48 protein-coding genes, 1 pseudogene and 1 riboswitch (2 of these 50 only partly in view) are annotated in these 56237 nt (G+C 67.6%); of the genes and pseudogenes, 28 read left to right on the forward strand and 21 right to left on the reverse strand.

Annotated elements, in window-relative coordinates:
- Positions 1-555, reverse strand: partial view of an inositol monophosphatase family protein gene (locus tag ACF8ME_RS28035; protein WP_061289306.1) — the 5' portion only. 360 nt of this gene lie to the left of the window's left edge; the window shows 555 of its 915 coding nt (coding positions 1-555); its start codon is at positions 553-555; its stop codon lies beyond the left edge, outside the window.
- A gap of 216 nt (positions 556-771) precedes the next feature.
- On the opposite strand from ACF8ME_RS28035, the gene ACF8ME_RS28040 reads away from it, so the two are divergent.
- The 4 genes from ACF8ME_RS28040 to thiC all read left to right on the forward strand — a co-directional run bounded on the left by ACF8ME_RS28040 (position 772) and on the right by thiC (position 5563).
- On the forward strand, positions 772-1590 hold the full coding sequence (locus ACF8ME_RS28040; RefSeq protein WP_392419190.1) for an RNA methyltransferase: 819 nt from the start codon (positions 772-774) through the stop codon (positions 1588-1590).
- Positions 1591-1625: 35 nt separating this feature from the next.
- Complete coding sequence (cysE, locus tag ACF8ME_RS28045) at positions 1626-2450, forward strand: serine O-acetyltransferase (protein WP_016449662.1); 825 nt, start codon at positions 1626-1628, stop codon at positions 2448-2450.
- Positions 2451-2503: 53 nt separating this feature from the next.
- A complete protein-coding gene (locus tag ACF8ME_RS28050; protein WP_392419192.1) occupies positions 2504-3166 on the forward strand; it encodes a nitroreductase in 663 nt (220 codons plus the stop codon).
- Between the two features lie 62 nt (positions 3167-3228).
- Positions 3229-3354, forward strand: a riboswitch (TPP riboswitch).
- Positions 3355-3619: 265 nt separating this feature from the next.
- Entirely contained in the window at positions 3620-5563 is a 1944-nt protein-coding gene (gene thiC / locus ACF8ME_RS28055; protein WP_034368871.1) for a phosphomethylpyrimidine synthase ThiC, read from the forward strand.
- Between the two features lie 25 nt (positions 5564-5588).
- Here the strand turns inward: thiC and ACF8ME_RS28060 are convergent, their stop codons facing one another.
- Entirely contained in the window at positions 5589-6389 is an 801-nt protein-coding gene (locus ACF8ME_RS28060) for an IclR family transcriptional regulator (RefSeq protein WP_392419194.1), read from the reverse strand.
- Between the two features lie 286 nt (positions 6390-6675).
- On the opposite strand from ACF8ME_RS28060, the gene ACF8ME_RS28065 reads away from it, so the two are divergent.
- From ACF8ME_RS28065 to ACF8ME_RS28110, 10 genes are all read left to right on the forward strand, one after another.
- Entirely contained in the window at positions 6676-7683 is a 1008-nt protein-coding gene (locus tag ACF8ME_RS28065; RefSeq protein ID WP_250439165.1) for a sugar ABC transporter substrate-binding protein, read from the forward strand.
- Positions 7684-7700: 17 nt separating this feature from the next.
- Entirely contained in the window at positions 7701-9230 is a 1530-nt protein-coding gene (locus ACF8ME_RS28070) for a sugar ABC transporter ATP-binding protein (RefSeq protein WP_392419196.1), read from the forward strand.
- A complete protein-coding gene (locus ACF8ME_RS28075) occupies positions 9220-10236 on the forward strand; it encodes an ABC transporter permease (RefSeq protein ID WP_392419198.1) in 1017 nt (338 codons plus the stop codon). The genes ACF8ME_RS28070 and ACF8ME_RS28075 overlap by 11 nt, the downstream gene beginning before the upstream one ends.
- A gap of 53 nt (positions 10237-10289) precedes the next feature.
- Positions 10290-11039: an SDR family oxidoreductase gene (locus tag ACF8ME_RS28080; RefSeq protein ID WP_392419199.1), complete on the forward strand. Its 750-nt coding sequence runs from the start codon at positions 10290-10292 to the stop codon at positions 11037-11039.
- Between the two features lie 18 nt (positions 11040-11057).
- Complete coding sequence (locus ACF8ME_RS28085; protein WP_392419201.1) at positions 11058-11948, forward strand: fumarylacetoacetate hydrolase family protein; 891 nt, start codon at positions 11058-11060, stop codon at positions 11946-11948.
- 7 nt (positions 11949-11955) lie between these two features.
- Positions 11956-13233: an L-fuconate dehydratase gene (locus ACF8ME_RS28090; RefSeq protein ID WP_392419203.1), complete on the forward strand. Its 1278-nt coding sequence runs from the start codon at positions 11956-11958 to the stop codon at positions 13231-13233.
- 3 nt (positions 13234-13236) lie between these two features.
- A complete protein-coding gene (locus ACF8ME_RS28095; protein ID WP_046986692.1) occupies positions 13237-14148 on the forward strand; it encodes an amidohydrolase in 912 nt (303 codons plus the stop codon).
- Positions 14149-14164: 16 nt separating this feature from the next.
- Positions 14165-14941, forward strand: coding sequence for an SDR family oxidoreductase (locus tag ACF8ME_RS28100; RefSeq protein WP_046986695.1), 777 nt, complete (start codon positions 14165-14167; stop codon positions 14939-14941).
- Between the two features lie 16 nt (positions 14942-14957).
- A complete protein-coding gene (locus ACF8ME_RS28105; RefSeq protein ID WP_392419204.1) occupies positions 14958-15305 on the forward strand; it encodes an L-rhamnose mutarotase in 348 nt (115 codons plus the stop codon).
- Positions 15306-15628: 323 nt separating this feature from the next.
- Positions 15629-16684, forward strand: a complete 1056-nt coding sequence (locus ACF8ME_RS28110) for a porin (RefSeq protein WP_392419205.1) — start codon at positions 15629-15631, stop codon at positions 16682-16684.
- A gap of 39 nt (positions 16685-16723) precedes the next feature.
- Here the strand turns inward: ACF8ME_RS28110 and ACF8ME_RS28115 are convergent, their stop codons facing one another.
- From ACF8ME_RS28115 to yjgA, 6 genes are all read right to left on the reverse strand, one after another.
- Entirely contained in the window at positions 16724-18097 is a 1374-nt protein-coding gene (locus tag ACF8ME_RS28115; protein WP_392419206.1) for an efflux transporter outer membrane subunit, read from the reverse strand.
- Position 18098: 1 nt separating this feature from the next.
- Positions 18099-20045 (reverse strand): MacB family efflux pump subunit, encoded by a 1947-nt coding sequence (locus tag ACF8ME_RS28120; RefSeq protein ID WP_016453833.1) that lies wholly within the window; start codon positions 20043-20045, stop codon positions 18099-18101.
- Positions 20046-20047: 2 nt separating this feature from the next.
- A complete protein-coding gene (locus ACF8ME_RS28125) occupies positions 20048-21232 on the reverse strand; it encodes an efflux RND transporter periplasmic adaptor subunit (protein ID WP_392419207.1) in 1185 nt (394 codons plus the stop codon).
- Between the two features lie 190 nt (positions 21233-21422).
- Positions 21423-22634, reverse strand: coding sequence for an ABC transporter substrate-binding protein (locus tag ACF8ME_RS28130; protein WP_016449656.1), 1212 nt, complete (start codon positions 22632-22634; stop codon positions 21423-21425).
- Between the two features lie 205 nt (positions 22635-22839).
- Positions 22840-23445 (reverse strand): molybdopterin adenylyltransferase, encoded by a 606-nt coding sequence (gene mog / locus ACF8ME_RS28135; protein WP_046241001.1) that lies wholly within the window; start codon positions 23443-23445, stop codon positions 22840-22842.
- Positions 23438-24115 carry a ribosome biogenesis factor YjgA gene (yjgA, locus tag ACF8ME_RS28140; protein WP_016449652.1) on the reverse strand — a complete coding sequence of 226 codons (678 nt, stop codon included), beginning with the start codon at positions 24113-24115 and terminating at the stop codon, positions 23438-23440. The genes mog and yjgA overlap by 8 nt, the downstream gene beginning before the upstream one ends.
- Positions 24116-24181: 66 nt before the next feature.
- Here yjgA and pmbA point away from each other — a divergent pair, with 66 nt between their 5' ends.
- Complete coding sequence (gene pmbA, locus ACF8ME_RS28145; RefSeq protein ID WP_016453829.1) at positions 24182-25591, forward strand: metalloprotease PmbA; 1410 nt, start codon at positions 24182-24184, stop codon at positions 25589-25591.
- A 54-nt stretch (positions 25592-25645) separates the two neighbouring features.
- On the opposite strand, the gene ACF8ME_RS28150 is transcribed toward pmbA, so the two are convergent.
- Positions 25646-26485 carry a fumarylacetoacetate hydrolase family protein gene (locus ACF8ME_RS28150; protein ID WP_099751635.1) on the reverse strand — a complete coding sequence of 280 codons (840 nt, stop codon included), beginning with the start codon at positions 26483-26485 and terminating at the stop codon, positions 25646-25648.
- Positions 26486-26843: 358 nt separating this feature from the next.
- Here ACF8ME_RS28150 and ACF8ME_RS28155 point away from each other — a divergent pair, with 358 nt between their 5' ends.
- The gene (locus tag ACF8ME_RS28155; RefSeq protein WP_392419208.1) at positions 26844-28592 is read left to right on the forward strand and encodes a methyl-accepting chemotaxis protein; all 1749 of its coding nucleotides are present in this window, start codon (positions 26844-26846) and stop codon (positions 28590-28592) included.
- A gap of 8 nt (positions 28593-28600) precedes the next feature.
- Here the strand turns inward: ACF8ME_RS28155 and ACF8ME_RS28160 are convergent, their stop codons facing one another.
- The 3 genes from ACF8ME_RS28160 to ACF8ME_RS28170 form a co-directional block, all read right to left on the reverse strand.
- Positions 28601-29146 (reverse strand): hypothetical protein, encoded by a 546-nt coding sequence (locus tag ACF8ME_RS28160; protein WP_016453827.1) that lies wholly within the window; start codon positions 29144-29146, stop codon positions 28601-28603.
- Positions 29109-29690: a hypothetical protein gene (locus tag ACF8ME_RS28165; protein WP_392419209.1), complete on the reverse strand. Its 582-nt coding sequence runs from the start codon at positions 29688-29690 to the stop codon at positions 29109-29111. Before ACF8ME_RS28165 ends, ACF8ME_RS28160 begins: the two co-directional genes overlap by 38 nt.
- A gap of 208 nt (positions 29691-29898) precedes the next feature.
- Positions 29899-33240, reverse strand: a complete 3342-nt coding sequence (locus ACF8ME_RS28170; protein WP_392419210.1) for a mechanosensitive ion channel domain-containing protein — start codon at positions 33238-33240, stop codon at positions 29899-29901.
- 372 nt (positions 33241-33612) lie between these two features.
- On the opposite strand from ACF8ME_RS28170, the gene ACF8ME_RS28175 reads away from it, so the two are divergent.
- From ACF8ME_RS28175 to ACF8ME_RS28185, 3 genes are read left to right on the forward strand one after another with little or no spacing between them, the layout of a single operon-like run.
- Positions 33613-35535 (forward strand): PrkA family serine protein kinase, encoded by a 1923-nt coding sequence (locus tag ACF8ME_RS28175; RefSeq protein WP_016449756.1) that lies wholly within the window; start codon positions 33613-33615, stop codon positions 35533-35535.
- A 46-nt stretch (positions 35536-35581) separates the two neighbouring features.
- Positions 35582-36850, forward strand: a complete 1269-nt coding sequence (locus ACF8ME_RS28180) for a YeaH/YhbH family protein (RefSeq protein WP_016449755.1) — start codon at positions 35582-35584, stop codon at positions 36848-36850.
- Positions 36847-38475 carry a SpoVR family protein gene (locus ACF8ME_RS28185; RefSeq protein WP_047469867.1) on the forward strand — a complete coding sequence of 543 codons (1629 nt, stop codon included), beginning with the start codon at positions 36847-36849 and terminating at the stop codon, positions 38473-38475. The genes ACF8ME_RS28180 and ACF8ME_RS28185 overlap by 4 nt, the downstream gene beginning before the upstream one ends.
- A gap of 25 nt (positions 38476-38500) precedes the next feature.
- Here ACF8ME_RS28185 and ACF8ME_RS28190 read toward each other — a convergent pair whose 3' ends face one another.
- Together ACF8ME_RS28190 and ACF8ME_RS28195 are read right to left on the reverse strand one after the other, a co-directional pair.
- Positions 38501-38809, reverse strand: coding sequence for a hypothetical protein (locus ACF8ME_RS28190; RefSeq protein WP_016449753.1), 309 nt, complete (start codon positions 38807-38809; stop codon positions 38501-38503).
- A gap of 69 nt (positions 38810-38878) precedes the next feature.
- A complete protein-coding gene (locus ACF8ME_RS28195; protein ID WP_392419211.1) occupies positions 38879-40219 on the reverse strand; it encodes an ammonium transporter in 1341 nt (446 codons plus the stop codon).
- A gap of 229 nt (positions 40220-40448) precedes the next feature.
- Between ACF8ME_RS28195 and blaOXA the strand changes: the two genes are divergently transcribed.
- Positions 40449-41249: a class D beta-lactamase gene (gene blaOXA / locus ACF8ME_RS28200; RefSeq protein ID WP_392419212.1), complete on the forward strand. Its 801-nt coding sequence runs from the start codon at positions 40449-40451 to the stop codon at positions 41247-41249.
- Positions 41250-41267: 18 nt separating this feature from the next.
- Here the strand turns inward: blaOXA and ACF8ME_RS28205 are convergent, their stop codons facing one another.
- Together ACF8ME_RS28205 and ACF8ME_RS28210 are read right to left on the reverse strand one after the other, a co-directional pair.
- Positions 41268-42008: an SOS response-associated peptidase gene (locus ACF8ME_RS28205; protein ID WP_017406928.1), complete on the reverse strand. Its 741-nt coding sequence runs from the start codon at positions 42006-42008 to the stop codon at positions 41268-41270.
- Between the two features lie 38 nt (positions 42009-42046).
- Positions 42047-42850 (reverse strand): PhzF family phenazine biosynthesis protein, encoded by an 804-nt coding sequence (locus tag ACF8ME_RS28210; protein WP_392419213.1) that lies wholly within the window; start codon positions 42848-42850, stop codon positions 42047-42049.
- 217 nt (positions 42851-43067) lie between these two features.
- Here ACF8ME_RS28210 and ACF8ME_RS28215 point away from each other — a divergent pair, with 217 nt between their 5' ends.
- From ACF8ME_RS28215 to ACF8ME_RS28245, 7 genes and pseudogenes are all read left to right on the forward strand, one after another.
- Positions 43068-43667: a TetR/AcrR family transcriptional regulator gene (locus ACF8ME_RS28215; protein ID WP_012204257.1), complete on the forward strand. Its 600-nt coding sequence runs from the start codon at positions 43068-43070 to the stop codon at positions 43665-43667.
- 78 nt (positions 43668-43745) lie between these two features.
- A pseudogene (locus ACF8ME_RS28220) lies at positions 43746-44936 on the forward strand (FAD/NAD(P)-binding oxidoreductase).
- Between the two features lie 51 nt (positions 44937-44987).
- Positions 44988-45416 carry a DUF1641 domain-containing protein gene (locus ACF8ME_RS28225; RefSeq protein ID WP_043822901.1) on the forward strand — a complete coding sequence of 143 codons (429 nt, stop codon included), beginning with the start codon at positions 44988-44990 and terminating at the stop codon, positions 45414-45416.
- A gap of 183 nt (positions 45417-45599) precedes the next feature.
- Positions 45600-46511 (forward strand): O-acetylserine/cysteine exporter, encoded by a 912-nt coding sequence (locus ACF8ME_RS28230; RefSeq protein WP_013803501.1) that lies wholly within the window; start codon positions 45600-45602, stop codon positions 46509-46511.
- Between the two features lie 244 nt (positions 46512-46755).
- Complete coding sequence (locus ACF8ME_RS28235) at positions 46756-47082, forward strand: DUF3649 domain-containing protein (RefSeq protein ID WP_016449744.1); 327 nt, start codon at positions 46756-46758, stop codon at positions 47080-47082.
- Complete coding sequence (locus ACF8ME_RS28240) at positions 47079-48731, forward strand: PepSY-associated TM helix domain-containing protein (protein WP_392419214.1); 1653 nt, start codon at positions 47079-47081, stop codon at positions 48729-48731. Before ACF8ME_RS28235 ends, ACF8ME_RS28240 begins: the two co-directional genes overlap by 4 nt.
- The gene (locus ACF8ME_RS28245) at positions 48728-49060 is read left to right on the forward strand and encodes a DUF3325 family protein (protein ID WP_392419215.1); all 333 of its coding nucleotides are present in this window, start codon (positions 48728-48730) and stop codon (positions 49058-49060) included. The genes ACF8ME_RS28240 and ACF8ME_RS28245 overlap by 4 nt, the downstream gene beginning before the upstream one ends.
- Before the next feature lies 1 nt (position 49061).
- On the opposite strand, the gene hpaI is transcribed toward ACF8ME_RS28245, so the two are convergent.
- From hpaI to ACF8ME_RS28265, 4 genes are read right to left on the reverse strand one after another with little or no spacing between them, the layout of a single operon-like run.
- Positions 49062-49868 carry a 4-hydroxy-2-oxoheptanedioate aldolase gene (gene hpaI / locus ACF8ME_RS28250; RefSeq protein WP_392419216.1) on the reverse strand — a complete coding sequence of 269 codons (807 nt, stop codon included), beginning with the start codon at positions 49866-49868 and terminating at the stop codon, positions 49062-49064.
- A 30-nt stretch (positions 49869-49898) separates the two neighbouring features.
- Positions 49899-51398: an NAD-dependent succinate-semialdehyde dehydrogenase gene (locus tag ACF8ME_RS28255; protein ID WP_392419217.1), complete on the reverse strand. Its 1500-nt coding sequence runs from the start codon at positions 51396-51398 to the stop codon at positions 49899-49901.
- A 34-nt stretch (positions 51399-51432) separates the two neighbouring features.
- The gene (locus ACF8ME_RS28260; RefSeq protein WP_392419218.1) at positions 51433-52962 is read right to left on the reverse strand and encodes a UxaA family hydrolase; all 1530 of its coding nucleotides are present in this window, start codon (positions 52960-52962) and stop codon (positions 51433-51435) included.
- Positions 52963-52995: 33 nt separating this feature from the next.
- Positions 52996-53991: a tripartite tricarboxylate transporter substrate binding protein gene (locus ACF8ME_RS28265; RefSeq protein ID WP_016453812.1), complete on the reverse strand. Its 996-nt coding sequence runs from the start codon at positions 53989-53991 to the stop codon at positions 52996-52998.
- Between the two features lie 137 nt (positions 53992-54128).
- Between ACF8ME_RS28265 and ACF8ME_RS28270 the strand changes: the two genes are divergently transcribed.
- Positions 54129-55067 carry a LysR substrate-binding domain-containing protein gene (locus tag ACF8ME_RS28270; protein ID WP_154834948.1) on the forward strand — a complete coding sequence of 313 codons (939 nt, stop codon included), beginning with the start codon at positions 54129-54131 and terminating at the stop codon, positions 55065-55067.
- Positions 55068-55208: 141 nt separating this feature from the next.
- Here ACF8ME_RS28270 and ACF8ME_RS28275 read toward each other — a convergent pair whose 3' ends face one another.
- Positions 55209-56237, reverse strand: partial view of an NAD(P)/FAD-dependent oxidoreductase gene (locus tag ACF8ME_RS28275; protein ID WP_392419219.1) — the 3' portion only. It continues 207 nt past the right edge of the window; the window shows 1029 of its 1236 coding nt (coding positions 208-1236); its start codon lies off the right edge, out of view; it ends in the stop codon at positions 55209-55211.

The raw sequence follows: 56237 nt of genomic DNA on the forward strand, positions 1-56237 counted from the left end.
TGCGGTTTCCTGCATCACGTCGCCCAGCATGTTCATGTACTGCTTGAAGTTGTCGCCACGGCGGAAGGGGAAGCCGGTGGAGATCAGGCTGTCCTTGAGCTGGATGCGCTTGGACACGCGGATGCGGCGGTCATTCAGGTAGGCGCCGCGGCCGCGCGTGGCCGTGAACAGGTCGTTGCGCGAGGGGTCGTACACCACGGCATGCTCCACCTTGCCCTTGAAGGACAGGGCAATGCTCACGCAGTACACGGGGAAGCCGTGGATGAAGTTGGTGGTGCCGTCCAGCGGATCGATGATCCAGACGTAGTCGGAGTTCTTGGCGCCGAACTCGTTGCCCGATTCCTCGGCCAGGATGCCGTGGCCCGGGTAGGCGCCCAGCAAGGTTTCGATGATGGCCTGCTCGGCCGCCTTGTCCACCTCGGTCACAAAGTCGTTGACCTGCTTTTGTGCGACACGCACGGATTCCACGTCAAGAGCCGCGCGGTTGATGATGGCGCCGGCGGCGCGTGCGGCCTTGATGGCCACGTTGAGCATGGGATGCAGGTTGGTCGACATAGATTGTGAGGCGTTGGCGGAGCAGCGGCTGTGCAAGGAGAGGACGGTCCTCTCTGGCAAAAGCAGGCTGTTTGACGCGGGTAAGAACGGAAAAAGCCGCGTCCGGCGATGCGGGGCGGCGACAATAGCGCGCAATTTTACCCGCCTTGTCCGTTTTGTGCTGCGCAACCTGTCCCGCCTTGGGGGCTCTGCCGGCGCCGGCAGGCCAGCGACGCCATGAAAACCCGATTCGTACTGATAGAAACCAGCCACGCCGGCAATGTGGGCGCCGCCGCCCGCGCCCTGAAGACCATGGGCTTTGACGACCTGGTGCTGGTGCGCCCGCGCTGGCCCAACGTGCTGCGCAAGGAAGAGACCATCCAGCGGGCCAGCGGCGCGCTGGACGTGCTGGGCAATGCGCGCGTGGTCGAGACGCTGGAGGAGGCGCTGGACGGCATCAGCCACCTGTGCGCCACGGCGATGACGCCGCGCGACTTCGGCCCGCCCACGCGCACGCCGCGCCAGCATTTCGAGCTGCTGCTCAGCGGGGCGCTGGATGTGCTGGCTGCGCCCGATGTGCCCGATGAAGCGGCGGCGCCTGCCGATGCATCCGTGTCCGCACCGGCTCCCGCGCCGCGCTGCAACCAGTCCGGCGTGGCCTTCCTGTTCGGCTGCGAGCGCTTCGGCATGAGCAACGACGATGTCTACCGCAGCGATGTGGCGCTGTCGATTCCGTCCAATCCGCAGTTCGGCTCGCTGAACCTGGGGGCGGCCATCCAGGTGGTGGCCTACGAATGGCGCCAGGCGCTGGGCGGCTTTCCCGTGGTGGAGCACACGCCCGCGCCGCAGCGTGCCGACGCGGCCCAGGTGGCCGGCATGCTGGGCCATTGGGAGCAGGCGCTGGCGCATATCGGCTTTCTCGATCCGGCTGCGCCCAAGAAGCTGATGCCGCGCCTCAACCAGCTTTTCAACCGCTCGCAACTGACCGCCGAGGAAATCCACATCCTGCGCGGTGTTGCGAAGGCCATGCTGCAGAGCACCCCACCGAAACGCTAGACTGAGCGGTCTTGTCAACAATAACCAGCCCCTAGATGCTTGACCGCCTGCGCTCCGATATCCAGTGCATCCTCGACCGCGACCCTGCGGCACGCAGCACCTGGGAGGTCATCACCTGTTATCCGGGTCTGCATGCGATCTGGCTGCAACGCCCGGCGCACTGGTGCTGGAACCATGGCCTCAAGTGGCTGGGGCGCTTCATCTCGCACATCGGCCGCTGGCTCACCGGCATTGAAATCCACCCCGGCGCCGTCATCGGCGAGCGCGTCTTCATAGACCACGGCATGGGCGTCGTCATCGGCGAGACGGCCGTGGTCGGCGACGGCTGCACCATCTACCACGGCGTGACCCTGGGTGGCACCTCGCTGTACAAGGGCGCCAAGCGCCATCCCACGCTGGGCCGCGATGTGGTGGTCAGCGCAGGCGCCAAGGTGCTGGGCGGCTTCGAGGTGGGCGACGGCGCCAAGATCGGCAGCAATGCCGTGGTCATCAAGCCCGTGCCCGCAGGCGCCACGGCGGTGGGCATTCCGGCGCGCATCATCGCCAGCAAGAACGGCCACAGCGCCGACGTGACCGAGCACGACCCGGCATCGGCCAAGGCCGAGTCCATCAAGGTCCCGGCCTCTGCCGCGCCCCAGCCGTTCACGGCCTACGGCATCACCCAGGAAATGGACCCCGTGGCCCAGGCCATGCGCGGCCTGAGCGATGGCGCGGCCGCGCACGAGCAGCAGATCGCGCTGCTTTGGGAGGCCATTGCCAAGCTCTCGGCCGGCAGCAAGGTGGGCGACTGCGTGCCCTGCGAATCCGAGCGCCCGCAGGCGTTCCAGAAGGACAAGATCGACCAGATCATGGGCAAGTAGGCCTGCAGAAGATCACCCAAGATCCCCCAAGAAGACCGGAGACTCCGACCAGCATGAACGTTGAACAGGCCTTGCATGCGCGCCGCTCCGTGCGCGCCTTCCTGCCCCAGTCGCCCGATGCGGCGCTGGTGCGCTCCCTGATGGAACAGTCGGCCAATGCGGCCTCGGGCGGCAACCTGCAGCCCTGGCGCGTGCTGGCGCTGACAGGCGAGCCGCTGCAGCAACTGCTGACCGCCGTTGCCGAAGCCGAGCCCCAGGACGCCCAGCCCGGCCTGTCCTACCCGCCCAACCTTTGGGAGCCCTACCGCAGCCGGCGCTTTGCCAATGGCGAAGAGCTGTACCAGTCGCTGGGCATTCCGCGCGACGACAAGCCCGCGCGGCTGGAGCAGCTGGCCCGCAACGGCCAGTTCTTCGGCGCGCCCGTGGGCCTGATCGTGGCGGTGGACGAGCGCATGGGCCTGCCGCAATGGGTGGACCTGGGCATCTACCTGCAGTCCTTCATGCTGCTGGCCTGCGCCAATGGCCTGGCCACCTGCGCCCAGGGCTTCTGGCGCCGCTACAACGACGCCGTGACCCAGGCGCTGGCGCTGCCCGAGGGCTACCACGTGGCCTTCGGCATTGCGCTGGGCTACGAGGACAAGAGCGCCCCCATCAACGGCTGGCGCGCCACGCGCGCTCCGCTGGCCGAATGGGGTGCGCTGCGCGGCTTTGACTGACGGCGGCGCATGGCCCCTGGGCAAACCCGCAGGCGATGGGCCGCCAACCATCCTCTATACTTGCCGCTGCTCCGGGGTGTGCTGATGCACTGAGATGCCAACCGGTCCATGCGCTGCATGGGCCAGGCGGCGAACCCGACGAACTTGATCCGGTTGATACCGGCGGAAGAAGAGCGGGACCCTGAAGCGGGGCCGAAGTCAGAGGATGGAAGTCCGCCACGGCGGATACACGCAGGGCCGCAACGGCCAGGCAGGCCACCATCCGATGCGCATCGACCCTTGCCAACCAAGGCTGCTCGTGCGCCTTGGCGTGCGTGGCAACCAGGGGCCAAGGCCATACGGCCCTGGCAGGCCCACACTGGCATAGCCCGGTGCGCGGCCTTTGGCACAGCCCAAGGAGTGTCCGGTTCCCGGAGCGTTGTTGATCGACGCTTTGAACGCAAGGAACCCGACATGAACGCTCCCGATTCCATCTTCACCCCCGCAGCCGGCGAAGCTCCCGACGCACAGCGTTTTTCCGACCTGCTGGCGCAGTCGCGCAAGCCGTTCCCGGCCTCCACCAAGAGCTATCTGCAAGGCAGCCTGCATGCCGGCCTGAGCGTGCCCGTGCGCGATATCCAGCTGACCAATGGCGAGCAGGTCAGCGTCTATGACACCTCGGGCCCCTACACCGACCCGGCCGTGGCCATCGACGTGCGCAGCGGCCTGCCGGGCGTGCGCAATGCCTGGATCGAGTCGCGCGGCGACAGCGAGTACTACGCCGGCCGCCTGCGCCAGGCCCTGGACGACGGCGGCAAGCGCGGCGAGGAAGACGAGCGCGTGGCCCGCCTGCGGGCCGAGGCCGCATCGCTGCAGCGCCAGCCGCGCCGCGCCAAGAGCGGTGGCAACGTCACCCAGATGCACTACGCGCGCAAGGGCATCATCACGCCCGAGATGGAGTACGTGGCCCTGCGCGAGAACGGCCGCCGCGAATGGATGGCCGAGTACCAGCAGGACGCCGCGCGCGAGGCGCGCCTGGCCGGCAACGGCCTGGGCGCCGCCATCCCCAAGATCATCACGCCCGAGTTCGTGCGCGACGAAGTGGCGCGCGGCCGCGCCATCATCCCGGCCAACATCAACCACCCCGAGATCGAGCCCATGGCCATCGGGCGCAACTTCAAGGTCAAGATCAACGCCAATATCGGCAACTCGGCCGTCACCTCCAGCATCGAGGAAGAGGTCGAGAAGCTGGTCTGGGCAATCCGCTGGGGTGCGGACAACGTGATGGACCTGTCCACCGGCAAGAACATCCACACCACGCGCGACTGGATCATCCGCAACTCGCCCGTACCCATCGGCACCGTGCCCATCTACCAGGCGCTGGAAAAAGTGGGCGGCATCGCCGAGGACCTGACATGGCCCATCTTCCGCGACACGCTGATCGAGCAGGCCGAGCAGGGCGTGGACTACTTCACCATCCACGCCGGCGTGCGCCTGGCCTACATCCACCTCACGGCCCAGCGCCGCACGGGCATCGTCTCGCGCGGCGGCTCCATCATGGCCAAGTGGTGCATGGCCCACCACCGCGAGAGCTTCCTGTACGAGCACTTCGAGGACATCTGCGACATCATGAAGCAGTACGACGTCAGCTTCTCGCTGGGCGACGGCCTGCGCCCCGGCAGCGCCTCGGACGCCAATGACGAAGCCCAGTTCGCCGAACTGCAGACCCTGGGCGAGCTGACCCAGCTGGCCTGGAAGCACGACGTGCAGACCATGATCGAAGGCCCCGGCCACGTGCCCATGCACATGATCCAGGCCAACATGACTGAGCAGCTCAAGCACTGCCATGAGGCGCCGTTCTACACCCTGGGCCCGCTGACCATCGACATCGCCCCCGGCTACGACCACATCGCCAGCGCCATCGGCGCGGCCATGATCGGCTGGTTCGGCACCGCCATGCTGTGCTACGTCACGCCCAAGGAGCACCTGGGCCTGCCCGACCGCGACGACGTCAAGCAGGGCATCATCGCGTACAAGATCGCCGCCCACGCCGCTGACGTCGCCAAGGGCCACCCCGGCGCCCGCGCCCGAGACGACGCGCTGAGCCAGGCCCGCTTCGACTTCCGCTGGCAGGACCAGTTCAACCTGGGCCTGGACCCCGACACCGCCCAGGCCTACCACGACGAAACCCTGCCCAAGGACAGCGCCAAGGTGGCGCACTTCTGCTCCATGTGCGGCCCCAAGTTCTGCTCCATGAAGATCACCCAGGAAGTGCGCGAATTCGCCGCTGCCAAGGGCGTGGCCGAGCAGGAAGGCATTGCCGCCGGAATGCAGGCCAAGGCCGAGGAATTCAACCGCGCGGGCGGGGAGTTCTATATCCCCATCGTGGCGGCCAGCAGCGATACGACGGCGCGTTGACGCCAGCCGGCAGGCTGCGCGCGGCTCACTGGCCGTCGCGCGGCTGCCGGTTCAACGACAACTCCTGTGCCGCCTGCAACAGGCATTCGCGCGCTCCATCCAGCGAAGGGCCCGCATGTCCATCGATGCGGCGGATATAGGGAGATGTCAGCACGGCCAGGGCCTGACCGTCAGGTCCCAGGATGGGGCAGGAGATGTCCACCACACCATAGGACTGCAGGCTTTCGCTCTGCCTGTAGCCCGTGCTGCGTATCTGTTCCAGCATGTCGTGCAGTTGTGCCTCGGGCAGTGGCACCTCGCCTTCCAAAGGCGTGTGCTCGGCCAGCATCTGCGAGCGGCGTTCGGGTGTCTGGCAGGCCAGCAGCACATGGCCTGACCCGGTGTCCAGCAGCCCGACGCGTGCGCCCAGCCTGATTGACAGGCCCCAGTTCCCGGGGCCGGGGACCTGGGCCACGATCAGGACGTTGCCACGGTCGTAGAGGCCCAGGTGGCAGGACTGCTCGGCCTGCCGCGCATAGGCATCCATGACGGGCAGCGCCTGGGTCACGAGGCGGTTGACGGGCGGGTGGCGGTGTGCCAGCGCGAACATCTTGAGGCTGAGCGCATGGCGGTCACCGCCGGCCGAGCGCATCACATATTGCCGGGCCACCAGCCGCTCGAGCATGCGGTAGATCTCACTGGGGCCCCGGCCCAGTTCCTTGACGATCTCGGCCCGCGTCAGTCCATCGGGGTGCTCGGCCAGCAGCTCCAGGATGTCCAGCCCCTTGTCCAGTGCCGGCGCGCGGTAGCGCTCGCCGTCTTCTGCGTTGTCCAGTGCTTTGCTCATGCGTGCAGATCTTACGTTCGGGATAGGACAAGTCCTGTTTTTGCTGCGGACCTGCGCAAGCGGTGCGTGGGCTGGGTAAACCATAGCTGCCGAAGAGAGGTTTATTTATAAATAATTAATTCATGGATGAATGAATTGCCCCAGCGATGTGCCACGCGCCATCGGCAAAAAGGCGATCCAGCGGCACCGCCGGAGTCCCGGCACACATGAGGAGGCACTTTCCATGGCTGCACTGCACGGCGTTTTCCAGGTTCCGGCCGGATGTTCCGCAATGCTTTGCCGGCTCATGTCCGCTGTAGCCGCGCTGGCTTCAGTGGCGGCGCTGGCCGGCGCGGGGCCGGCGCTGGCGGCGGAACCTGGCCCGGCGCAGGGCAGGATCGGGGTCAACCTGCCACTGCTGACCTCGCCGTTCTGGCAGGCCTACAACGGCTACCTCCCGCAAATGGCCAAGGCCCTTGGGGTCGACATCCTGGCGCCGGTGAACTCCAACCAGGACCCGGCCCAGCAGATCACCGACGTGGCCAATCTGATCAACCTCGGCGCCAAGGGGTTGGTGGTGGCGCCATTGGATTCGGCGGCCATTGGTCGAGCGCTCGCCTTGGCCGAGCAGGGGAAGATTCCTGTGGTGGCGGTGGACGTGGCGCCTACCCGGGGCAAGGTGGCGATGGTGGTGCGTGCCGACAACCGCGCCTATGGCACGCGGTCCTGCCAGTACCTGGGCGCGCAGGTGAAGGCGGGCAAGGTGGTGCAGATCATGGGCGACCTGGCATCGGTCAACGGCCGTGATCGGGCCGAGGCTTTCCGCAGTTGCATGAAGGATTTCCCGGCGCTGCAGGTGCTGGAGATTCCAGCGGCCTGGAAGTCCGATGCCGCCGCTGCCGCGCTCGACGGCCTGCTGTCCGCGCATCCGGACCTGAAGGGCATCTACATGCACGCAGGCGGCGTCTATCTGGCGCCCACGCTGCAGACGCTGCGGCGCAGGGGGCTGCTGCATCCGGCCGGCGATCCGAGGCACATCGTGGTGATCAGCAACGACGGCATCGCGCAGGAGCTGGATGCCATCCGCAGGGGCGAGATCGACGCCACCATCTCGCAGCCCGCCGATCTTTACGCAAAGTACGGCCTGTACTACATCAAGGCAGCGCTGGCAGGGCAGTCGTTCAAGCCCGGGCCCACCCCGCATGGCAGCCGCATCGTGGAGGTGGCGCCCGGCATTCTGGAGGACCAGTTGCCCGCACCCGTGGTGACCCGCGAGAACGTGGACGACAAGTCGCTGTGGGCCAACCAGCCATGACGATACTCCCCGGATTCATGGCTGACAGACCGGGCACGCCGGTGATGGAGGCGCGTGGGCTCGGCTTGCGTTTCGGCTCCACGACGGCCTTGCACGATGTGAGCCTGGCGGTCATGCCGGGCGAGTCGCATGCACTGGCTGGCCGCAACGGCGCAGGCAAGTCCACCTTGGTCGCCTTGCTGACCGGCCTGCACCAGCCCGGCACGGGGAGCATCCGCTTCAACGGCCAGCCCGCGCCTGCGGTGACCGACCGCATGGCCTGGTGCCAGCATGTGGCCTGTGTCTACCAGCATTCGACCATCATCGGCGAGCTGTCGGTCGCCGAGAACCTGTTCATCAACCGGCAGCCGCTGCGCCATGGCTGGATTTCCTGGCGCGTGCTGCTGCGCGAGGCAAGGGCCTTGCTGGATGCCTGGCAGATCGATGTGCACGAGGATGCGCTGGCCCGGGATCTGACGGTGGAAGCCCGCCAACTGGTGGAGATCGCACGGGCGCTGTCGCTGGGCGCGCGCTTCATCATCCTGGACGAACCCACGGCGCAGCTTGACCACGACGAGACGCGGCGGCTGCTCAGGCGCGTGCACGATCTGCAGCAAGGCGGCGTCACGTTTCTCTTCATCTCGCACCACTTGCAGGAGATCTATGAGATTTGCCAGACGGTCACCGTGCTGCGCGATGCTCGCCATGTGGTGACGGCGCCGGTGGCGCAGCTGCCCCGGCAGGCACTGATCGAGGCCATGACCGGCGAGCGGGACAGCCTGGCCGGTGCGTCTTGCGCCGCCCACGCACCCCCGGCAGGCGGGGGCACGGGCGTTGCCCCCGTGGTGCTTGCGCTGCAGCAGGTGTGCGGCAAGGGTTTCGGGGCTGTCAGCCTGCAGGTGCGGCGTGGCGAGATCGTGGGGCTGACAGGCTCCACCAGCAGCGGGCGCTCGGCTGTGGGTGAGGCGGTGGCGGGCCTGCGGCGCACCACGGCAGGCCGGATCCTGGTGTCGGGCCGCGTGCTGCCGCCCGGCGATGTGGGCGCCGCGCTGGCGCACGGCGTGGGTTGCGTGCCGCAGGACAGGCACCGCCAGGGCCTGGTGCCGGGGCAGTCCATCGCCGAGAACGCGACCATGACCATCATGGACAGGCTGGGCCGGTTCGGGTTCATCGCGCCATCGCGCAGGCAGGCCGCGGCGCTGGCGGCCATGCGCGCACTGGATGTGGCGGCCAGCGGGCCGCAGCAGGCCGTGTCCGGCCTGTCGGGCGGCAACCAGCAGAAGGTGGTGATGGCGCGCGCCCTGGCCAGCGAGCCCGATGTGCTGGTGCTCATCGATCCCACTGCGGGTGTGGATGTGAAGTCCCGGCAGGCATTGCTGGCCGTGGTGGAGGGTGAGCGACGGCAGGGCCGGGCCGTGCTGCTGGCGAGCAGCGAGCTGGACGACCTGCGCATTTGCGACCGCGTGCTGGTGATGTCGCATGGCCATGTGGTGGCCGAACTCGCCAGAGGTTGGGACGACGGTGAACTGATTGCCTCCATGGAAGGAGTGAGCCTGCATGCGCACTGACGCCTTTGTCTCGCCGAACACGGCTGTGCCCGTGCCGGCCGCCGGGCGGATCGCCCTGCACCGGCTGCGCGACTATGCACTGGTGCCTGCGCTGGCCCTGCTGTTCTTGCTGGGAGCCTTGACCAGCCCCAGCTTTCTGACACCGGCCAACCTGGTCAGCATCCTGGGGGCCTCGGCAGCCCTGGCGCTGGTGGTGCTGGCGGAGTCGCTGATCATCATCACGGGCAAGTTCGATCTGTCGGTGGAGTCCACGGTGGGCATTGCGCCGGCGGTGGGCGCCATGCTGGTGATTCCTGCAGCCTCGGGAGGCTTTGGCACGGCATGGCCGGTGGCGGCGGGGCTGCTGGCCATCGCGGCCGTAGGCGCATGCACGGGTTTTCTCAATGGCCTGTTGGTCGTCAGGCTGCGGCTCAATGCCTTCATCGTCACGCTGGCGATGCTGATCGTGCTGCGCGGCGTGCTGGTGGGCGCGACCAGGGGCGGCACCCTGTTCGACATGCCGCAGCCTTTCTTCGCCCTGGCCACGGCCACGCTGCTGGGGCTGCCGCTGTCGGTCTGGCTGGCGGCGCTGGCGTTCGGCACGGCCGCCGTGGTGCTGCGCCACCACCGGCTGGGCCGCGCGCTGTATGCGATTGGCGGCAACCCCCATGCGGCGCGCGCGGCGGGCATCAATGTGGACCGTATTACCTGGGGCGTCTTCGTGCTGGCCGGTGTGCTGGCCGCAGTGGGCGGGCTGGTGGTCACGGGCTATGTGGGCGCGATCAATGCCAACCAGGGCAGCTCGATGATTTTCACGGTGTTCGCGGCGGCCGTCATCGGCGGGATTTCGCTCGATGGCGGCAAGGGCTCCATGTCGGGTGCGCTGTGCGGCGTGCTGCTGCTGGGCGTGGTGCAGAACCTGCTGACGCTGGCCCAGGTGCCATCGTTCTGGATACAGGCGATCTACGGCGCCATCATCCTCGGCGCCCTGATGCTGGCCCGGCTCGCAGGTGAGCAGCAGCAATAGGCGCGGCCCGCGAATCGCCCATGCAGAAGCTTTTCAAGGGAAGGAATGGCTCCATGAGACTCGCCGGAAAACACATTCTCGTCACCGCAGCCGGGCAGGGCATAGGGCGTGCCTGCGCGCTGATGTTTGCCCGCGAGGGGGCCAGCGTGCTGGCCACCGACATCGACATGCAGGCGCTGGCAGAACTGGAGGGACGGGACGGCCTGCGTACGCGGCGGCTGGATGTGACCGATGCGCAAGACATCCTGGCACTGGCCGGGCAGGAGAGGGCTTTCGATGCTGTGCTCAACTGCGCGGGCTTCGTGCACCACGGCAGCATCCTGGACTGCAGCGACGAGGACTGGGCCTTTGCGTGGCAGCTCAACGTCACATCCATGCACCGCATCATCCGCGCCCTGCTGCCTGCCATGCTGGCCCAGGGCGGCGGATCGATCATCAACATGTCGTCCGCGGCCTCCAGCGTGAAGGGCGTGCCCCTTCGCCATGCCTATGGCGCCACCAAGGCCGCCGTGGTCGGGCTGACCAAGGCCGTGGCGGCCGACTTCGTCACGCAGGGCATACGCTGCAACGCCATCTGCCCTGGCACGGTGGAGTCCCCGTCGCTGCAGGCGCGCATCGCCGGCCAGGCCCGGCAGCAGGGCGTGCCGCTGCAGCAGGTGCGCGCGGCCTTCGTGGCGCGCCAGCCCATGGGGCGGGTAGGCCAGCCCGAGGAGATCGCCGCGCTGGCCACCTATCTCGCCAGCGATGAATCCCGCTTCGTCACCGGCACGCTGAGCGTGATCGACGGTGGCTGGTCCAACTGAACTGCACAGGACTGCTCCATGAAATTGCTGCGATACGGCCCCAGGGGCCATGAAAGACCGGGCCTGCTCGATGCGCAAGGGCGTGTGCGCGACCTCTCGGGCGTGGTGGACGACATTGCCGGCCCTGTGCTGCTGCCGGACAGCCTGGCGCAACTGGCCGCCCTGGACCCCTTTCAGCTGCCCCTGGTGGAAGGCGTGCCGCAGCACACGCTGCGCCTGGGCCCCTGCGTGGGGCGGGTGGGCAAGTTCGTGTGCATAGGCCTCAACTACTCGGACCATGCGGCCGAGGCCGGCATGCAGGTGCCGCCCGAGCCCGTGGTGTTTGGCAAGTGGACCAGTGCCATCTGCGGCCCGGACGATGCCATCGAGATTCCGCCCGGCTCCGTGAAGACGGATTGGGAGGTGGAGCTTGGCGTGGTCATAGGCCAGGGCGGGCGCCATATCGACGAGGCCCGGGCCATGCGGCACGTGGCGGGCTATTGCGTGGTCAACGACATCTCCGAGCGCGAGTACCAGCTCGAGCGCGGCGGCACCTGGGACAAGGGCAAGGGCTGCGACGGCTTCGGCCCGCTGGGGCCCTGGCTGGTCACGGCCGACGAGGTGCCCGATCCGCAGGCGCTGCGCATGTGGCTGGATGTGGACGGCCGGCGCATGCAGGACGGCAGCACGGCCACCATGGTGTTCGGCGTGGCCTTTCTCGTCAGCTATCTGAGCCGCTTCATGAGCCTGCAACCGGGCGATGTGATCTCCACCGGCACGCCGCCGGGCGTGGGCATGGGCCAGAAGCCGCCCATGTACCTGCGTGCCGGGCAGGCCATGCGGCTGGGCATCGCCGGCCTGGGCGAGCAGCGCCAGACCATGGTGGCGGCTCGCGTGCAACCGAATCCCTCGACAACCGGCAAGGCCTGAGAAGACCATGACGCGAATCCTGTCCCTGCGCGTGCTCGATGTGCGCTTTCCGACCTCCAGTCACCTGGATGGGTCTGACGCCATGAACCCGGACCCGGACTACTCCGCCGCCTATGTGATCCTGGAGACGGATACGCCCGGCCTTGAGGGGCACGGGCTGACCTTCACCATCGGTCGCGGCAACGAGGTCTGCTGCGCCGCCATCGCGGCCATGCGCCATCTGGTGGAGGGCATGGAGCTCGACTGGATCCGGGAGGACATGGGGCGCTTTTGGCGCCACATCACCTCCGACAGCCAGTTGCGCTGGATCGGCCCGGACAAGGGGGCGATGCACCTGGCCACCGGCGCCGTGGTCAATGCCGTGTGGGACCTGTGGGCCAAGGCCGAGGGCAAGCCGCTGTGGCGCCTGGTCGCCGATTTCACGCCCGAGGAGTTCGTCCGCGCGCTGGACTTCCGCTACATGACGGATGCCCTGACCGAAGCCCAGGCGCTGGAGCTGCTGCATCGCCAGTCGCCGCGCAAGGCCGAGTGCATCGGCGTGCTGGAGCGCGAGGGCTATCCCTGCTACACGACCTCGGCCGGCTGGCTGGGCTATGACGACGACAAGCTGCGCCGCCTGTGCCGCGAGGCGGTGGCCGGTGGCTTCAACCACGTCAAGCTCAAGGTGGGGCGCAGCCTGCAGGACGATATCCGGCGCGTGTCCATTGCGCGCGAGGTGCTGGGGCCGGATCGCCAGTTGATGATCGACGCCAACCAGGCCTGGGAGGTGGGGCAGGCCATCGGCTGGGTGCGGGAGTTGGCCTTTGCCAGGCCCTGGTTCATCGAGGAGCCGACCAGCCCTGACGATGTGGAGGGCCACCGCGCGGTGCGCGAAGCCGTTGCCCCGGTCCAGGTCGCCTCCGGAGAGATGTGCCAGAACCGCATTCTCTTCAAGCAGTTCATCATGCGTGGCGCCATCGACGTGGTGCAGATCGACGCCTGCCGGCTGGGAGGGGTCAACGAGGTGCTGCTGGTACTCCTGCTGGCCGCAAAGTACGGTCTACCCGTGTGTCCGCATGCCGGGGGCGTGGGCCTTTGCGAGTATGTGCAGCATCTGTCCATGATCGATTTCGTCTGCGTGTCGGGCACGCGCGAAGGGCGCGTGATCGAGTACGTGGACCACTTGCACGAGCATTTCGTCGATCCCTGCGTGGTGCGCAATGCGGCCTATATGCCTCCCGGTGCGCCCGGCTTTTCCATCACGATGAAGCCGGAATCTCTGGCCAGGTATCGCTTCCAGGCCTGAGCCATGGCCCTGTCCCATTCCCATTCACTTTTGCATCCGCGCATCGATGCACACCTGCATTTCTGGCGCTACAGCGCCGGGGACTATCCATGGATAGGCGCGGACATGCGGGCCCTGGCGGTGGACCGCACACCCGGCCATCTCCTGCCCCAGCTGTCTGCCTGCGGCTTCACGGGCGCCATCGCCGTGCAGGCGCGCGCCACGGTCGATGAGACGCGGTTCCTGCTGGAGCTGGCGCGGCGCAATGACTGGATACGCGGCGTGGTGGGGTGGGAAGACCTGACCTGCGAGGGCCTGGGCGAGCGCCTGCAGGACTGGCGTGCCGAGCCGAGGCTGTGCGGCTGGCGCCATCAGGTGCAGGACGAGCCCGATGCCGCAGCCTTTCTGGGCTGCGCCGCATTCGGGCGCGGCATGGCCTTGTTGCAGCGCCAGGGCTGGGCGTATGACCTGCTCGTCTTCCATCACCAGATGGAGGCGGCTGCCGCCTTCTGCGCACGGCACGACGCGCACTGGCTGGTGCTGGACCATCTGGGCAAGCCCCCGCTGGCCGTGCTGGCCCGGGAACAGGCCGCATTCGGCCACTGGCAGGCGCGGCTGGGGCGTTTTGCCGCGCTGCCGCATGTGGCCTGCAAGCTCTCGGGCCTAGTGACCGAGGCCGACTGGCGCGCCGGGCTGGACGGGGCAGGCAGGGCTTGCCTGCTGCGCTGTCTAGATATGGCGCTGCAGGTGTTCGGTCCGCAGCGGCTGATGTTCGGCTCCGACTGGCCGGTCTGCCTGCTGGCCGCGCCATACGCCACGGTCTTTGAGCTGGTGGATGGCTGGGCGTCGTCGCGGCTGTCGGCCTCCGAGCGCGAGGCGCTGTGGGGCGGCACCGCCGCGCGCTGCTACGGCCTGCAGCCGCAAGGCATGACCTGACCACATGGGAGGCAGCATGGACCTGAACCTGAAAGACAAGACCTTCATCGTCACGGGCGGTGCCAGCGGCATCGGGGCGGCCATCTCGCTGCGGCTGGCCGGTGAAGGTGCGATTCCGCTGATCTGCGGCAAGGACACCATGTCCGCGCGGTTCGAGGCGCAGCTCATGGAGCTGCAGCCCCGGGCCCGCCACTTCCGCTTCGACCTGGTCGATGAACAGGCATGCGGGGAGATGGTGGCCCGCGCTGCGGCGGACTGCGGCCACATCGACGGCCTGGTGAACAACGCGGGCATCAATGACGGCGTGGGCCTGGAGGCAGGGCGCGACGCCTTCGTGCGCTCGCTGCAGGCCAACCTGGTGCACTACTACGTCATGGCCCACCATTGCCTGCCGCACCTCAAGGCCAGCCGTGGCGCCATCGTCAACATCTCGTCCAAGACCGCGCTGACCGGGCAGGGCCAGGCCAGCGGCTACTGCGCGGCCAAGGGGGCCCAGCTCTCGCTGACGCGCGAATGGGCTGCCGCGCTGGCAGCCGATGGCGTGCGCGTCAATGCCGTGGTGCCCGCCGAGGTGATGACGCCGATGTACCTGCACTGGCTGGGCCGCTTCGACGACCCCGGGCGCCAGCTGGAACAGATCAGCGCCCGGATTCCGCTGGGCCGGCGCATGACGGCGGCCGAGGAGATTGCGGACACGGTCGTCTTTCTTCTGTCCGAGCGGGCATCGCACACCACGGGGCAATGGCTGTTCGTCGATGGCGGCTACACCCACCTGGACCGCGCGCTGACCTGACCACCATGGAGACACCATGCGCCAATGCCTTGCACTCGACCTCAGGGATGACCCGGCGCTGATCGCCCGGTACGAAGCCCTGCACCGCCGGATCTGGCCGGAGGTGGCGGCGCATCTGCGCAGCCATGGCGTCACCGGCATGGAAATCCACCGCCTTGGCACGCGCATGGTGATGGTCATGGAAACCGATGACGCGGTGCATGACGCCCGGACCATGGCCCTTGCCTCCGCCACCGATCCGAAGTTGTGCGAATGGGAAGACCTGATGTGGGCCTTTCAGGCCCCCACGCCGTGGACACCACCTGGAGACAAGTGGACGCCCATGGCCTGCATTTTTCGGCTGGAGGATTCTGCGCAGGAGTGAGCGACTGAGCATCCGTCGGCCATGCCCCATCCCCGAACGTCGCTCAACCCCCTTCCAGGGGAAAACCCCCGGGCGCCCGCGCCGCAAATGCATAGGTCTGCGCATGAATCGCTCAGGCCTGGCGCCATCCCTGCGGAGAATTCATGAAAGCAGCCTGCAGGGCATCGCAACCACGGGGCTGCATGCACCCGCAATAACAAGAAGCACAAGAACAAGAAGCACAAGAAAAGGGGCTGGCGACCGGTTTCAAGCTGCTCCCCATGGCAGCCGTGCTGCGGCCATGGGGATTTTCGCCAATCGGCAATGTCAAGGAGGAGAGGGAGATGAATAAACGCATGATCCGCAGCGCTGGCCTGGCCGCGCTTGCATTGGGCACGGCCCTGGCGGCCCAGGCCCAGAGTTCGGTCACGCTCTATGGGCGTGTGGTCGCGGGGGTGGACTACCAGAACAATGTGTACGACCCGGCCACGGGCGGCTCTGGCAATCTGTGGCGGGCCGTGGGCAACCAGTGGGGCACGAGCATGCTGGGTTTCAAGGGGGAGGAGGACCTGGGCGGCGGGCTGCACGCGCTGTTCACGCTGGAGTCGGGCTTCAGCATCGACGATGCCAGGTTCAACGGCGCAGGTTTCTTCAACCGCCGCACCTTCGTGGGCCTGCGCAGCGGCTGGGGCACGCTGAAGCTGGGCAAGGACCTGTCGATCTCGGATGCGCACTGGGCCCTGGACCCCACGGGCCAGCAGTTCATCGGCTCGGCCACGCTGGTGCGGGGGCGCAACTGGGGCGGGCATGACAACATGGTCTCGTACGAAACGCCCAGCTGGGGCGGCCTGCGCGTGCTGGCGCTGACCAGCCTGGGCGAGCAGCCGCAGGGCGCATCGCGGCTGCGCAAGGATGCGCTGTCCGTGTCCTATACCGCGCCCACGTTCGAGTTGCGCGCCATCTACGATGTGGCCCGCGATGCCAATGGCCGTTTCAGCGATCTCTACACCACCTCCCGCAACCTGACGCTGGGCGGCACGGTGACGCTGTCCGCGCTCAAGCTGTTCGCGGGCTATGAGCAGCTGTCTGCGCCCGACAGCGCGGCCGGCGTGCCCAACAAGGCGCGGCAGTACTGGATGGGCGCGCGCTACAAGGTGTCAGGCCCGCTGACGCTGATCGGGGCGGGCTACCGCACCACGGTCAACAACGGCGGCGGCAGCGCCAACCTGTTCATGGCGGGCGCCGACTACGCGCTGTCCAGGCGCACGCTGCTGTACGCCAGCGTGGGCAATGTGCGCAATGGCGGCAATGCGAACTTCTCGGTGGAGACCACCAACAACAACCCGGCGCCGGGCGGCAGCCAGACCGGCCTGTACCTGGGCATGGCGCATTCGTTCTGACCGGGGCGGGGCACTTTGGCGGAGGTTGCCGGCCCTTGCTCAAGGGGCTTGCCATCCGTCGCCCAGCACCTTTGTGATCGTCACCTGGTTTTGCAGTTGCGCCAGGTGCAGGGCCGACAGGGCCAGCTGTGCGTTGCGGCTGCGCTCCTGCGCATCCAGCCAGGTGCGCAGGGGTACCTGGCCTGCGCGGTAGCGTGCCTCGTACAGGCGGGTGATTTCTGCCGATTCCTGCATGACGCGCTGCTGTGCCTGCTCCTGGCTGGCCAGCTCGGTGCGGGCGGACAGGGCTTTTTCCGTTTCCGCCAGCGCGGCGTACAGCGACTTGCGGAAGTTGACCACGGCCTCTTCATGCTGGTTGCGCGCAATGGCGGTGTTCAGCCGCATCTCGCCCACGTTCAGAAAGGGCAGGGTCATGCTGGCGCCCAGGGCCGCCACGGGGTTGGCCAGCAGGTCGAGCAGCGAGTTGCTGGAGCCCCCCAGGCTGCCGGTCAGCGACAGCGTGGGGTAGTAGCGCGCGGTGGCCGCATCGCTGCTGGCCAGGGAGGCGCGCAGCCGCAGTTCGGCGGCGCGCAGGTCGGGGCGGCGGCCCAGCAGTTCGGCGGGCAGTCCTGCGGCAATGGCAGGCAGCGCGCCCGTGGGCAGGGCCTGCGGCTCGCCACCGGGTGCCTCGGCGCCCAGGAGCAGCTCGTTGAGCGCCTGCCGCAGTTCGGCGCGGGCCTGCGTGTACTGGCTGAGCAGCGCCTGCTGCTCGGCCAGCGCCTGCCGGGCCTCGCGCCGTTCCAGGCTGGATACGGCGCCGCTGCGGTACTGCGCCTCCACCAGCTCGCCGGTGCGGCGTGTGTACTCCAGGCTTTGCCGCGCAAATTCCAGGCGCTCGTTGGCCAGGGCCAGTTGCCAGTACAGGCTGGCGGTGGTGGCCGCCAGGGACAGGGCCACGGCCTGCCTGTCCTGCTCGCTGGCCTGGGCCTCGAAGACGGCCGCATCGCGCTGGGCACCCAGGCGGTCGAACAGGTCCAGCTCCCAGCCCACGCTCAGCGTGGCGCTGGACGTCTCCAGCGTGCTGCGCGGGTTGCCGGACAGCGGCCGGCTGGCCCCGGTGCTGAGCGTGCCGCCGGGTTGCGGCAGCAGGGCGCGGCCCGCCAGCTGCGCCTGCAGCGCGGCGCGGCGCACGCGGATGCCTGCCGTTGCCAGGTCGGGGTTGCGCGCAAGGGCCATGTCGATCCATGCATCCAGGCGCGGATCGCCGAAGGCGCGCCACCATGCCTCGGGCGCAGGCGCGGCCGCCGAGGGCTGCGCATGCTTGAACTGTGCGGGCAGCGCCACCTGCGGCGCCTCGTAGGTTGTGCGCGTGATGGCGCCGCAGCCGGCCAGGGCCACTGCGCATGCCAGCACGCCGGTCTTCAGCATATGCATGTCAATCTCTCGATAGAGCCTGTACGGGGTCGAGGCGCGCAGCACTGCGCGCCGGCAGGAAGCCGAAACCGATCCCGATGAGGGAGGAGCAGGCCACGGCCAGCACGATGGAGGCGGCCGAGAACGACAGCTGGAAGCTGGAGCCCGACAGGCTCACTGCCAGGCCCAGGCTCAGCGCCAGAGAGACACCCAGGATGCCGCCCACGATGCAGACCAGCACGGCCTCGATCAGGAACTGCTGAAGGATGTCCGACTGGCGCGCGCCGATGGCCATGCGCACGCCGATCTCGCGCGTGCGCTCGGTCACCGACACCAGCATGATGTTCATCACGCCGATGCCGCCCACCAGCAGCGCAATCATGGCGATGGCCGAGACCAGCAGCGTCAGCGTGGTGCTGGTGCGCGTGATGGCCTGGCGGATCTGGTCGGAGTTCCAGATGAAGAAGTCCTTGGTGCCATGGCGCTCGGTCAGCAGGCTGGTGGCGGCCTTTTGCGCGATCTCGGCCGGCACCGCGTCCTTGATGCGCAGCGTGATGCTGTCCAGGTGGTACTTGCCGACCAGGCGCGTGGCGGCTGCGGTGTAGGGCACGAAGAAGGTGGGCGTGGAGCCGCCGAAGCTGTTTTGCGCAGGCCGGAGCACGCCGACGATTTCCACGGGCATCTGGCCCAGCAGCACGACCTCGCCCAGCGGGCTGGGGTTGGTGGGGAACAGGGCGGTGGCGGTCTTCTGGTCGATCACCGCCACCTGGGCGTGCAGGTCCACGTCGCGCTGGTCGAAGAAGCGGCCCGATGCCAGGCGCAGGCCGCGCACGCGAAAGTGCTCGAAGCCCACGCCCGTCACCTGGGCCGTGGCCGCGTTCTCGCGGTACAGCGCCGTGACGCCGACCGACACATTGGGCGTGGCGCTGTCCACGTAGGGCTGCTCGGCCAGGGCCTGGGCGTCGGCGGCGACCAGGGTCTCGATGGCGGCGGCGCGCGTGTCGCCGAAGTCCTTGCCGGGAAAGATGTCCAGCGTGTTCGTGCCCAGCTCGCTGATCTGGTTCATCACCTGCTGCTGCGCACCGCGCCCCAGCGCCACCACCGAGACCACGGCCGAGATACCGATGATGATGCCCAGCATGGTCAGGAAGGTGCGCAGGCGGTGGGCGTTCATGGCGCGCAGGGCCATGCGCAGGGCCTCGCCAAAGCGGTCCGACAGTCCGCGCCAGGAGGCCCGGCGCGCGCCGGATGCCGGCTCCACGGGCGGCCTGGCTTCGTGCGGGGTGCTGCGCCGGTCGGCAATGATGGCACCGTCGCTGATCTCGATCACGCGCGTGGCGTGGGCGGCGACGGCCATGTCGTGCGTGACCAGGATGATGGTGTGGCCGTCGGCATGCAGCTCCTGCAGGATGCGCATGACCTGCTCGCCGCTGGCCTTGTCCAGCGCGCCCGTGGGCTCGTCGGCCAGGATGACGGCGCCGCCGTTCATCAGCGCACGCGCAATGGACACGCGCTGCTGCTGCCCGCCCGACAGCTGGCCCGGCCGGTGCTGCATGCGGTCGGCCAGGCCCAGGCGTTCGAGCAGGGCGGCCGAGCGCGCATGGCGGTCCGTGGGCGCCGTGCCGGCGTAGACCGATGGCAGCTCCACATTGCCCTGGGCCGTGAGGTCGGGCAGCAGGTGGTAGCGCTGGAAGATGAAGCCGAAATGCTCGCGCCGCAGCGCGGCCAGCGCGTCGGGCCCCAGCTCGCTGGTCTCGCGGCCCGCGATGCGGTAGCTGCCCGAGGTCGGATGGTCCAGGCAGCCGAGGATGTTCATCAGCGTGGACTTGCCCGAGCCCGAGGCGCCCACGATGGCCACCATCTCGCCGGCCTCGATGGTCAGGTCTATGTCCTTGAGTACCGCCACCGTGGTGTCGCCCGCAGGAAACTCCCGGCGCAGGCCCTGCATCTGCAGCAATGCATGGTCCATGCTTACATTCCCATCGGGTCGCTGCCGGCCGGCTTGCCGCCGGGGCTGGCCTCGCCGATCACCACCTGCTCGCCGGGCTCCAGCCCCGACAGCACCTGGGCCTGGGCGTTGGTGCGCAGGCCCACGCGCACCTTGCGCTCGGTGACCTGGCCCTGGGCATCGCGCACGCGCACGCTGTAGTTGTCGTCGGCATCGCGGCTGCCCAGCGCGGCGGCCGGCATGAGCACGGCCTTGTCGGCCTGGGCCACGCGCACGGTGACCTGGGCGGTCATGGAGGGGCGCAGCTTGCCTTCCGGGTTGGGCACGTCGAACTGGGCGTTGTAGTAGATGGCCTTGGCGGCCTGGGCGCCGGTGGCGGTCGCTGCGCCAGCGGTGGCGTCCGTGGCGATGGAGGCGGGCGCAGGCTCTATGCGCTCGATCGTGGCGGTGTGGCGCTGGCGGCCACTGCCCAGCGTGGTGAACCAGGCCGTCTGGCCCAGCTGGATCTTGTCCACGTCGGCCTCGGCAATCTCGGCGCGCACAGTCATCACGTCGAGCTTGGCCAGCATGACGATGGTGGGCGTGGTCTGGAAGGAGTTCAGGGTCTGGCCCTGCTTGGTGACCACCGCCACGATCACGCCGTCCATGGGCGCGACGATGCGGGTGTAGCCCAGGTTGATGCGCTCGGTCTCCACCTGGGTGCGTGCCTGCTCTATCTGGGCCTGCAGGGCGCCGACCTCGGCCTGGGCCGTGTCCAGCGCCGCCTTGGCGGCCTCATGGTCGGCGCGCGAGGTGGCGTCGGCCTGCAGCAGTTCCTGCTGGCGCTGGAAGGTGAGCCGGGCCTGGACGAGGGCCGCGCGCCGCGCGGCCAGCTGGGCCTGCAAGGCGGTGACGGATGCCTCGGCATTGCGCAGCTTGATGCGCTGCGGCTGGGCATCGACTTCGGCGATCAGCTCGCCGGCCTTGACCTTCTGGCCCAGCTCCACGTGCAGGCGCCGGACCTGGCCCGAGACCTGGGCGCCCACGGCCACCAGTTCCTTGGGGTGCAGCCGGCCCACGGCCAGCACGGTCTGCTCCAGGTCGCCGACGGTGACGGGTGCGGTTGCGAATTGGGTGGAGGGCTTGGCACTGGCCTTCCACCACACCAGGCCTGCGACCATGCATGCGCCTGCGACGGCGACCATGGCCCATTTGCGATTGAACTTCATTCTTCCCCTGCCGCGCGGTCGGCCGCAGGGGAGACAGTCCCTGCCCGGCGCCGCGCCAGATGCTCGAACTTACCAGTCTGGCGCGGTTCGATGTCCCGGCATTGACCAAGGCATGGAGATTCAGTGGAGAAAAGCGAGGAGAGGGAGCGGCCGGGCTGCCCCCTCGGCTCACCGCAAGTTCAGCGCAAGTTCAGCGCCAATATTGGCACTTGCTCTCGGCCTTGGTGGTCCAGACCTGCTCGGCCGGCAGCTTCTTGACCAGCTTGTAGTAGTCCCAGGTGCCCTTGGATTCGGCCGGGGATTTCACTTCCATCAGGTACATGTCGTGCACGTAGCGGCCGTCCTCGCGCAGGTAGCCGCTGCCGAAGAAGTCATCCATCTTCATGCCGCGCCAGGTGGCCATGACCTTGTCGGCATCCAGCGTGCCGGCCTTTTCCACGGCCTTGAGCCAGTTCATGGTGGCCGAGTAGTCGGCCGCATGGATTTCGCTGGGGCGGCGCTGGGTCTTGGCCATGAAGGCGTCGGCGAACTTGCGCGAGGCATCGTTCATGTCCCAGTACCAGCTGGTGGTGAACTGCATGCCCTGCGTGTTCTTCAGGCCCAGGCTGTGCACGTCGGTGAAGAACACCAGCAGGCCGGCCAGCTTCATGTCCTTGGTCACGCCGAACTCGCGCGCCGCCTTGATGGAGTTGATGGTGTCGCCACCGGCATTGGCCAGGCCCAGGATCTGGGCCTTGGAGTTCTGCGCCTGCAGCATGAAGCTGGAGAAATCGCTGGCGTTCAGCGGCGTCTTGACCGAGCCCAGCACCTTGCCGCCGCGCGCCTCGATGATCTTGGTGGTATCGGCCTCCAGCGCATGGCCGAAGGCATAGTCGGCGGTCACGAAGTACCAGCTCTTGCCTCCGGCCTCCACCACGGCAGCGCCCGTGCCCTTGGCCAGGGCCACGGTGTCGAAGGCGTAGTGCACGGTGTAGGGACTGCACTGCTCGTTGGTCAGCGCCGAGCTGCCTGCGCCGTTGTCGATGAAGACCCGCTTTTTCTCCTGCGCCACCTTGGCCATGGACAGGGCCGTGGCCGAGTTCGTGCCGCCAAACACCAGGCTGATGCCCTGCGTGTCTATCCACTCGCGCGCCTTGCTGGCGGCGATATCGGCCTTGTTCTGGTGGTCGGCCGTCAGCAGCTCGATGGGTTTGCCCAGCAGCTTGCCGCCGTAGTCGTCAATGGCCATCTGTATCGCCACGGCGCCGTTCTTGCCCTCGACATCGGCATAGAGACTGGACATGTCGGTGATGAAGCCGATCCGAACCTTGTCCTGCTGCGCGAGGGCCGGCGTTGCCAGTGCGGCGGCGCACAGTGCCAGGGCCAGCGGTGTCATCAGCGATGTCTTGGGGCGTTGCTGCATGAAGTCTCCTTGCTTTGGATGGAAAAAGCCCGCTGCTGTTGCGCAGGGGCCGGGTGATTCCATGCTGGCAGGGACAGGGGTCTGCCGCATTGGGGCAAGCACGGGCTTGGTGGCCCCGGTGCGACAGTCAGGCCGTGCGGCCGCAAAAAAGGCAGCCCTGAGGCTGCCTTGTTGGATGCTCCGTGGGGGGCTCCTGGCCTGGACCTCAGTCAGCAGTGCGCGGCGCGCGCACGGCATTCTTGGGGCGGAAAGCCTTGCAGACGCTGTCGTCCGTTTCCAGATAGGGCCCGCCGATCAGGTCCACGCAATAGGGCACGGCCGCAAAGATGCCGTTGACCTTTTGCGTGCCATCGGGGTTTTTCAGGCCTTCCAGGGTTTCGGCAATCGCCTTGGGCTGGCCCGGCAGGTTGATGATCAGGCTCTTGCCACGGATCACCGCCACCTGGCGCGACAGGATCGCCGTGGGCACAAAGGCCAGGCTGATCTGGCGCATCTGCTCGCCAAAGCCCGGCATTTCCTTGTCGGCCACGGCCAGCGTGGCTTCGGGCGTGACATCGCGCGGGGCGGGGCCGGTGCCGCCCGTGGTCAGCACCAGGCAGCAGCCGGCATCGACCAGCTCGATCAGCGCGGCGCTGATGCCGGCCTGCTCGTCGGGGATCAGGCGCGGCTCGAACGTGATGGGGTTCCTGAGCGCGCGGGTGAGCCAGTCCTGCAGGGCCGGCAGGCCCTTGTCCTCATAGACGCCGCTGCTGGCACGGTCGCTGATCGAAACGATGCCGATGCGCACGGCGTCATGGACGGGCTCACTCATCGTCAGCTTCCTCGCCAGCGCCGTCACCGTCCTCGGCTGTCTCGCGGCCCGTGCCGCCCAACTGCTGGCGCACCAACTGGAACAGATCGCGGTAGGCGCGGCCCTTGCGCTGGGCCAGGCCGGTGGATTCCTGCACATTGGCCTCATGGGCGCCCGGCATGTCCTTGCGGGCCTGGCGGATCAGGGCGCGCAGCTGCTGGGTGTCTGTGTCGGGGAAATGGTCCAGCCAGATGGACAGGGCCGATTCCTCGGCAATCAGGCGGTCGCGCCATTGCTCGGCCGCATGCAGGGCCATCTTCTCGGCGGCCGAGCCGTTGTGCTGCTCGTCCAGTGCCGCGCGCACGGCGGCGATCTCGGTCTCGTCCAGCTTGCGCATGAGCTTGCCGACGTACTGCATCTGGCGGCGCTTGCCTTCGAAATTGGTGATGCGCTTGGCCTCGGCCAGGGCATCGGCCAGCTGGTCGGGCAATTGCAGGCGCTTGAACAGGTCGGAGCGCAGTGTCAGCAAATCCTTGCCGAGGTCCTGCAAGGCGTCGGACTCGCGCTTGAGATCCGTCTTGCTGGAGTCGGGGGTGCCTTTGAGTTCGGCCTTGAGCTGCAGGTCGAGTTCGCTGCCTTCGGCAACGAAGTGACCTTTGACGTAGTAGCCTTTTTTGGGTTTGCGTGACATGGGGTAGGGGACAAATACAGTGGCGGCGCGGAGGGCGCTGCAGTGGCGGCTATCATAGCCGCCGCTATGAAAAAACCCCGTCCCCGCGCGGCAAGCACCGCCAAACCGCAGGCTGATTCCGGCTTCAGCTACAGCCAACCGTTTTTTGAAGATCTGGTGGACCGTGCCCTGGTCCACGCCAAGAAGCTCGGCGCAACCGACGCCGGAGCCGAGGCTTCCGAGGGCTGTGGCCTGAGCGTGAGTGTGCGCAAGGGGGCGCTGGAGACCGTGGAGCGCAACCGCGACAAGTCGCTGGGCGTGACCGTCTACCTGGGCAACCGCCGTGGCAACGCCAGCACCTCCGACTTCTCGGATGCCGCCATCCAGCAGACCGTGCAGGCCGCCTACGACATCGCGCGCTTCACCGCCGAGGACCCCATGGCCGGCCTGCCCGATGCGGCCGACATCGCCCCGCCCGGCACCCACCGCGACCTGCAGCTGTTCCACCCCTGGGAGCTGACCAGCGAGGCTGCGGCGCAGCTGGCGCTGCAGTGCGAAGAAGCTGCCCTGGGCACGCACAAGCGCATCACCAACAGCGAAGGCGCTGGCGTTTCGGCCCAGCAAAGCCATTTCTTCAGCGCCCATACCAATGGTTTCCGTGGCGGCTACGCCAGCTCGCGCCACAGCCTGTCGGTGGCGCCCATCGCATCGCTGCCCGGCCGCAATGGCGAGATGCAGCGCGATGCCTGGTACAGCTCCATGCGCAACGCGGCCGACCTGGCCTCGCCCGAAGCCGTGGGCCGCTACGCCGCCCAGCGCGCCCTGAGCCGCCTGGGCAGCCGCAAGATCCCGACCACCGAGTGCCCGGTGCTGTTCGAGTCCACGCTGGCCGCCGGCCTGCTGGGCAGCTTCGTGCAGGCCGTCAGCGGCGGCGCGCTGTACCGCCGCAGCACCTTCCTGCTCGACTCGCTGGGCAAGCCCGTCTTCCCCAAGCACATCGACATCACGGAAGATCCCTTCATCCTTGGCGGCAAGGGCAGCTCGCCCTTCGACGAGGAAGGCGTGCGCGTGCAGGCCCGCAAGGTGGTGGATGCCGGCCGCGTCGAGGGCTACTTCCTGTCCAGCTACTCGGCACGCAAGCTGGGCATGAAGACCACCGGCAATGCCGGCGGATCGCACAACCTGGTCATGACCTCGCGCCGCACCAAGGCCGGCGACGACCTGCCCGCCATGCTCAAGAAGCTGGGCACGGGCCTGTTCGTGATCGAACTCATGGGCCAGGGCGTGAACTACGTGACCGGCGACTACTCGCGCGGCGTCAGCGGCTTCTGGGTGGAAAACGGCGAAATCGCCTTCCCCGTGCATGAGATCACCATCGCAGGCAACCTCAAGGACATGCTCAAGGGCATCGAGGCCGTGGGCGCGGATGCCTACAACTACGGCGCCAAGACCGTGGGCTCTATCCTGATCAACCGGATGAAGGTGGCGGGCAGCTGAGCGCTGGCTCAGCTCAAGAATAAAGCGGCTTTTTGAAGCCGCTTTTTTGTGGATCTACACCACTCGCTGCCTCTGCACGCCCAGCCCCTCGATCCCCAGCTCCATCACATCGCCCGCCTTCAGATAGCGCGGCGGCTTCATGCCCATCCCGACTCCCGGGGGCGTGCCGGTGATGATGAGGTCGCCGGGCTCCAGCGTCATCACGCGGCTGCAGTGGCTGATGAGTTCGGCGCAGCCAAAGATCATAGTGCGCGTGCTGCCGCTCTGGCGGCGCTCCCCGTTCACATCCAGCCATAGCTGCAGGGCCTGCGGATCGGGCACTTCGTCGCGCGTGACCAGCCAGGGGCCGATGGGGCCGAAGCGGTCGAAACCCTTGCCCTTGCTCCACTGGCCACCGCTGCGGTCAATCTGGTATTCGCGCTCGGACACATCGTTGGCAAGGCAGTAGCCGGCCACATGCTCCAGCGCATCGGCCACGGACACATTGCGCGCGCGCTCGCCGATGACGATGCCCAGTTCCACCTCCCAGTCCATGCGCGTGCTGCCCTCGGGCAGGGGGATGTCGTCGTCGGGGCCGCAGGCGCAGCTGGGCCATTTGGCGAAGAGGATGGGCTCCTTGGGGATGGGCATGCCGGCTTCCTCGGCATGGTCGCGGTAGTTCAGGCCGATGGCGACGAACTTGGACATGCCGCTCCACGGCATGCCGATGCGTACCGGGCCTTGCACCAGGGGCAGCCTGGCGGGGTCGATGGCGGCCAGGGCCCGCAGCGCCTCGCGGCCCAGCAGGCGGGGCGTGTAGTCGTCCAACAGGGCGGACAGGTCGCGGATCTGGCCTTCGGCATCCAGCAGGCCGGGCTTTTCCTGGCCCTCGGGGCCGAATCTCAGCAGTTTCATGAAGTTTCCTCTGGAGTTCCTGGAGTGGGTCGCTCTGCCGGCTGCAGGTGCTGTTGAGCAGCTGCAGGTGCGCAGATGCCGGCGCCCATTGTGAGGAATGTCTCGCACAGTCTGGGAATGACAGTGCCTTGTCGGTGCGCGGGATATCCATGCGCCCACTGCCTCCGATCACGGCGGCTGGCAGCCCCATGCCTGCATGCCGGCAAGGCGCTGTCCTACTGGATGTGCAGGGTTTGGGAAGGCGACGCGACTGATTCAAATTGTCAAATTTGTTCCGGAATGTGTTTCTTCCGCGCCAGCAGTCTGGCCGGTTTGCGTAGGTGGTTCGAGGGAGAGCGACGTGGGTTTTCTGAGGCGTATGAAGTTGGGAACCATGCTGGGCATGGGTTTTTTCGCGGTGATCGTGGTTTGCGTATGCGTGGCGGCCTTCGGCTGGATGAAGTTGCGTGACCAGGGCGAGCAGCTGCGCGTGCTGGCCGAGGACCGCATGGGCAATCTGGCCCGGCTGCAATCGCTCAAGGACAACGCCAATGCGTCGGCACGGGTGGTGCGCAATCTGGCGCTGATCACCGATCCGGCGCAGATGGCCGAGGAGAGCCGCCGGCTGGATGAGGTGGTCGCCAGGAACGGCCTGGTCATGAAGGAGCTGGACCAGCGCCTGCAGACCGAGCAGGCGCGCCGGCTCTTTGCCGACATACGTCAGGCGCGCCAGCCTTTCGTGGAGACCATGCGCCAGGCCGGTGACCTGGGCCTGGCCAACCAGGGCGACGCCGCCAGGGACCTGATCATGGGGCGCCTGCGCTCCTTGCAGACGACCTATTTCGATGCGGTCGAGGCACTGGTCGACTACCAGAAGGCACAGACACAGGCTACGGTGGACGGCTCGCTGCGCCGCGTGGCCGAAGACGGCGTGGCCATGCTGGTGCTGACGCTGCTGGCCGCCGCGCTGGGCGGTCTGGTGGCCTGGATGATCACCAGGACGGTCAAGCAGCAGCTGGGCGGAGAGCCCTCCTATGCCGCCGGGGTGGCGCGCCAGATCGCGCAGGGCGATTTGTCCGTGCGGGTGCAATTGACGCCCGGCGACACCTCCAGCCTGCTGCGCGCCATGGAGGACATGCGGGCCGGTCTGGCGCGCGTGGTCGCCGATGTGCGGCAAAGCAGCGAATCCATCGCGACCGGCGCCAGCCAGATCGCATCGGGCAATGCCGACCTGAGCCAGCGCACGGAGGAGCAGGCCAGCAATCTGGAGCAGACCGCCGCCTCCATGGAGGAGATGAACGCCACCGTCAAGCTCAATGCCGATACGGTGCGTACCGCCACCCAGCTGGCCGCTTCGTCGAGCCAGGCCGCCACTGGCGGCGGCAAGATCGTGGACCGCGTTGTGGCCACCATGGAGCAGATCACCGCGAGTTCCCGGAAGATCGAGGACATCATCGGCGTGATCGACTCCATTGCCTTCCAGACCAACATCCTGGCGCTCAATGCCGCCGTGGAGGCGGCGCGGGCGGGCGAGCAGGGGCGCGGCTTTGCCGTGGTGGCATCCGAAGTGCGCAGCCTGGCTCAGCGCAGCGCTGGGGCAGCCAAGGAGATCAAGGCCCTGATAGGCGAGAGCGTGTCCAAGGTGGACGAGGGCTCGGGCCTGGTGAGCGAGGCGGGTTCCGCGATGAAGGACATCGTCCAGCAGGCGCAGCGCGTTGCCGACCTGATCGGCGAGATAGGCGCGGCCACGGCCGAGCAGGCCGATGGTGTGGCGCAGGTGGGCGACGCCGTCGTACAGCTGGACCAGGTCACGCAGCAGAACGCCGCCCTGGTCGAAGAGTCGGCGGCGGCTGCTGCCAGCCTGAACGCGCAGGCTGCCAGGTTGGTCGATCTGGTCAGTCTGTTCAAGCTGGATGGGCTGTCCTCACCTGCCGATCAGGCTCCTGTCGCGAAGCCCGCCGTGGCCTCCGGCATGCGTGGTCTGCCTTCAGGTGCCGACAGCTTGCCTCGCCAGTCCGGGGCGCAGGCCGCCATGCGGGGCGACAGCAGATCCACATCCACGGCAATGCGGGTGCCTGGCCCCCGCACTGCAGCCGAGCGCGCTGGTGAGAACTGGGAAGTGTTCTGACCCTGTGTTCATCGGGCCGCGTTGTAGTACCAGTGCAGCGGCTCGCAGTCCATGTCGGGACGGCCAGCCGCTGCATAGGCCTGTAGGCAACTCACATGGTTTTCAATGCGCGTCTTTTCCTCTTCGGACAATGTTCCCAATACCATGTTGGCCGAAAGCGCAGAACGGTAGAGCTTGAGCGCGTAGTTCATGTCCAGTGGAAGCTTTTCCTGAATATCGCCCTCTCGCTTTCTGACCATGGCGAGCATTTGCAGTTTGACGTCCACATATCTATACAAGGCTTCGGGGGAAGGATAGAGTCGCATACTCGTTCCAAAGGATTTGGCGGCGGGAGACCATGCTTTACGTTGAAAGTCTTTCATGCCGTGCTGGTAGAAGTTCTGCGCGGCGGTTTGGTCTGCATGCCGATTTGTTTGAAGCCAGTTGCGTACAAAGTCAGCATCGCCCACCTCTTCCGATGCCAGGAGATCTTCTGGACTTTTTTCCTGTGCATAGCATCCAGCGAGAAGCAGAGCGCTAGCGAACCACGGAAACCATGCCAACAGTTTTGCCATCACCACTCCTGCAGAGAATTAGATATTGATAAAGTGAATTCCATTGCGCCGGATCCACGGTGATGCATCCGGCACTCTCGTGCCCTGGGTGCAGGTATCTATCGTTGCGAAAAGGAGTTGCACTTCCATTGTTGAGGAAAAACCAATTTTTGGCATAGGGTGTTTTATGTAAATATGCAGACCCTATTGAGTGTGGGAAATCTGGGATTTGAACAGGGTGCGTTCCTGTTTTAATAGGATTTTCGTCGTCTGTAAAAGCTCGGACACGACCCCCTGGATAGATCAGGGTCTTGCGGCTCAAAATGAATTGAATGATTGCAGCAGGCCGATATGCGGGAGCCTGTTTTCGGAGGTATCCCTGTTTCACAGAAAACCTGTTGCCACTTTCGACGCCCTCCTTGACGATGAAATGGTCGCGCCCATTCGAGCTGGATTCCATCTCGGTGGAAATATGCTCCGGCAGCGCAACAATAGCGCCCGAAGGCTCGCGCCTGACATTGAGCCAGCCATCCGTTCCTGCACTGGTATATTTTCTTTCCGCCATTGCCCCTCCCAGGATTTGAAGCGTCCGCAGACATCGTTGTGAGATGCCGATTGTGTGCGGATTGCCATTCAGTTGGAGGAGGAAATGAAGGGGGAGGAAAATTTTCAGAATGATCCTAGGATATATGAGTCACGGTGATTTGAGGGTGGAATGCCGTGGTGCCCATGGCCCGCCACTCCATGGGTCGAGAGTGGCGGGTTTCAATGTCTCATGCAGCCGGCTGGGGCGGTGTCTGCTGCGCCGGCTGCCCCGCAGGATTTGCCGGCATGTTGCGCACATGCAGGTCCAGCTGCGGGAAGGCCACGGCAATGCCAGCGTCCTTGAGCCGGTCGTTGACGCGGCGGTTGAGGTCGTGGCGCACGGGCAGGCGGTCTTCGACCTTGCCCACGTAGGCGCGCAGCTCGAAGCGCTGGCCGTTGCCTTCCAGCGCCATGAACCAGCAGTTGGGCTCGGGCTCGCGCAGCACCTGGGGGTGCTCCCTGGCAATGTCCAGCAGCATGTCGCGCACCTGCTCGGGGTCGTTGCCGTGGGCCACGGGCACGTCGATCACCAGGCGGGTCACGTCGTCGCTCAAGGTCCAGTTCGTCACCTGGCCGGTGATGAAGGTCTTGTTGGGGATGACGATTTCCTTGTTGTCGAAGTCCAGCACCGTGGTGGCCCGCGTGCGGATGCGCGTGACGGTGCCGGTGAGGGTGTCGATGGTGATGACATCGCCCACGCGGAAGGGCCGCTCCACCAGCAGGATCAGGCCCGAGACGAAGTTGGCGAAGATCTCCTGCAGGCCGAAGCCCAGGCCCACGGTGAGCGCCGCCACCATCCACTGCAGCTGGCCCCAGCGCAGGCCCAGCAGCGTGAAAGCGCTGACCGTGCCCGCGATGGTGATGGCGTAGCGCGCCAGCGTGGCCAGGGTGTAGCGCGCGGAGCTGCTGATGCGGTTGGAGGCCGACAGCGTCACTTCCAGCAGGCCCGGCAGGTTGCGTGCAAAGCTGAAGGTCAGCAGCAGGATCATCACGCCCAGCAGCGCGTCCATCAGGCTCACGGGGGCGGCATGCGCGATGCCGTCGGCGCCGGTGTTGGTGGTGTACCAGAGCACCACGCCTTCGGAGCGCAGCAGCGCAGGCAGCACGGGCAGCCAGGCGTAGACCAGGGTCAGCACGACCAGCACCTGCTGCAGCAGGCCCAGCAGCCGGTGCGCCTGGGCGCCCACGGTGACCAGGGCCATCTGGGTGGCTTCGTCGGTGGGGGCCTTGCCGGTGTCCACTCCCGAGCCGCTCTGGGCCAGCCTGGCGGCTTCGCGCAGCCGGTTCAGCGCCAGGCGCCGCTCGCCCAGCAGCAGCCAGCGCCGCAGCAGGTTGACCACGACCTCGACCGCGCCCAGGAACACGAAGCTGGCCATCAGGGCCTGGATGACTTCGGTGGCCGTGTAGACATAGCCGAGCACGATGCCCACGGCCAGCGCGCTGAGCATGAGCATCAGCACCACGCTGACGATCTGGCCCCAGTGGATGCCGGGCCGCTTTTGCTGCATGACACGGCGAAAGTACAGCCAGGCCATCCAGGCCAGGCCCAGCGACAGCATGAGGATGGAGATGCGCCCCCAGGTGCTGATGGCGTGGTTGTCATGGCTGTAGAAGGCCAGGCCGCCCAGCAGTTCGGCAGGCACGATCAGCCAGGCGGCGCGGCGCACCATCTGGCGCAGCATCTGCACGCGAGCGGCCGGCCAGCCGAAGTGGGCCAGTGCCAGCCCGCCTGGGCAGAACAGGGCGTTGAGCAAGGTGGCCACGAAGATGAAATCGCTGAGCTGGACCAGGGTGGCGCCCAGCGGCTCCAGCGCCGTGCCCACGGTTTCGGGGCCTTGCAGCAGGCTGCCCAGCGCCGCGGCCGCAAAGCTCCAGGGCAGGGTGTAGAGCAGGCTCCAGCCCAGCGCCAGCAGGCTCAGCCCGAAGTGGTCGCGCATGAAGTCGCCCACGCGCACGGCGATGGACTGCAGCTGGCGCAGCGCGTAGCGGCGCAGGCCCAGCAGCAGGGCCACGATCAGGCCGACGGCGCCAAAGGCCCAGGGATCGTTCCAGATGCTGGCGGCCAGGGCGCGCGCGGTTTTCCAGGGCGAGCTGCTGCCTTCGATGTCCTGCTCCAGCGCCTGCCACTCGCTGAGCCAGGTACGGTCCATGGGGCGGTGGCTGGGGAACCACAGCAGCTCCTTGTCCAGCACCTGGCGCAACTCATTGCTGCTGCGCAGGGCCGCGCGCAGTGCGTCGTCGGTCTGCTCCAGCACGGCGATGCGGCGCAGCAACACCGGCTGCAGTTGGTCGGTGAGTGCCACCTGCCGGGCCAGCAAAGCGGTCTGCTGGGCAGATACCGTGGCGTTGGCGGCCGGCTCCGGTGCCGCCACGCCGCCTGCATCCGCAGCGTCGGCCGGGGCCTGTGCCGCCGTGTCCGCGCCAGGGTTCTGGCGCCATTTGCTGGAGTTGAACAGTGTCAGGCGCAGCTCGGCCAGCTGGCGCTGCACGGCCCGGTGCCTGGCCTGCAGGGTGCTGCCGGAGGACAGCTCCACGCGCTGCTGCCACAGCCACTGGCCCACGGCCGCACTGCCACCGCCCAGCCGCAGGCGTGCCTGGGTGTCGCGCAGCGTGGCGCTCAATTGGTCGCGGACATATTCGTCATTGGCCAGGGTCTTGCGCTCCTGCGCCAGTTCATTGGAGTTCTTGAGGATCTGCGCGGCCAGCGCCGCATTGCGCTGGGCCAGGTCGCGTATGGCGGGATCGGCGGCGGAAGCGTGCTGGGCGGCCAGCTCCATCTCCTGCACCTGCTGCTCCAGTTGCTGGCGGCTGCGCTCGGCAATGCGCTGGGTCAGCCAGGCGGCGCGCGGCATGCGCTCCAGCAGCTCGCGGCGCTGGGCCTGCAGCTGGGCGGCCAGCAGGCGCTGGCGGGCTTCGATGGTGGACTGCTCTTCCTGTCGCAGCGCCAGCTCCAGCAGGGCGCGGCGGTGCTCTGCGCTGCGCCTTGCCTGGCGTGCCTGGGTGAGGTCGGGGGCTTCGCCGGGCTCGGCCGTCACGGGCTCGGCGTTTTCCTGGGCGCGCTGCTGCAGGATGGACAGGTCGATCCGTCCCGGGCCGGGCTGCGAGACCAGGTTGGCCTGGTCGGCCGCGGATTTCTCGATGCCGGCCTTGAGGGCGGCAATGGCATCGCGCTCATCGGCCAGCAGGCGTTCCAGCACTTCCTGGCTGGCGTTGGCGGGAACGCGTTCCTTCCAGCGATCGAACAGGCTGCCCAGCTGCTCGTCGCTCAGCGGCGCGGGCAGGGCCGGCACGGGCGTGCGTGCCCTGGCACGCATGCGGTCCAGCTCCTGGGCCAGCGCATCGGCTTCCTTTGTGGCCGAGGCGGCGGCATCGAGCTGGGTCTGAATGGCGTTGCTTCGTTCCTTGTCGGACGCGGAGCCACCGCCCAGGGTGCCCTGCAAGGCACCCAAAGGGCCTGCTGCCGGTGCGGCCTTGGCCAGGCCCGGTGCCAGCAGGGCCAGCAGCAGGCACAGGGCCCACAGCAGGTGCATCGGCGTGACGGCAGCCAGTTTGCGCGATGGGCGACCGGCGGCAAGTAGGGGGTTGTCGGCAGGAGACATCGGTTCTGAATTCGGGCCTGTGCCGCTGTGTGAGTGCGGACTATCATTTGTCAAAAGTGGGAGCGTGAGGCGCTGTATTCACGGGCCTTGCTGCAGGCCCGGCTGGCTCAAGCCCCTGTCCCGGCGCCGCAAAAAGCGGGGTAGTCCAGGAACCTGACATTGTGACCTCGCGCGCAATGCAGACATGTGGGACGTATGAGCTATTCAAAGCGGATGCAAGGTGCTACAACAGTTCCACACGGTAGCGAATGCCTTGCAACTTCGCGGCACTGTTCGCCCTCGGGTGCCGCCGGGAGAGGTCGTATGGATGTCATCAGCAACTCGGCTGCACGTTACGTTCGCCTTCGCGAAGAAGAGATGTCGCTGGACGAATTTCTCGCCCTGTGCCAGCGCGATCCCATGGCCTACGAGGGCGCCGCCCAGCGCATGCTGGCGGCCATAGGCGAACCCGAAATGGTGGACACGCGCAATGATCCGCGCCTGTCGCGGCTGTTTGCCAACAAGGTCATCCGGCGCTATCCGGCCTTCGCCGAGTTCTACGGCATGGAAGACTCCATCGAGCAGGTGGTGAGCTTCTTCCGCCATGCGGCCCAGGGCCTGGAAGAGCGCAAGCAGATCCTCTATCTGCTGGGCCCCGTGGGCGGTGGCAAGAGCTCCATCGCCGAGCGCCTCAAATACCTGATGCAGAAGGTGCCGTTCTATGCGCTCAAGGGCTCGCCCGTGAACGAGTCGCCGCTGGGCCTGTTCGACCCCGTGGAGGACGGGCCGCTGCTGGAGGAGCAGTTCGGCATTCCCCGGCGCTGCCTCAACCATGTGCTGTCGCCCTGGGCCGTCAAGCGCCTGGAGGAGTTGGGCGGCGACATCCGCCAGTTCCGCGTGGTCAAGCGCTATCCCAGCATCTCCAGGCAGGTGGGCATTGCCAAGACCGAGCCCGGCGACGAGAACAACCAGGACATCTCCAGCCTGGTGGGCAAGGTGGACATCCGCAAGCTGGAGAACTTTGCCCAGGACGATACCGATGCCTACAGCTACTCGGGCGGCCTGTGCCTGGCCAACCAGGGCCTGCTGGAGTTCGTGGAAATGTTCAAGGCGCCCATCAAGGTGCTGCACCCGCTGCTGACGGCCACGCAGGAGAGCAACTACAAGGGCACGGAAGGCTTTGGCGCCATTCCCTTCGACGGCATGGTGCTGGCCCACAGCAACGAGAGCGAGTGGAAGGCCTTCCGCAACAACCGCAACAACGAGGCCTTCCTGGACCGCGTCTACATCGTCAAGGTGCCTTACTGCCTGCGTGTGTCGGAGGAGGTGCGCATCTACGAGAAGCTGATCCGCGAGTCGTCCCTGGCCAGCGCCGTGTGCGCGCCCGGCACACTCAAGATGATGGCCCAGTTCGCCGTGCTCACGCGGCTGAAGGAGCCCGAGAACTCCAGCATCTTCAGCAAGATGCAGGTCTATGACGGCGAGAGCCTCAAGGACACGGACCCGCGCGCCAAGAGCTTCCAGGAGTACCGCGACTATGCGGGCGTGGACGAGGGCATGTCGGGCATCTCCACGCGCTTCGCGTTCAAGATCCTGTCCAAGGTCTTCAACTACGACAGTACCGAGGTGGCGGCCAACCCGGTGCACCTGATGTATGTGCTGGAGCAGCAGATCGAGCGCGAGCAGTTCCCTGCCGAGCTGGAGACCAAGTACACCAGCTACATCAAGGAATACCTGTCGCCGCACTATGCCGAGTTCATCGGCAAGGAAATCCAGACCGCCTATCTGGAGAGCTACAGCGAGTACGGCCAGAACATCTTCGACCGCTACGTCACCTACGCCGACTACTGGATACAGGACAGCGAGTACCGCGACAACGATACCGGCGAGGCCTTCGACCGCAACGCGCTCAACGCCGAGATGGAGAAGGTCGAGAAGCCCGCGGGCATCGCCAATGCCAAGGACTTCCGCAACGAGATCGTCAACTTCGTGCTGCGCGCGCGGGCCAACAACCAGGGCAAGAACCCCAGCTGGACCAGCTACGAAAAGCTGCGCGTGGTGATCGAGAAGAAGATGTTCTCCAATACCGAGGAGCTGCTGCCCGTGATCAGCTTCAACGCCAAGGCCAGCGCCGAGGATGCCCGCAAGCACGAGGACTTTGTCACCCGCATGGAGGCCAAGGGCTATACGTCCAAGCAGGTGCGCCTGCTGTGCGAGTGGTATCTGCGCGTTCGCAAGAGCAACTGACGGGTGGGTGCGCCGCCCTTCGGCGCGCCCGGGCTGGGGGGAACAGATGGCATTGCAAATCATCGATCGCAGGCTGGCCGGCAAGAACAAGTCGGTGGGCAACCGCGAGCGCTTCGTGCGCCGCTACAAGGCGCAGATCGCCGAGGCGGTGCGCCGCGCGGTGGACAAGCGCGGCATCCGCCACATGGAGGAGTCCGAGAGCGTCTCCATCCCGCGCAAGGACATCCGCGAGCCCGTGTTCCACCATGGGCAGGGCGGCGTCCATGACACGGTGCACCCGGGCAACACCGAGCATGTGCGCGGCGACCGCATTGCCCGGCCGCAGGGCGGCGCAGGCGGCGGCGGCTCCCAGGCCAGCGACAGCGGCGAGGGCGAGGACGACTTCACCTTCACCCTGACCAAGGAAGAGTTCATGGAACTGTTCTTTGAAGACCTGGCCCTGCCGCGCCTGCTGCGCACCCACATCGGCAACACCATGCAGTACAAGACGCGCCGCGCCGGCTACAGCCACGACGGCACGCCGCACAACCTGGCGCTGCTGCGCACCATGCGCGGCGCCCTGGGCCGGCGCATTGCGCTGACCAAGGCGCCGCACCGCGAACTCAAGGCACTGGAGGAGCAGCTGCAAGCGCTGCTGGCGCAGGACGATGGCACCAGCGAGGCGGCGGCCGAGCTGCAGCAGCGCATCGATGCGCTGAAGCTGCGCATGGGCACGGTGGCCTTTCTCGACCCCATCGACCTGCGGTTTCGCAACCGCACGCGCGTGCCTGCGCCCATCAGCCAGGCCGTGATGTTCTGCGTGATGGATGTGTCCGGCTCCATGGACCAGGACCGCAAGGACCTGGCCAAGCGCTTCTTCATCCTGCTGTACCTGTTCCTGACGCGGCACTACGAGAAGATCGACATCGTCTTCATCCGCCACCACACGCAGGCGGCCGAGGTCAGCGAGGACGAGTTCTTCCACTCCCAGGAAAGCGGCGGCACGGTGGTCAGCAGTGCGCTGGTGCTGCTGGACCAGATCATCCGCGCGCGCTACCCGTCCGGGGACTGGAACATCTACGTGGCCCAGGCCAGCGATGGCGACAACTTCGGCGACGACGGCTCCAACTGCCGCAACCTGCTGGTCGACAAGATCCTGCCGCTGGTGCGCTACTTCGCCTATGTGCAGGTGGTGCAGGAAGAGCAGAGCCTGTGGCAGGAGTACAGCCAGGTGCTGCCGCTGTTCTCGCACTTCGCCATGCGCAAGGTGTCGGACGCCAGCGAGATCTACCCCGTGTTCCGCGACCTGTTCAAGAAAGAGGGGGTATCGGTATGAACCTCTCTCACTATCCCGTGCTGGCGCCCCGCCATGCCACGCCGCAGTGGAAATCCCATCTGGCCAGCGAACGGGCCCAGCGCATCGTGCCCTCCGCGCCGCTGCCGGCGGGGGAGCGGCCGGCCGAGCCTCTGCCCGATCCCAGCGACTGGACCTTCGAGCTCATCGAACGCTATCACGCGGCGATTGCGGCCGCCGCCGAACGCTACGGCCTGGACACCTATCCCAACCAGCTGGAAGTGATCTCGGCCGAGCAGATGATGGACGCCTACGCCAGCGTGGGCATGCCCGTGGGCTACCGCCACTGGAGCTATGGCAAGGAGTACATGGCGACGGAGCGGCGCTACCGGCGAGGCCACATGGGCCTGGCCTACGAGATCGTCATCAACTCCAATCCCTGCATCAGCTATCTGATGGAGGAGAACACCACCGCCATGCAGGCCCTGGTGATCGCCCATGCGGCGTACGGCCACAACAGCTTCTTCAAGAACAACTACCTGTTCGGCATGTGGACGGATGCGGGCAGCATCATCGACTATCTGGTCTATGCGCGCGACTTCATCTCCCAGTGCGAGGAGCGCCACGGCCTGACGACGGTGGAGCAATGGCTGGACTCCTGCCATGCCCTGTCCAATCTGGGCGTGGACCGCTACCGCCGCCCCTCCAAGAAAAGCCTGGCGCGCGAGCGGGCCGAGCGCGAGCAGCGCGAGGCCTATGCCCAGCAGCAGGTCAACGAGCTGTGGCGCACCCTGCCGGCCCGCCCGGGCAAGGACAGCGCGGCGCAGCACAGCGAGCGCTTTCCCAAGGAGCCCGAGGAAAACCTGCTGTACTTCATCGAGAAGAACGCCCCGCTGCTGGAGCCCTGGCAGCGCGAGATCGTGCGCATCGTGCGCAAGATCGCCCAGTACTTCTACCCGCAGCGCCAGACCCAGGTGATGAACGAGGGCTGGGCCACGTTCTGGCACTACACCCTGCTCAACACCCTGTACGACGAAGGCTGGCTGACCGACGGCGTGATGATCGAATGGCTGTCCTCCCACACCAACGTCATCTACCAGCCGCCCGCCGGACACCGCGCCTACAGCGGCATCAACCCCTATGCGCTGGGCTTTGCCATGTACCGCGACATCCGCCGCATCTGCCAGGACCCCACCGAGGAAGACCGCCGCTGGTTCCCCGACCTGGCCGGCACGCCCTGGCTGCCGGCGCTGCACCATGCCATGCAGAACTTCAAGGACGAGAGCTTTGTCGGCCAGTACCTGAGCCCACAGCTGATGCGCGACATGCGGCTGTTCGCCATCCATGACGACGCCAGCGAACGCGAACTGCTGGTCAGCGCCATCCATGACGACGACGGCTACCGCACCCTGCGCCAGACGCTGTCGCAGCAATACGACCTGGGTGCGCGCGAGCCCAATATCCAGGTCTGGAACGTCAATCTGCGCGGCGACCGCTGCCTCACCCTGCGCCACACCCGCTACCAGGGCCGGCCGCTGTCCGACGATGCGCTGGAAGTGCTCAAGCACGCAGCGCGCCTGTGGGGCTTTGGCGTGCAGCTGGAAAGCGTCAACGGCGATGGCGACGCGCCCGTGCTGCTGCACTCGGTGCCCGCTCCACCGGCCTGATCCTCCTGCCTGAGCCAGCCAGCCCCTAGCGCAGCGTGCCCACGTACTTGCGGTTTTCCGCGCGTTGGCGCATCAGCTCGCCGGCGCGCTGCATGAGCGGCGAGCGCTCGGCGGGCCCGGCCAGAGCGGCATTCCAGGCCGCTTCGAAGCGATGGGTCCATTCCACCAGTTCGGGCGTGCTGCGCGCCCCTTCCTGCTCCCGTGCGAAGCGGATGATTTCGGCGGCGTACTCGGCATTGGCCGCCAGCCATTCGGTATCGGTCACGCGGCCGCAGCTTCTGCGCAGCAGCACATGCAGGTGCGCGGCGATGGCCAGGAGTTCGCTTTCGGGCATGTAGTGGCACTCCTTCGGTTTGACGATCATCGGGCGATCGGGTGCCGGGCCGCTTCGCGGCCCGGCCGTTCATCCACTCAGGCGTTCGCGGTGCAGCGCCAGGTCCAGGCCCTGCAGTTCGCTTTCCTCATCCACGCGCAGGCCGATCAGCATGTCCAGCAGCCACAGCAGCGCCGCCGTGGCCACCAGCGTGAACAAGGCCACGGCCAGCACGCTCACCGCCTGGGTGAGCACGCTGGCCTGCACGCCGCCGATCTGCGGGCTGGCAAACACGCCGGTCAGCAGCGATCCCACGATGCCGCCCACGCCATGCACGCCAAACACATCCAGCGAATCGTCCGCACCCAGCAGCCGCTTGAGGCCCGTGGCACCCCAGTAGCAGGCGACACCGGCGATCAGGCCGATACACAGCGCCGACAGCGGCGTCACGAAACCGGCTGCCGGCGTGATCGCCACCAGGCCGCCGACCAGCCCCGAGCACAGGCCCAGCAGCGTGGCCTTGCCGCGCACCACATACTCGGCCAGCGACCAGGCCAGGGCGCCCGCGCTGGCGGCAATGTGGGTGACGGCCAGCGCCAGCGCCGCCCGGCTGTCCCCGGCCAGCGATGAGCCGGCGTTGAAGCCGAACCAGCCCATCCACAGCAGGGCCGCGCCCATCATGGTCAGGGCCAGGTTGTAGGGCTCGAAGGGCTCGTGCCCGTAGCCGCGGCGCGGCCGCAGGAACCAGGCGCAGACCAGCCCGGCCATGCCCGCGTTCACATGCACCACGGTGCCCCCGGCAAAGTCCAGCGCGCCCATGCGCGCCAGCCAGCCGCCCGGCTCCCACACCCAGTGCGCCACCGGGGCATAAACCAGCAGGCTCCACAAGCCCACGAAGATCAGCATGGCACCGAAGCGCATGCGCTCCACCCAGGCGCCCACCAGCAAGGCGGCGGTGATCACGGCAAAGGCCAGCTGGAACATCGCATAGGCTGCTTCGGGCACATGCGGCGCCAGGTGGCTCACGGCCACCAGGCCCTTGGCGGCGTTGAAATCCAGCCCCGCGAACCAGGCGCGCGAATCACCGCCTATCCACGCATTGCCGGGCGTGAAGGCCAGCGAATAGCCCAGTGCGAACCACAGAATGCTCACCAGGCAGGCAATCGCCACCACGCTGGCCATGGTGTTGAGCACGTTCTTGCGGCGCACCATGCCCGCATAGAACAGCGCAATGCCGGGCAGCGTCATCAGCAGCACCAGCACCGTGGCCGTCATCAGCCAGACCGTGTCCACGGCGCTGAGGGATTCCACCGCCACCAGCGACGGCCGCGTGATCGCCTGCTCGGCCGCCTGCGCCGTCTGCGCCGCACCCAGGACCGCGACCCATCCTCCCGCCACCAATGTTCTCAATGCCCGTGCGCACCTGTGCATGCAATGACTCCCTTGTTTGTTGTGGTCATGGGGCCGTCTGCCGTTGCCGCCATGGCTGCATTGGCCGGCCTGCAGCGGCCTTGCACAAGTCGTGCCAGCGCAGACGGGGCCCTTGGGGGCCGTGCGATGCAGCCGGAACACCAAAACGGGAAAACCGCGAGTCAAAACAGGGCAGCCGGGCGGGCGGTGCACCATCGGCGTGCGGTGGTGCAGCTCTTAAACTGCCGGCATGAATCGAAGAAATCTGATGTGCGCCGCGCTGCTCGCCTGTCTGTCACAGGCGGCGCTGGCGGCTGCCGAACTGCAGGACAGGCCCGAGTGGGCCCGCTTTTTTGCCGATGCCAAGGTCGATGGCAGCATCGTCGTGGTCGATGCCAGAGGCCCGGCCGAAGCCGTCTACGTCCACAACCGTGAACGCGCGGTGAGGCGCTACTCGCCCGCTTCCACCTTCAAGATCCCGCACAGTCTGTTCGCGCTGGACGCCGGGCTGGTGCGGGATGAATTCCAGCGCATTGCCTGGGATGGCGTGAAGCGCCAGTTGCCGGCCTGGAATGCCGATCAGGACCTGCGCTCGGCCATGCGCAACTCCACCGTCTGGGTGTACGAACGCTTTGCCGGGGAACTGGGCAGCGCGCGCGAGGCTGCCTACATGCGCAAGATCGACTACGGCAATGCGCTGGCCACGGGCGAGGCGCCTTTCTGGGTGGAGGGCGACCTGGCCATCTCGGCGCTGGAGCAGGTCGCCTTCCTGCAGCGGCTGTACCGCAATCGGCTGCCATTGCCGGTGGAGCACCAGCGGCTGGTGAAGGACGTGATGGTCAACGAGGCCGGCGCCGACTGGATACTGCGCGCCAAAACCGGCTGGACGGGCCGTATCGGCTGGTGGGTGGGCTGGGTGGAATGGCCTGCCGGCCCCGTGTTCTTCGCCATGAACATGGACACGCCCCACCGGCTGGCCGACCTGCCCAAGCGCCAGGGCATTACGCGCGACATCCTGCGCTCCATCAACGCGTTGCCCAAGGCGCCGTAGCGCGGGGGACAAGGCCCATCAGCCCATCAGCCCTGGAGGCCGCTTGTCGGCCTTTCGCTCCACGGGGTTGGCGGTGAGCCAGTTGGAGGGGTACTGGCGCATGAACTCGCGGGCCTTTTCCACGCGCGCGTTGAGCCAGGCGTCGTAGGCGCCTTCGTTGAGAATCGCCGGCATGCGCTTTTCCGCGCCGGGCTGCTGGTAGCGGTGCAGCAGCGCATGGCTGTTGGCGTTGACCGTGAGCAGGGCGTAGCTCAGCAGCACCTCGCCATCCGGGCCCGTCCACTGCGCCCACACGCCGGCCACGCCCATGGGCTTGCCGTCGATGCGCGAGATGCGCGTGGGCAGGGCCTTGCCGTTGCGGTAGTCATCCTCGAAAAAGGCGGCCATGGGCACGATGCAGCGCTGGCCATTGAGCCAGGCATCGCGGAAGGCCTGTGCCGTGGAGACGGTCTCCGAACGCGCATTCACCAGCTTGAGCGCGCGCAGCCGTCCATCGGAGGCCGACTTCACCCAGTGCGGCACCAGGCCCCATTGGGCGGCAACCAGCTCGCGTGCGGGCGGTGCCGCAGGCGCGGGCGGTGTGTCGGAAGCGGAGGGTTCTTGCTGTCCGGTGGCGGCATCCGCGGCCACGGCGACGCTGCGGATGAAAAAGCCGGACTTGCGCGGTGTCATGTTGCGCTCGCTGGCGGCAGGCGCCTCCACGCCGAAGGCGTCGCGGTAGGCGTCGGCTTGCGACAGTGATTCGTAGTGGGTACTCATGCGCGGATGGTACCTGCGTGCCAGCGCAAAGTCGGGCGTCAGACGGTAATGGTCCCGGTCAGATAACGCGCGCAATGGCCGGCCACCTCGACGCTGGCATCGGTCACCTCGCAAAACAGCGTGCCCGTGCGGCGAGAGGCCTGGTGGCCGATCAGACGGTTCTTGCCCAGCCTGCCCGCCCAGTAGGGCGCAAGCGCCGCATGGATGGAGCCCGTGACGGGATCTTCCTCGCCGCCATTGGCGGGCCAGAAATAGCGGCTGACGAAGTCATGGGAGGCGCCCGCATCCGCAGGCGCCGTCACCACCACGTCCAGCGGGCCCAGCGATTTGAGGCGCTCCAGGTCCGGCTTGACGGCTCGCACCTGGTCTTCGGTTGCGTAGACGGCCACGTAGGCCTGCTGGTTCACGAGATAGGCCGTGGGTGCGGGCGTCAGGCCTTCGCGCAGTGCGGCGGGCACCTCATCCAGCGGCTTGGCATCGCGGCGCGGGAAGGTCATGACGATGCGTCCGCCATCCTCCTGCGCGGCCGTGACCTTGCCCACGGCGGCGGCCCAGAACGTGATGCTGCGCAGCGCCGGGTCGGCCTCGAAGAGCACGAAGGCGCTTGCCAGCGTGGCATGGCCGCAGAACGCGATCTCGGTCAGGGGGGAGAACCAGCGGATCTCGAAGGCGTCGCGCTCGGCACTCCAGACCAGGAACGAGGTCTCCGAAAGATTGTTCTCGGCGGCAATGGCCTGCAGCGTGGAATCGGCAAGCCATGCATCCAGGGGAATGACGGCGGCCTGATTGCCCTTGAATCGTTCCGATGTGAATGCGTCTATGACGTGGATGGGGAGTTGCATTTGCAAAAGGCCTTTGGGTCGGATTCGTGTGCAGCCCGTCATTGTTGTCTCTGTCTCCAATGGCTGCGCGCGGATTCTACGGTCCGGCAGGGCAATGGCCGGGAATGGGCCAGGCATTGCGGCTGATGCACTGGGGTACCGTCATTTCTGGAAAACCCTGTGTAGTTTGCAAGTGCTTGTGAAAATAGAATGAAGATTCGTTCTACGATCATTTCCCATGCAAGACGAGGCCTGGACCTTCTTCCCGCATGCGGGTTCGCGCCATGTGCAGACGCTGCGCGTGGCGCTCAGGCTGTTCGTGGAGCGGGGCTTCTTCAATACCTCGATACAGGACCTGTGCGCCGAGGCCGGCGTGTCCATCGGTTTCTTCTACAACCACTTTGCCGACAAGGAAGGCATTGCGCGCGAGCTGTACCGGCATTTGCTGGCGCGCATGAATGTGCTGCTTGACGATATCGAGGAGCGGCACGCGGGCAGCGCCCAGCGCTGCCGCGAGGTGCTGCGCATGCTGTTCGGGCTGGCCGAGGCCGAGCCCGAGGCCATGGGCTTCGTGGTCAATGCGCGCCACCGCGAGTTTCTGCCCGACGAGCAGGCCATCTGCTCGGCCTCAGCCTTCGTGCGCATGCGCGGCTTTGTGTTCGCCGGCATGACCGATGGCGAGATCCGCCAGATGGAGCCCATGGTGGCGGCCAGCCTGATGTACGGCAGCGCGATCCGCATGATCTGCCTGCGGCTGGACGGCATCATCGACACGCCCATAGAGCCCCTGTTCGACGCGCTCTGGGACGGGGTGTGGCGATCGCTCAAGCCTGACTGAGCGGCGCATTTTCCGGCGCGGGCGCCGTGCGGCGCCAGCGGTTGTTCCACTGAGGCGAAAGCACAAGGAGTCGCAGGGATGGCGCATCACATCTTGATCATCGGAGGGGGCATTGGCGGCACCATGACCGCCAACCACCTGGTCAGCAAGCTGTATCCGGAGGTGGTCACGGGCAAGGTGCGCATCACCATGCTGTCGAATTCGCCCTGGCACTACTACAAGCCTGCCTTCATGTACGTGGCCTTCAATGCCTTCTTCCGCGACGAGTTGCGGCGCAGGCAGCGCGGCCTGCTGCGGCCCGAGATCGACTTCCAGGTGGAAGAAGTGGAGCGTTTCGACTTTGCGCTGCAGGCCGTGCACTGCAGGAGCGGCAAGCGCTTCGGCTACGACCATCTGGGGATCTCCACGGGCTGCGTGCCCTCGCCCGAGCGCATCGAAGGCCTGGCCGAGGCCGGCGACCACTTCTACCAGCACGCGCCCGCGCGGCAGCTGGCCGACAAGCTGGCGCGCATAGAAAAGGGCCGCATCTTCGTCACCGTCACCTTTCCCAAGACGCCCAATGTGCCGCACCAGTGCGGCATCGCGCCCATAGAGACCACGCTGATGCTGGACGACCTGCTGCGCCGGCGCGGCGTGCGCGACAAGGTGGAGATCGTCTACACCTATCCCACGGTCTCGCAGCTGCTGCGCAACTGCCTGTTCCTGCAGAAGGACACCTGCGAGATCCTGCCCACGGTGTTCGAGCAGCGCGGCATTCGCCACCAGCGCGGCTTCACGCTGGCGCGCGTGGACCCCGAGGCCAAGGTGGCCCACTCGGAGGAGGGCCAGGCCGAGGACTTCGACATCCTCATGGCCACGCCGCCGATACGCGCCGTGCAGGCCGTGCGCGACGGCGGCCTGTCGCAGGCGCAGGATGGCGAAGGCTGGCTGCCCACCGACCACGAGACCATGCAGGTGCTGGGCCAGAGCCATGTCTATGTGCTGGGCGATACGGTGGACCTGCCGGTGAGCAAGGCCGGCGGCGCCTGCCACAACCAGTCGCCTGTGGTGGTGAACAACATCGCCTCGCAGATCCGCTTCGGCCGCACCAGCGATGCCTACGACGGGCGCGTGGTGGCCATCGCCCAGATGGGCCTGGACGGCGGCATGCCGCTTTGGTACGACTACTAGGTCGACGTCAAGCCTACGCCGCCGACCAAGGTCGGCTCGATGATGCGCAAGGGCTTCAACCGCGGCATGTACTGGGCCGTGGCCCGCGCCCTGGTCTGAGGCCAGGGCCTTTGCATTGTCATTCCAAGCACGAAGACAAGGAGCACCGAGATGAACATCGCTTCCGACATTCCCGTGGCGCAGCCCGCCGCCGGCGGCCTGCTGCAGGACGACGCCGCGCTGCAGGGGCTGGCCGAACTGATGGGCAAGCTGGAGCCGCTGCTGGCGGGCCGGCGCCTGAACCGCGTGGTCGATCTGCTGTCGGCCACGGCGGACCTGGTGGACATGGCAGACGACTACATGGTCGAGAAGGTCGCCAAGGCCTTCGAGGATGGCGTGGGCGGGGCCTGGGCCGCGGGCAATGCCGCGCGCATGGCGGCGGCCCAGGTGCACGCCATGGAGGAAACGCCCACCCTGATCGGCCTGATGCGCATGGCACGCGAGCCCGATGTGCGGCGCGGCCTGGCCTTCATGCTGGCCATGGCCGGCGCGCTGGGGCGCCAGCATGCCCACGATCCCATCGACTACGCGGCGGACTGAAACGCAGGGCCGAGCCACGGCCGCCCGGCAGCGCACGGGCTGCGGTGGTACAAACGCCGGGGGCGGATGTGATCCGCCCCTTTCTTTTTGCCCATTGCCCGCCATGCCTTCCTCCTGTTCCTTGCCGGTGCTGCCGGCCGCTGTCCCTGACCATTGCAGGCCCCGCCGCACCGAGGGCAGGGCATGACCGCACAGCACCTGAGCCGTGGCGACTGGGCGCGTGCGCTGCTGGTCATCCTGATCTGGGGCACCAACTTCGTGGCCATGAAGTTCGGTCTGCTGACGCTGTCGCCCATGCTGCTGAGCGCGCTGCGCTTCGTGGTGGCGTCGCTGCCCTTTTTGCTGTTCGTGCGCCCGCCCAAGTCGGTGGGCTGGCGCTATCTGGCCGCCTATGGGCTGGTGCAGGGCGTGGGCCAGTTCGGCATGCTGTTCCTGGGCCTGAAGCTGGGCATGCCGGCGGGCATGGCCTCGGTGGTGCTGCAGACGCAGGCCTTCGTCACGCTGCTGCTGGCCGCCTTCCTGCTGGGCGAGCCCGCGCGCCTGTGGCATTGGCTGGGCCTGGTGGTATCGCTGGGCGGGCTGGTTGCCATTGGCAGCGCCCATGGCGAAGGCGACAACGCCATGACGCTGGCCGGCTTTTTGCTGACCGTGGGCGCAGCCTGCATGTGGGCCGTGTCCAACATGATCACGCGCTATGCGGCGCGCAGCGGCCCCTACGAGCCTTTCCCCTTCATCGTCTGGAGCAGCATCTTCCCCATTGCGCCGCTGATGGCCCTGGCTGTCTGGACCGATGGCGCGGATACGGTCGTGCAGCAACTGGCGGGGATCGACCTGACCGCCGTGGCCTCCATCCTGTACCTGGCGCTGCTGGCCACGCTGCTGGGCTACGGCCTGTGGACGCGCCTGCTGCAGCGCTATGCGGCCGGCACGGTGGCGCCGCTGTCTCTGATGGTGCCCGTGGTAGGCCTGGTCTCGGCCATGCTGCTGCTGGGCGAGCGGCCCACCTTCATGCAGTGGATGGGCACGCTGGCCGTGCTGGCGGGCATGGTGATCAACCAGTTCGGCGGGCGCTGGCTGGCGGGGCGGGCGCGATAGGGGAACAGGCGCCAGGGGGATGGCCGGGGCCGGTGGCAGGAGGCCGGCTTTGCATTTCTTTAAATGACTCGGGTAATAAAAATCATTATCATTACCGCTCTTTGAAAGGCGGCGTGCTTCAGGCGCGCGGCCAATGCCCGGCGCCGCACAGACCTTGAACTGTTGTGGCGCCTTTGTCCGTCCGGGCCTGCGCTGCGGCCACGGCGTCCATGACGGGCAACGATCCGCAAGAAAGGTCATCCCCATGCAAGCCTCGACCCCGGGAGGGTCCTCTCCATCCCTGCTGCGCTACCGCGTGGCCGTGGCCTCGCGCGCCTTGGCGGCGATCGGCGGCGGCTATCTGCTGTCGGCCGCCTGCGCCGCCACGGGCGCGCGCGCCATGGTCTGGCTGGGCGTGGAACGGGCCGATGCGGCGCTGGGCTCGACCCTGCTGGCCTTCATCATCTACGCCGTGGCGGCCATGTGGGCCTTTGGCTGCGCCAGCGCCTGGCGCGCCTGGGCCGTGATCGGCCTGCCGGGCGCGGGCCTGGGACTGCTGGCCTGGGTGCTGTCGAACGGAGCCGCCGCATGAGGGCAGACGGCAAACCCGAGGGACTGCGCCAGTCCATGTCCTGGCTGCACACCTGGAGCGGCCTGCTGCTGGGCTGGCTGCTCTACGCGGTGTTCTTCACGGGCACCCTGAGCTATTTCCGCGACGAGATCAACGACTGGATGCGGCCCGAGCTGCACGGCTCGGTGCAGGATGCCGATACCGCGCAGCGCGCACTGGAGGCCATGCAGCGCATCGCGCCGGAGGCCACGACCTGGACGCTGGGCCTGCCCGGCCCGCGCCAGGTGGCGGTGGCCGCATCCTGGCGCGAGCCCGGCGCCGCCACGGGCCGCGCAGGCACCAAACGCGCCGAGATCGACGCCGCCACGGGCGAGAAGCTGGAGCCGCGCGAGACACGCGCTGGCAATTTCTTCTACCGCTTCCACTTCGAACTGCACGCCATGCCGCGCATCTGGGGCCGATGGATCGTGGGCTTCGCCACCATGCTGATGTTCGTGGCCATCATCACGGGCGTGATCACGCACAAGAAGATCTTCACGGACTTCTTCACCTTCCGCCCGCGCAAGGGCCAGCGCTCCTGGCTGGATGCGCACAACGCCACGGCCGTGCTGGCATTGCCGTTTCACATCGTCATCACCTTCAGCGGCCTGGTGCTGCTGATGTTCATGCTCATGCCCTGGGGCATACAGGCGGCCTACAACGGCGACACCAATGCCTACTTCGCCGATGTGCGGGGTGCGCGCGGTCAGGCGGCCAACCAGGGCCCGGGCGCGCGCGGTGGCAAACAGGAGCGCCAGGCCGCCGCGCTGGCCGATATCGCGCCCATGATGGCCGAGGGCGCACGCCGCTGGCCCGAGCACGGCGTGGGCAGCATTACCGTCAACGCGCCCGGCACCTCGCGCGCGGTGGTCGAGCTGCGCGAAGGCGGCGGCATGAGCCTCATCAACCGGGGCCAGTCCGAGACCCTGCGCTTCGACGGCTTGACCGGCCAGTTGCAGGCCAGCCCCGAGGCGCCCGCCATCTCCTGGGTGCGCGCCACCAGCAACGTGATCACCGGCGTGCACCTGGGCCGCTTTGCAGAGCCCGCCACGCGCTGGCTGCTGCTGCTCAGCGGCGTGGTCGGCACCTTCATGGCCGCGTCGGGCATGGTGCTGTGGGTGGTCAAGCGCATGCCCGAGCGCCGCAAGTTGGGCCGCACGCCCTTCGGCCACCGTCTGGTGGAGGTGCTCAACGTGGGCTCCATCGCGGGCCTGTCGGTGGCCGTGGCCGGCTTCTTCTGGCTCAACCGCCTGCTGCCCGTGCCCATGCAGGGGCGCGCCGACTGGGAAATCAACGGCTTCTTCATCATCTGGCTGCTGTGCCTGCTGCATCCGCTGCTGGTCTCGCACCGCAATGCCTGGCTGCAGCAGATGGCGCTGGCCGCCGTGCTGTATGCGCTGCTGCCCCTGCTCAACCTGCTGACGGGCGGCGCATCGCTGGTGCAGACCCTGGCCAACGGGCAGTGGAGCATCGCCAGCTTCGATCTGCTGATGCTGGGCCTGGCCGCCATCCACGGCGTGGTGGCCTGGTGGCTGCTGCGCGGCAAGCCGGCAGCGGCTGCATTGCCTGCAGCCGCCCGCACGCAAGCCCGTGCCGCCAGCCATGCCCCAACGTTGGAGCGCGCGTCATGATGATTCTTGCCGCCTTTTTTCTGGCCTTTGCAGGCTTTGCCGTCGTCGCCGCTTCCATGGACCGGCACCAGGACCAACTGGGCACCGAAGGCCTGGCGCCCGCGCGCCTGAACGCCTGGCGGCTGGCCGGCTACGCGCTGTTGGCCCTATCGCTGGCGCCCTGCCTGCTGCGCTGGAATGCCTCGGTGGCCGTGGCCGCCTGGCTGGGCCTGCTGACCTTTGCCGCGCTGGCCCTGGGCCTGCTGCTGACCTATGCGCCGCAGTTCGCGCGGCGTGTGGCGGCCGCTGCAGCGGCGGCGGGGCTGCTGGCCTGGCTGGTGGCTGGCTGATTCAATAGGCGGCAGCTGCCTGCTGTGCAGGCGCGGCCGCCGGCGAATCATCGAACTGCCCCCGCAGCCTGCGCGCCGCATTCGCAAACAGCAGCACATCCACGCCCACGGCCACGAAGCTGCAGCCCAGGTCCAGGTAGCGGCGGGCCAGGGCGGGGTCCGAGGTCAGGGTGCCGGCCGCCTTGCCGCTGGCGATGATGGTCTTCATGGCGGCTTCGATGGCGGCCTGCACCTCGGGGTGGCCGGGGTTGCCGCGGTGGCCCATGGAGGCGGCCAGGTCGGCGGGGCCGATGAAGACGCCGTGCACGCCGTCCACCGCGCAGATGGCTTCAAGGTTGTGCAGCGCGGCCACGGTCTCGGCCTGCACCAGCAGGCATACCTCGTCGTCGGCCACCTGCAGGTAGTCGGCGCGTGCGCTCCACTGCGATGCGCGGCCCACGGCGCTGCCCACGCCGCGCACGCCCAGCGGCGGGTAGCGCGTGGCGGCCACCACGGCGCGCGCCTGTTCGGCCGTGTCCACCATGGGCACGAGCAAGGTGGTGGCGCCTATGTCCAGCATTTGCTTGATCAGGGCCGTGCTGCCTTCGACCACGCGCACCACGGCCTGGGCCGGGTGCGGGGCCACGGCCTGCAGCGCGGCCAGGGTGCTGCGCACGTCGTTGGGCGCGTGCTCGCCGTCGATCAGCAGCCAGTCATAGCCGCAGGTGGCGGCCGCCTCGGCCAGGTAGGGGTCGGCCATGGACAGCCACAGGCCGATGCGGGGCTGGCCTGCGGCCAGGGCGGTCTTGAAGGGGTTATGGGCTGGCATGGTGTCCGGTGATTTCGTTGAGGGAAAGATTCAGTCCAGCAGGCCCTGGCAGACGTACTTGGTGTGCAGGTAGTCGTCCAGGCCGTGGGTGGAGCCCTCGCGGCCGTAGCCCGATTCCTTGACGCCGCCGAAGGGCGCTGCCTCGGCGGCCAGCGCGCCTTCGTTGATGCCGACGATGCCGGTCTCCAACGCATCGGCCATGCGCCAGATGCGGCGTGCGTCGTTGCTGTAGAAGTAGGCGGCCAGGCCGAAGGGTGTGTCGTTGGCGGCAGCGATGACCTCGTCCTCGCTGTCGAAGACGGTGAGCGGCGCCACGGGGCCGAAGGTTTCCTCGCAGGCGCAGGCCATGGAGGCATCGGCGCCCGTGAGCACGGTGGGCGCGTAGTAGTTGGCGCCCAGGGCGTCCAGGCGCCTGCCACCCGTGAGCACACTGGCGCCGCGCGCCACGGCGTCCTGCACATGGCGCTCGATCTTTTCCACGGCGCGCGCATTGATCATGGGGCCGATCTGCGAGGCCGGGTCGCTGGCCGGGCCCACGTGCAGCGCGGCCACGCGCGCGGCCAGCTTCTGTGCAAACGCGTCGTGCACGCTGCGGTGCACGAAGACGCGGTTGGGGCACACGCAGGTCTGGCCGCCATTGCGGAACTTGGCGGCCATGAAGCCGTCGACGGCGGCATCGATGTCGGCGTCCTCGAAGACGATGAAGGGCGCATTGCCGCCCAGCTCCAGCGAGAGCTTCTTGAGCGTGTCGGCGCTGCGCCGCGCCAGGTGCTTGCCCACGGGCGTGGAGCCCGTGAAGGTGATCTTGCGCACGCGCGCGTCGTCCAGCCAGACATCCACCACCTCGGGCGTCTTCTCGCGCGAGGCCGTGACGATGTTGAGCACACCGGCCGGCACGCCCGCCTCCTGGGCCAGCAGCACCAGGGCCAGTGAGGTCAGCGGCGTGTCTTCCGCGGGCTTGCAGACCACGGTGCAGCCGGCGGCCAGCGCGGGCGCGATCTTGCGGGCGATCATGGCGGCCGGAAAGTTCCAGGGCGTGATGGCGGCCACCACGCCCACGGGCTCGCGCAGCGCAAACATGCGCCGGCCCGGCACGGGCGCGGGAATGATCTCGCCGTTCATGCGCGTGGCCTCTTCGGCAAACCATTCGATGTAGCTGGCCGCGTAGGCGACCTCGCCCTTGCCCTCGGCCAGGGGCTTGCCCTGCTCGCGGCTGATGAGGCGGCCCAGGTCGTCCTGGTGGGCCAGCACCAGGTCGTTCCAGCGCTTGATGATGGCGGCGCGCTGTTTGGCGGGCGTCTTGCGCCAGGCGGGGAAGGCGGCATGCGCGGCGTCCAGCGCGGCGCGGGCCTCGGCGGCGCCGGAGTCGGGCACCTCGGTGATCGGTGCGCCCGTGGCGGGGTCGGTCACGGCCAGGCGCGGGGCGGGAGCGGCGGGCGTGGCAGTCGCAGTGGTAGTCGCGGTCGTCCATTGGCCGGCGATGAAGTTGGCGCTGCGCAGCAGCTCGGGGCGGGTCAGGGTCAGTGGCATGGAATCGGTGGATGCAGGTGTTGTAAGGGGCGGCTCAGCTCACGATGCCCAGGTGCCAGGGCACGAACTCATGGTCGCCCAGGCCCAGGGCCTCGCTCTTGGTGGGCTCGCCGCTGGCGTGGCGCAGGATCTGCGCGAAGATGCGCTGCCCCATCTCGGGCACGCCGCATTCGCCGTCCACGATCAGGCCGCAGTTGATGTCCATGTCTTCCTCCAGGCGCCGGTACATGGGCGTGTTGCTGGCCAGCTTGATGGTGGGCGCGGGCTTGCTGCCGAACATGGAGCCGCGCCCCGTGGTGAAGCAGATCAGGTGCGCGCCGCTGGCAATCTGGCCCGTGGAGGCCACGGGGTCGTAGCCCGGCGAGTCCATGAACACAAAGCCCGGCTCGGTGATGGGCTCGGCATATTCGTAGACGGCGCGCAGCGGCGTGGTGCCGCCCTTCATGGCCGAGCCCAGCGATTTCTCGAAGATGTTGGCCAGGCCGCCGGCCTGGTTGCCGTGGCCGACCACGCCGTTGAACTGCGCGTTCTGGCCGGCCGCGTAGCGCTCCCACCATGCCAGGCGGTCCAGCAGCTTCTGGCCCACGGCAGGTGTGATGGCGCGGCGCGTGAGCATGAATTCCACGCCATGGATCTCGGGCGTTTCCGACAGGATGGCCGTGCCGCCGTGGCGCACCAGGATGTCCATGGCCGCGCCCAGGGCCGGGTTGGCCGTGATGCCCGAAAACCCGTCCGAGCCGCCGCACTCCAGCCCGATCTTCAGGTGGCTGGCACTGACCGCGCTGCGCCGCGCGGCGTCGGCCTCGGGCAGCATCTCTTCGATGGCGCGGATGCCCGCCTCGATGGTCACGCGCGTGCCGCCCACTTCCTGCATCACCAGGGTGCGCATGAGCCGGCCTTCGCTCAGGCCCTGCGACTGCACCAGGGCATCGACCTGGTTGCGCTCGCAGCCCAGGCCCACGATGAGCACGCCGGCCAGGTTCGGGTGGCGCGCATAGCCGGCCAGCGTGCGGCGCAGCACATCGAAATGCTCGCTGGGCGAGGACATGCCGCAGCCGCTGGTCTGGGCGAAGGCCACCACGCCGTCCACGTTGGGGAATGCCGCCATGCGCTCGGCCGTGAAATGCGCGGCAATGCGCTTGATCACCGTGGCCGAGCAGTTCACCGACGACAGGATGCCGATGAAATTGCGCGTGCCCACGCCGCCGCCAGCGCGCACAAAGCCCTGGAAGCTGGCGCGCTGCGCCTCGGGCACATAGTCCACGGGCCGCACATCGGCGCCGAAGGCCGGGTCGCGGTAGTAGTCCACGATGCGCAGGTTGTGGCTGTGCACATAGTCGCCGGCCTCCAGCTCGCGCATGGCCACGCCGATCACGGTGTCGTACTTCTTCACCTGCTCGCCCTCTGCGATGCGGCGCGCGGCGATCTTGTGGCCCGCAGGCACCTGGGCGCGGGCGCGCACGCCCAGTTCGGGAATCTCCTGGCCCAGCGACAGAGCGGTCCTGGCGACCAGCACGTTGTCGTTGGGATGCAGGTGCAGCAGGGGGCTATCGGTGCGGGACATGCGGGGCTTTCATCGGTGTGGGTTCGCGGGCTGTCAGCCCTTCATCAATTCGCGCAGCTTGAGCTTGTCGATGAGCACGGTCTCCTTCTGGTAGACCGTGTTCACGTATTTCTCGTAGTCCGGGCCATCCAGGTACAGCAGCGGCGCGTCCAGCTTCTCGGCCACGGACTTGAACTCGGGGCTGGCCACGGCGGCGCGGAAGGCCTCGCGCAGCCTGGCCGCCACGGCCGGGTCCAGGCCACGCGGCGCGCCGATGCCGTTGGGCGCATCGACCACCACGTCGTAGCCGCATTCGCGCAGCGTGGGCACGTCCTTGAAGCGCGCCGTGCGCTGCTCGCCCCAGGTGGCCAGCAGGCGCAGCTTGCCGGCCTCCACATGGGGGGCCCAGGAGCTGGAGTCGGCCAGCGCATCCACATGGCCGCCCAGCACACCCTGCAGTGCCTCGGCGCCGCCCTTGTAGGGCACATGGTTGAGCTGTATGCCGGCCACGCCCGCAAACTCCTCCATGCCCACATGCGTGGCACCGCCCACGCCTGCATGGGCATAGGTCACCTGGCCGGGCCTCGCCTTGGCGGCGGCCACGAAGTCCTTGAGCGTCTTGAACGGCGAATGGGCGGGCACGGCAATGCCGAAGGTCTGGCCCGAGGTGCGCGCGATGTAGGTGTAGTCCTTGCGCGGATCGGCCTGCAGGCTGCCCAGTTGCGAAAAGCGCGTGACCGAGATGGGAATCTGGCCGATGGTGTAGCCGTCCGCCCTGGCCGAGGCCAGCGCCTTGGCGCCGATCATTCCCGAGGCGCCCGCGCGGTTCTCCACCGCGATCGGCTGGCCCAGCAGCTTGCCGGCCACGGTGCACAGCGCGCGCATGGACTGGTCGGCCGTGCCGCCCGCAGGCCAGGGGCAGATGAAGGTGATGGGGCGTTCGGGCCAGTTCTGGGCGAAAAGAGGTCCGGTGGCTGCCAGTGCGCTGGCGCCGAGGGTGGCGAGCACGAATTCGCGCCGGCTTGCATGGCGTGTGCGTGGGGTGTTCATCGCTTGTCTCCTGTATTGGCTTTTTGCAGCCCTGTGATCCGGGCCTTGGGCTGACTGGCGCGATTGTTCAGTGCCTGATCATGACAATCCAATGAAAAGATAGACTGGCTTCATAACCTCAAAGCTATGAAGACCCCATGAGCAAGATAGACCGCGTGCTGCGCTCCAACCTCAAGCTGCGCCATCTGCAGCTGCTGGTGGCGCTGGACCAGTTCCGCCACCTGGGCCGCGCCGCCGAGTTCCTGGCCGTGACCCAGCCCGCCGTCTCCAAGACCCTGGCCGAGATAGAGCGCATGCTGGACATGACGCTGTTCGAGCGCTCCACGCGCGGCACCGAGCCCACGGCGGCCGGGGTCAGCATGGTGCGCTTTGCGCGCTCGGTGCTGGCGGGCTTCGAACGCACGCGCGATGAAATGGCGGCCGAGGCCAGCGGCACACGCGGGCGCACCAGCGTGGGCGCCATGGTCGTGGCCACGCCCGTGCTGCTGGCCCGGGCCGTCGAGCAGTTGAAGGCGCGATCGGCCCAGACCACGGTGCTGGTCGAGGAGGGCGATCTCACGCGGCTGCTGCCCAAGCTGCGCATGGGCGAGCTGGACCTGTTCGTGGGCCGGCTCGAACCCGGCTATGCCTCGCCCGACCTGGAGACCGAAGCCCTGTACGACGAGCCCATGGTCGCCGTCGTGCGCCCCGGCCATGCGTTGCTGGCGCAGCCTGCGAGCTGGCAGGCGCTGGCCGACATGCCCTGCGTCATGCCCCCGCCCTGGGCATCGCTGCGCGTGAAGCTGGAGCAGCAGTTCTTCGCCCACGGCCTGCATCCGCCGGCCGATCTGGTCGAGTCCGCCTCATTCCTGTCGCAGATCAGCTTCCTGCACCAGCGCGGCGCCGTGGCCTTCATGGCGCGCGGCGTGGCCGGGCATTTCGCGCAGCAGGGGCTGGTCGCCGTGCTGGACCTGCCCGTGCCCATCGACCTGCCCCCCGTGGGCCTGATCACCCTGCGCGGCCAGCCGATGACGGCGACGACGCGGTTGCTGGTGGAGTGTTTGCGGGCGGTGGGGCGCAGCCTGGCAACGCGCTGATCCTGCGGCTGCGGCTGCGGCTGTGGCTGTGGCTGCATTGGCGCTGCGCCACCGGCGCCGCCGCATTCGGCATGATGCTCTGTCCCTCCGTGGCCTGCACCGCATGCTCGCTGCCGCCGTGCTCCATGAAGGCAATGGAGATCATGACGTGAGTGGGGCTTTGGAGGGGAGCGTTGGGAAACCGGGGTCGGCGCAGTGCGTGGCGGCGATGGCCTTGCGCGCAGCCATGAATTCGCCCGGCGAATTCACGCATTCGGCGGCGCACAGCTGGCCGCCGCGCAGGTGCAGGACGGCGAACCTGCCGCTGGCCGGGTTGCCGCGCAGCACGGTCTGGTCGCCCTGGCCGGGCAGGCCGGCGATCTGCAGCCTGGTGTCGTACTGATCGGACCAGAACCAGGGCGTTTCATGGGCGGGCAGTTCGCTGCCCGTGATGGCGCAGGCCGCGCGCCGGGCCTGTTCGAGCGCGCTGGGCACGCTTTCGAGCCGGTGCAGCCCGGGGTAGCCGGCCAGCGGGCGGCGCGTGGCATCGCCTATGGCGTAGATGCCGCTCATGGCGGTACGGCCTTCGCCATCCACGGCAATGCCGTCGGCGCAGTCCAGGCCGAGGGATTGCGCCAGTTCCATGCAGGGCGCCGCGCCCACGCCGATGAGCACGGCATCGCACTCCAGTCGGGAGCCATCGGCCATCCACAGGGCCGTGATGCGGGTGGGGCTGTCTCCCTGGATGGCGGCGACCGCTGCATTGAAATGCACCTCCACGCCCTGGCCTGCATGCAGCTGCAGCAGATGCGCAGCCATCTGCGGCGAGGCGCTGCGCGTCAGCAGCCTGCCTTCGCGCTCGATGATCCGGACCTGCACGCCCAGCTTGCGGGCCGTGGAAGCGATTTCGAGGCCCGCATAGCCGCCGCCGATGATGGCCAGGCAGCGCGTGGTCTGCAGATGGCCCTGCAGCGCCTGCGCGTCTTCCATGGTGCGCAGGTAGGTGATGCCAGGCCGTTCATCCCCGGGCAGGACCAGCCAGCGTGGCGCGGAGCCTGTGGCAATGACCAGGTGTTCGTAGTGCAGCACCGATCCGTCGTTCAGCGCCACCTGCCGCGAGCCCGGCTCTATGGCCATGGCGCGCATGCCCGGGCGCAGGGCGATGGCCTGGTCCGCAGAGGCGCCGGCGGG

It is taken from the genome of Delftia sp. WSY_7, from assembly GCF_043104845.1.
Taxonomy (GTDB): domain Bacteria; phylum Pseudomonadota; class Gammaproteobacteria; order Burkholderiales; family Burkholderiaceae_C; genus Comamonas; species Comamonas tsuruhatensis.

Bases quoted from the DNA above. Each gene is read 5' to 3' on its own strand.
- ACF8ME_RS28085 (WP_392419201.1), top strand. From the start codon at position 11,058: ATGAAATTGCTGCGATACGGCCCCAGGGGCCATGAAAGACCGGGCCTG.
- ACF8ME_RS28175 (WP_016449756.1), top strand. From the start codon at position 33,613: ATGGATGTCATCAGCAACTCGGCTGCACGTTACGTTCGCCTTCGCGAA.
- ACF8ME_RS28090 (WP_392419203.1), top strand. From the start codon at position 11,956: ATGACGCGAATCCTGTCCCTGCGCGTGCTCGATGTGCGCTTTCCGACC.
- ACF8ME_RS28105 (WP_392419204.1), top strand. From the start codon at position 14,958: ATGCGCCAATGCCTTGCACTCGACCTCAGGGATGACCCGGCGCTGATC.
- ACF8ME_RS28225 (WP_043822901.1), top strand. From the start codon at position 44,988: ATGAACATCGCTTCCGACATTCCCGTGGCGCAGCCCGCCGCCGGCGGC.
- ACF8ME_RS28050 (WP_392419192.1), top strand. From the start codon at position 2,504: ATGAACGTTGAACAGGCCTTGCATGCGCGCCGCTCCGTGCGCGCCTTC.
- ACF8ME_RS28065 (WP_250439165.1), top strand. From the start codon at position 6,676: ATGTCCGCTGTAGCCGCGCTGGCTTCAGTGGCGGCGCTGGCCGGCGCG.
- mog (WP_046241001.1), bottom strand. From the start codon at position 23,445: ATGAGTGAGCCCGTCCATGACGCCGTGCGCATCGGCATCGTTTCGATC.
- ACF8ME_RS28095 (WP_046986692.1), top strand. From the start codon at position 13,237: ATGGCCCTGTCCCATTCCCATTCACTTTTGCATCCGCGCATCGATGCA.
- ACF8ME_RS28230 (WP_013803501.1), top strand. From the start codon at position 45,600: ATGACCGCACAGCACCTGAGCCGTGGCGACTGGGCGCGTGCGCTGCTG.
- ACF8ME_RS28185 (WP_047469867.1), top strand. From the start codon at position 36,847: ATGAACCTCTCTCACTATCCCGTGCTGGCGCCCCGCCATGCCACGCCG.
- pmbA (WP_016453829.1), top strand. From the start codon at position 24,182: ATGAAAAAACCCCGTCCCCGCGCGGCAAGCACCGCCAAACCGCAGGCT.
- ACF8ME_RS28125 (WP_392419207.1), bottom strand. From the start codon at position 21,232: ATGAAGTTCAATCGCAAATGGGCCATGGTCGCCGTCGCAGGCGCATGC.
- ACF8ME_RS28160 (WP_016453827.1), bottom strand. From the start codon at position 29,146: ATGGCAAAACTGTTGGCATGGTTTCCGTGGTTCGCTAGCGCTCTGCTT.
- ACF8ME_RS28255 (WP_392419217.1), bottom strand. From the start codon at position 51,398: ATGCCACTGACCCTGACCCGCCCCGAGCTGCTGCGCAGCGCCAACTTC.
- ACF8ME_RS28210 (WP_392419213.1), bottom strand. From the start codon at position 42,850: ATGCAACTCCCCATCCACGTCATAGACGCATTCACATCGGAACGATTC.
- ACF8ME_RS28070 (WP_392419196.1), top strand. From the start codon at position 7,701: ATGGCTGACAGACCGGGCACGCCGGTGATGGAGGCGCGTGGGCTCGGC.
- yjgA (WP_016449652.1), bottom strand. From the start codon at position 24,115: ATGTCACGCAAACCCAAAAAAGGCTACTACGTCAAAGGTCACTTCGTT.
- ACF8ME_RS28215 (WP_012204257.1), top strand. From the start codon at position 43,068: ATGCAAGACGAGGCCTGGACCTTCTTCCCGCATGCGGGTTCGCGCCAT.
- ACF8ME_RS28075 (WP_392419198.1), top strand. From the start codon at position 9,220: ATGCGCACTGACGCCTTTGTCTCGCCGAACACGGCTGTGCCCGTGCCG.
- thiC (WP_034368871.1), top strand. From the start codon at position 3,620: ATGAACGCTCCCGATTCCATCTTCACCCCCGCAGCCGGCGAAGCTCCC.
- ACF8ME_RS28040 (WP_392419190.1), top strand. From the start codon at position 772: ATGAAAACCCGATTCGTACTGATAGAAACCAGCCACGCCGGCAATGTG.
- ACF8ME_RS28270 (WP_154834948.1), top strand. From the start codon at position 54,129: ATGAGCAAGATAGACCGCGTGCTGCGCTCCAACCTCAAGCTGCGCCAT.
- ACF8ME_RS28060 (WP_392419194.1), bottom strand. From the start codon at position 6,389: ATGAGCAAAGCACTGGACAACGCAGAAGACGGCGAGCGCTACCGCGCG.
- ACF8ME_RS28100 (WP_046986695.1), top strand. From the start codon at position 14,165: ATGGACCTGAACCTGAAAGACAAGACCTTCATCGTCACGGGCGGTGCC.
- ACF8ME_RS28110 (WP_392419205.1), top strand. From the start codon at position 15,629: ATGAATAAACGCATGATCCGCAGCGCTGGCCTGGCCGCGCTTGCATTG.
- ACF8ME_RS28115 (WP_392419206.1), bottom strand. From the start codon at position 18,097: ATGCATATGCTGAAGACCGGCGTGCTGGCATGCGCAGTGGCCCTGGCC.
- ACF8ME_RS28205 (WP_017406928.1), bottom strand. From the start codon at position 42,008: ATGAGTACCCACTACGAATCACTGTCGCAAGCCGACGCCTACCGCGAC.
- hpaI (WP_392419216.1), bottom strand. From the start codon at position 49,868: ATGCCAGCCCATAACCCCTTCAAGACCGCCCTGGCCGCAGGCCAGCCC.
- ACF8ME_RS28260 (WP_392419218.1), bottom strand. From the start codon at position 52,962: ATGTCCCGCACCGATAGCCCCCTGCTGCACCTGCATCCCAACGACAAC.
- ACF8ME_RS28150 (WP_099751635.1), bottom strand. From the start codon at position 26,485: ATGAAACTGCTGAGATTCGGCCCCGAGGGCCAGGAAAAGCCCGGCCTG.
- ACF8ME_RS28245 (WP_392419215.1), top strand. From the start codon at position 48,728: ATGATGATTCTTGCCGCCTTTTTTCTGGCCTTTGCAGGCTTTGCCGTC.
- ACF8ME_RS28170 (WP_392419210.1), bottom strand. From the start codon at position 33,240: ATGCACCTGCTGTGGGCCCTGTGCCTGCTGCTGGCCCTGCTGGCACCG.
- ACF8ME_RS28080 (WP_392419199.1), top strand. From the start codon at position 10,290: ATGAGACTCGCCGGAAAACACATTCTCGTCACCGCAGCCGGGCAGGGC.
- ACF8ME_RS28155 (WP_392419208.1), top strand. From the start codon at position 26,844: ATGAAGTTGGGAACCATGCTGGGCATGGGTTTTTTCGCGGTGATCGTG.
- ACF8ME_RS28265 (WP_016453812.1), bottom strand. From the start codon at position 53,991: ATGAACACCCCACGCACACGCCATGCAAGCCGGCGCGAATTCGTGCTC.
- blaOXA (WP_392419212.1), top strand. From the start codon at position 40,449: ATGAATCGAAGAAATCTGATGTGCGCCGCGCTGCTCGCCTGTCTGTCA.
- ACF8ME_RS28190 (WP_016449753.1), bottom strand. From the start codon at position 38,809: ATGCCCGAAAGCGAACTCCTGGCCATCGCCGCGCACCTGCATGTGCTG.
- ACF8ME_RS28195 (WP_392419211.1), bottom strand. From the start codon at position 40,219: ATGCACAGGTGCGCACGGGCATTGAGAACATTGGTGGCGGGAGGATGG.
- cysE (WP_016449662.1), top strand. From the start codon at position 1,626: ATGCTTGACCGCCTGCGCTCCGATATCCAGTGCATCCTCGACCGCGAC.
- ACF8ME_RS28240 (WP_392419214.1), top strand. From the start codon at position 47,079: ATGAGGGCAGACGGCAAACCCGAGGGACTGCGCCAGTCCATGTCCTGG.
- ACF8ME_RS28165 (WP_392419209.1), bottom strand. From the start codon at position 29,690: ATGGCGGAAAGAAAATATACCAGTGCAGGAACGGATGGCTGGCTCAAT.
- ACF8ME_RS28180 (WP_016449755.1), top strand. From the start codon at position 35,582: ATGGCATTGCAAATCATCGATCGCAGGCTGGCCGGCAAGAACAAGTCG.
- ACF8ME_RS28130 (WP_016449656.1), bottom strand. From the start codon at position 22,634: ATGCAGCAACGCCCCAAGACATCGCTGATGACACCGCTGGCCCTGGCA.
- ACF8ME_RS28120 (WP_016453833.1), bottom strand. From the start codon at position 20,045: ATGGACCATGCATTGCTGCAGATGCAGGGCCTGCGCCGGGAGTTTCCT.
- ACF8ME_RS28235 (WP_016449744.1), top strand. From the start codon at position 46,756: ATGCAAGCCTCGACCCCGGGAGGGTCCTCTCCATCCCTGCTGCGCTAC.